The 57,671-nt window shown below is 61.2% G+C and carries 46 protein-coding genes and 2 tRNA genes (1 of these 48 running past the window's edge); 19 read left to right on the top strand and 29 right to left on the bottom strand.

All coding sequences use genetic code 11. The features are described 5' to 3' along the window. Nucleotides 1–1,318 precede the first annotated feature (1,318 nt). The 8 genes from rplI to Bravens_RS09610 form a co-directional block, all read right to left on the bottom strand. Nucleotides 1,319–1,777 (bottom strand): 50S ribosomal protein L9, encoded by a 459-nt coding sequence (gene rplI / locus Bravens_RS09645; RefSeq protein ID WP_062022870.1) that lies wholly within the window; start codon nucleotides 1,775–1,777, stop codon nucleotides 1,319–1,321. A 16-nt stretch (nucleotides 1,778–1,793) separates the two neighbouring features. Beyond that, a complete protein-coding gene (gene rpsR / locus Bravens_RS09640; protein WP_019174237.1) occupies nucleotides 1,794–2,033 on the bottom strand; it encodes a 30S ribosomal protein S18 in 240 nt (79 codons plus the stop codon). Nucleotides 2,034–2,136: 103 nt separating this feature from the next. Further along, nucleotides 2,137–2,742, bottom strand: a complete 606-nt coding sequence (locus Bravens_RS09635; protein ID WP_062022867.1) for a single-stranded DNA-binding protein — start codon at nucleotides 2,740–2,742, stop codon at nucleotides 2,137–2,139. A gap of 40 nt (nucleotides 2,743–2,782) precedes the next feature. After that, the gene (gene rpsF / locus Bravens_RS09630) at nucleotides 2,783–3,073 is read right to left on the bottom strand and encodes a 30S ribosomal protein S6 (protein ID WP_019174235.1); all 291 of its coding nucleotides are present in this window, start codon (nucleotides 3,071–3,073) and stop codon (nucleotides 2,783–2,785) included. A 126-nt stretch (nucleotides 3,074–3,199) separates the two neighbouring features. Continuing rightward, nucleotides 3,200–4,477: a hypothetical protein gene (locus Bravens_RS09625; protein WP_062022864.1), complete on the bottom strand. Its 1,278-nt coding sequence runs from the start codon at nucleotides 4,475–4,477 to the stop codon at nucleotides 3,200–3,202. Between the two features lie 3 nt (nucleotides 4,478–4,480). After that, nucleotides 4,481–6,724: a transglycosylase domain-containing protein gene (locus Bravens_RS09620; protein WP_062022860.1), complete on the bottom strand. Its 2,244-nt coding sequence runs from the start codon at nucleotides 6,722–6,724 to the stop codon at nucleotides 4,481–4,483. A 253-nt stretch (nucleotides 6,725–6,977) separates the two neighbouring features. Further along, on the bottom strand, nucleotides 6,978–8,690 hold the full coding sequence (locus Bravens_RS09615) for an AMP-binding protein (RefSeq protein WP_062022858.1): 1,713 nt from the start codon (nucleotides 8,688–8,690) through the stop codon (nucleotides 6,978–6,980). A 46-nt stretch (nucleotides 8,691–8,736) separates the two neighbouring features. Continuing rightward, on the bottom strand, nucleotides 8,737–10,254 hold the full coding sequence (locus Bravens_RS09610) for a CCA tRNA nucleotidyltransferase (RefSeq protein WP_062022856.1): 1,518 nt from the start codon (nucleotides 10,252–10,254) through the stop codon (nucleotides 8,737–8,739). Nucleotides 10,255–10,335: 81 nt separating this feature from the next. Here Bravens_RS09610 and Bravens_RS09605 point away from each other — a divergent pair, with 81 nt between their 5' ends. The 7 genes from Bravens_RS09605 (at nucleotide 10,336) to Bravens_RS09575 (ending at nucleotide 19,592) form a co-directional block, all read left to right on the top strand. Continuing rightward, a complete protein-coding gene (locus Bravens_RS09605) occupies nucleotides 10,336–10,821 on the top strand; it encodes an NUDIX hydrolase (RefSeq protein WP_019174230.1) in 486 nt (161 codons plus the stop codon). Next, a complete protein-coding gene (locus tag Bravens_RS09600; protein WP_062022853.1) occupies nucleotides 10,818–13,085 on the top strand; it encodes a DUF6049 family protein in 2,268 nt (755 codons plus the stop codon). The genes Bravens_RS09605 and Bravens_RS09600 overlap by 4 nt, the downstream gene beginning before the upstream one ends. A 17-nt stretch (nucleotides 13,086–13,102) precedes the next feature. Beyond that, on the top strand, nucleotides 13,103–14,731 hold the full coding sequence (gene murJ / locus Bravens_RS09595; RefSeq protein WP_082791125.1) for a murein biosynthesis integral membrane protein MurJ: 1,629 nt from the start codon (nucleotides 13,103–13,105) through the stop codon (nucleotides 14,729–14,731). 53 nt (nucleotides 14,732–14,784) lie between these two features. Next, entirely contained in the window at nucleotides 14,785–17,016 is a 2,232-nt protein-coding gene (locus tag Bravens_RS09590; RefSeq protein WP_062022850.1) for a hypothetical protein, read from the top strand. A 119-nt stretch (nucleotides 17,017–17,135) separates the two neighbouring features. Then, entirely contained in the window at nucleotides 17,136–18,074 is a 939-nt protein-coding gene (trxB, locus tag Bravens_RS09585; RefSeq protein ID WP_062022847.1) for a thioredoxin-disulfide reductase, read from the top strand. 2 nt (nucleotides 18,075–18,076) lie between these two features. After that, on the top strand, nucleotides 18,077–18,397 hold the full coding sequence (trxA, locus tag Bravens_RS09580) for a thioredoxin (protein WP_019174225.1): 321 nt from the start codon (nucleotides 18,077–18,079) through the stop codon (nucleotides 18,395–18,397). 70 nt (nucleotides 18,398–18,467) lie between these two features. Then, nucleotides 18,468–19,592: an N-acetylmuramoyl-L-alanine amidase gene (locus Bravens_RS09575; RefSeq protein ID WP_062022844.1), complete on the top strand. Its 1,125-nt coding sequence runs from the start codon at nucleotides 18,468–18,470 to the stop codon at nucleotides 19,590–19,592. 102 nt (nucleotides 19,593–19,694) lie between these two features. Here Bravens_RS09575 and Bravens_RS09570 read toward each other — a convergent pair whose 3' ends face one another. The 8 genes from Bravens_RS09570 to rpmH form a co-directional block, all read right to left on the bottom strand. Then, the gene (locus Bravens_RS09570; protein WP_062022842.1) at nucleotides 19,695–20,843 is read right to left on the bottom strand and encodes a ParB/RepB/Spo0J family partition protein; all 1,149 of its coding nucleotides are present in this window, start codon (nucleotides 20,841–20,843) and stop codon (nucleotides 19,695–19,697) included. After that, nucleotides 20,836–21,735 (bottom strand): ParA family protein, encoded by a 900-nt coding sequence (locus Bravens_RS09565; RefSeq protein ID WP_062022839.1) that lies wholly within the window; start codon nucleotides 21,733–21,735, stop codon nucleotides 20,836–20,838. The genes Bravens_RS09570 and Bravens_RS09565 overlap by 8 nt, the downstream gene beginning before the upstream one ends. A gap of 95 nt (nucleotides 21,736–21,830) precedes the next feature. Then, on the bottom strand, nucleotides 21,831–22,454 hold the full coding sequence (gene rsmG / locus Bravens_RS09560; RefSeq protein WP_062022835.1) for a 16S rRNA (guanine(527)-N(7))-methyltransferase RsmG: 624 nt from the start codon (nucleotides 22,452–22,454) through the stop codon (nucleotides 21,831–21,833). Further along, the gene (locus Bravens_RS09555; RefSeq protein WP_062022833.1) at nucleotides 22,451–22,954 is read right to left on the bottom strand and encodes a Jag family protein; all 504 of its coding nucleotides are present in this window, start codon (nucleotides 22,952–22,954) and stop codon (nucleotides 22,451–22,453) included. Before Bravens_RS09555 ends, rsmG begins: the two co-directional genes overlap by 4 nt. A 6-nt stretch (nucleotides 22,955–22,960) precedes the next feature. Beyond that, nucleotides 22,961–23,908, bottom strand: coding sequence for a membrane protein insertase YidC (yidC, locus tag Bravens_RS09550; protein WP_061944488.1), 948 nt, complete (start codon nucleotides 23,906–23,908; stop codon nucleotides 22,961–22,963). Nucleotides 23,909–23,931: 23 nt separating this feature from the next. Next, nucleotides 23,932–24,306 carry a membrane protein insertion efficiency factor YidD gene (gene yidD, locus Bravens_RS09545; protein ID WP_061944485.1) on the bottom strand — a complete coding sequence of 125 codons (375 nt, stop codon included), beginning with the start codon at nucleotides 24,304–24,306 and terminating at the stop codon, nucleotides 23,932–23,934. Next, the gene (gene rnpA, locus Bravens_RS09540) at nucleotides 24,287–24,625 is read right to left on the bottom strand and encodes a ribonuclease P protein component (protein ID WP_061944961.1); all 339 of its coding nucleotides are present in this window, start codon (nucleotides 24,623–24,625) and stop codon (nucleotides 24,287–24,289) included. Before rnpA ends, yidD begins: the two co-directional genes overlap by 20 nt. A gap of 1 nt (nucleotide 24,626) precedes the next feature. Beyond that, nucleotides 24,627–24,764: a 50S ribosomal protein L34 gene (gene rpmH / locus Bravens_RS10485; RefSeq protein WP_081499682.1), complete on the bottom strand. Its 138-nt coding sequence runs from the start codon at nucleotides 24,762–24,764 to the stop codon at nucleotides 24,627–24,629. A 472-nt stretch (nucleotides 24,765–25,236) separates the two neighbouring features. Between rpmH and dnaA the strand changes: the two genes are divergently transcribed. The 9 genes from dnaA (at nucleotide 25,237) to Bravens_RS09495 (ending at nucleotide 36,648) form a co-directional block, all read left to right on the top strand. After that, the gene (gene dnaA, locus Bravens_RS09535) at nucleotides 25,237–26,775 is read left to right on the top strand and encodes a chromosomal replication initiator protein DnaA (RefSeq protein WP_062022830.1); all 1,539 of its coding nucleotides are present in this window, start codon (nucleotides 25,237–25,239) and stop codon (nucleotides 26,773–26,775) included. 507 nt (nucleotides 26,776–27,282) lie between these two features. Continuing rightward, a complete protein-coding gene (gene dnaN, locus Bravens_RS09530; RefSeq protein ID WP_176746134.1) occupies nucleotides 27,283–28,428 on the top strand; it encodes a DNA polymerase III subunit beta in 1,146 nt (381 codons plus the stop codon). 10 nt (nucleotides 28,429–28,438) lie between these two features. Further along, on the top strand, nucleotides 28,439–29,647 hold the full coding sequence (gene recF, locus Bravens_RS09525) for a DNA replication/repair protein RecF (RefSeq protein WP_062022827.1): 1,209 nt from the start codon (nucleotides 28,439–28,441) through the stop codon (nucleotides 29,645–29,647). Beyond that, a complete protein-coding gene (locus Bravens_RS09520) occupies nucleotides 29,647–30,153 on the top strand; it encodes a DciA family protein (protein WP_062022824.1) in 507 nt (168 codons plus the stop codon). Before recF ends, Bravens_RS09520 begins: the two co-directional genes overlap by 1 nt. A gap of 247 nt (nucleotides 30,154–30,400) precedes the next feature. Further along, on the top strand, nucleotides 30,401–32,398 hold the full coding sequence (gyrB, locus tag Bravens_RS09515) for a DNA topoisomerase (ATP-hydrolyzing) subunit B (protein WP_062022822.1): 1,998 nt from the start codon (nucleotides 30,401–30,403) through the stop codon (nucleotides 32,396–32,398). A 90-nt stretch (nucleotides 32,399–32,488) separates the two neighbouring features. Next, a complete protein-coding gene (gyrA, locus tag Bravens_RS09510; protein WP_062022819.1) occupies nucleotides 32,489–35,140 on the top strand; it encodes a DNA gyrase subunit A in 2,652 nt (883 codons plus the stop codon). Beyond that, a complete protein-coding gene (locus Bravens_RS10820; protein WP_244878154.1) occupies nucleotides 35,137–36,195 on the top strand; it encodes a DUF3566 domain-containing protein in 1,059 nt (352 codons plus the stop codon). The genes gyrA and Bravens_RS10820 overlap by 4 nt, the downstream gene beginning before the upstream one ends. A gap of 145 nt (nucleotides 36,196–36,340) precedes the next feature. Continuing rightward, nucleotides 36,341–36,414, top strand: a tRNA-Ile gene (locus Bravens_RS09500). A 161-nt stretch (nucleotides 36,415–36,575) separates the two neighbouring features. Then, nucleotides 36,576–36,648, top strand: a tRNA-Ala gene (locus Bravens_RS09495). Nucleotides 36,649–37,293: 645 nt separating this feature from the next. Here Bravens_RS09495 and Bravens_RS09490 read toward each other — a convergent pair. The 4 genes from Bravens_RS09490 to nrdI form a co-directional block, all read right to left on the bottom strand. After that, nucleotides 37,294–38,514 (bottom strand): ATP-binding protein, encoded by a 1,221-nt coding sequence (locus tag Bravens_RS09490; RefSeq protein ID WP_061941839.1) that lies wholly within the window; start codon nucleotides 38,512–38,514, stop codon nucleotides 37,294–37,296. A gap of 215 nt (nucleotides 38,515–38,729) precedes the next feature. Beyond that, on the bottom strand, nucleotides 38,730–39,758 hold the full coding sequence (gene nrdF, locus Bravens_RS09485; protein WP_082784698.1) for a class 1b ribonucleoside-diphosphate reductase subunit beta: 1,029 nt from the start codon (nucleotides 39,756–39,758) through the stop codon (nucleotides 38,730–38,732). Between the two features lie 114 nt (nucleotides 39,759–39,872). Then, complete coding sequence (gene nrdE, locus Bravens_RS09480) at nucleotides 39,873–42,047, bottom strand: class 1b ribonucleoside-diphosphate reductase subunit alpha (protein ID WP_062022816.1); 2,175 nt, start codon at nucleotides 42,045–42,047, stop codon at nucleotides 39,873–39,875. Continuing rightward, nucleotides 42,044–42,559, bottom strand: a complete 516-nt coding sequence (gene nrdI / locus Bravens_RS09475; RefSeq protein WP_019174207.1) for a class Ib ribonucleoside-diphosphate reductase assembly flavoprotein NrdI — start codon at nucleotides 42,557–42,559, stop codon at nucleotides 42,044–42,046. The genes nrdE and nrdI overlap by 4 nt, the downstream gene beginning before the upstream one ends. Nucleotides 42,560–42,804: 245 nt before the next feature. Here nrdI and Bravens_RS09470 point away from each other — a divergent pair, with 245 nt between their 5' ends. After that, a complete protein-coding gene (locus Bravens_RS09470) occupies nucleotides 42,805–44,670 on the top strand; it encodes a phosphoenolpyruvate carboxykinase (GTP) (RefSeq protein WP_082791124.1) in 1,866 nt (621 codons plus the stop codon). A 112-nt stretch (nucleotides 44,671–44,782) separates the two neighbouring features. On the opposite strand, the gene Bravens_RS09465 is transcribed toward Bravens_RS09470, so the two are convergent. From Bravens_RS09465 to Bravens_RS09425, 8 genes are all read right to left on the bottom strand, one after another. Next, entirely contained in the window at nucleotides 44,783–45,355 is a 573-nt protein-coding gene (locus Bravens_RS09465; protein ID WP_019174205.1) for an NADPH-dependent FMN reductase, read from the bottom strand. Between the two features lie 238 nt (nucleotides 45,356–45,593). After that, nucleotides 45,594–46,810 (bottom strand): IS3 family transposase gene (locus tag Bravens_RS09460; RefSeq protein WP_141737908.1). Its coding sequence is split into 2 segments (ribosomal slippage): nucleotides 45,594–46,549 and nucleotides 46,549–46,810, totalling 1,218 coding nucleotides; the frame shifts between segments, so codons are not numbered across the junction. Nucleotides 46,811–47,625: 815 nt separating this feature from the next. Continuing rightward, the gene (locus Bravens_RS09450) at nucleotides 47,626–48,369 is read right to left on the bottom strand and encodes a ribonuclease FAU-1 family protein (protein ID WP_244878153.1); all 744 of its coding nucleotides are present in this window, start codon (nucleotides 48,367–48,369) and stop codon (nucleotides 47,626–47,628) included. Continuing rightward, a complete protein-coding gene (gene idi / locus Bravens_RS09445) occupies nucleotides 48,362–48,874 on the bottom strand; it encodes an isopentenyl-diphosphate Delta-isomerase (RefSeq protein WP_019174357.1) in 513 nt (170 codons plus the stop codon). Before idi ends, Bravens_RS09450 begins: the two co-directional genes overlap by 8 nt. 197 nt (nucleotides 48,875–49,071) lie before the next feature. Next, nucleotides 49,072–50,559 carry an amino acid permease gene (locus tag Bravens_RS09440; RefSeq protein WP_082791123.1) on the bottom strand — a complete coding sequence of 496 codons (1,488 nt, stop codon included), beginning with the start codon at nucleotides 50,557–50,559 and terminating at the stop codon, nucleotides 49,072–49,074. A gap of 96 nt (nucleotides 50,560–50,655) precedes the next feature. Continuing rightward, the gene (locus tag Bravens_RS09435) at nucleotides 50,656–51,741 is read right to left on the bottom strand and encodes a DUF4097 family beta strand repeat-containing protein (RefSeq protein WP_062022812.1); all 1,086 of its coding nucleotides are present in this window, start codon (nucleotides 51,739–51,741) and stop codon (nucleotides 50,656–50,658) included. A 1-nt stretch (nucleotide 51,742) separates the two neighbouring features. Further along, entirely contained in the window at nucleotides 51,743–52,387 is a 645-nt protein-coding gene (locus Bravens_RS09430; protein ID WP_062022810.1) for a response regulator transcription factor, read from the bottom strand. After that, nucleotides 52,375–53,640: a sensor histidine kinase gene (locus Bravens_RS09425; protein WP_062022807.1), complete on the bottom strand. Its 1,266-nt coding sequence runs from the start codon at nucleotides 53,638–53,640 to the stop codon at nucleotides 52,375–52,377. The genes Bravens_RS09430 and Bravens_RS09425 overlap by 13 nt, the downstream gene beginning before the upstream one ends. Nucleotides 53,641–53,734: 94 nt before the next feature. On the opposite strand from Bravens_RS09425, the gene Bravens_RS09420 reads away from it, so the two are divergent. Both Bravens_RS09420 and Bravens_RS09415 read left to right on the top strand, forming a co-directional pair. Next, a complete protein-coding gene (locus tag Bravens_RS09420) occupies nucleotides 53,735–54,358 on the top strand; it encodes a hypothetical protein (protein ID WP_244878152.1) in 624 nt (207 codons plus the stop codon). Between the two features lie 10 nt (nucleotides 54,359–54,368). After that, entirely contained in the window at nucleotides 54,369–56,960 is a 2,592-nt protein-coding gene (locus Bravens_RS09415; protein WP_082791121.1) for an excinuclease ABC subunit UvrA, read from the top strand. Nucleotides 56,961–57,093: 133 nt separating this feature from the next. Here Bravens_RS09415 and Bravens_RS09410 read toward each other — a convergent pair whose 3' ends face one another. Then, on the bottom strand, nucleotides 57,094–57,671 hold the 3' portion of the coding sequence (locus tag Bravens_RS09410; RefSeq protein ID WP_019174350.1) for an SDR family NAD(P)-dependent oxidoreductase. 184 nt of this gene lie beyond the right edge of the window; only the last 578 of its 762 coding nucleotides appear in the window; the start codon falls outside the window, past its right edge; it ends in the stop codon at nucleotides 57,094–57,096.

Genomic DNA, 57,671 nt, shown 5'->3' with positions numbered 1-57,671 from the left:
AAACTCACGCAGTAATGCGCCGCAATAAAGCGTGAAACTGCATTAAACCGCAAATCCAGGCTGCGACGGTGTCCGATTGGTGGGCGTATGGCCGACGATGCACGCGGGAAGATGATGGCCGCGGCCCTTCTGGCGCCCAAACTCACGCAGTGGCGGGCTTTGCTGGGATGGCTACGGCCCTTCTGGCGGCCAAACTCACGCGGTAATGCAAACTCACGCGGTAATGCGCCGCTTTAAAGCGCAAATCTGCAATAAACCGCAAATCCAGGCTGCGACGGTGCCCGACTGGTAGGCGTATCGCCGACAGTGCACGCGGGAAGATGATGGCCGCGACCATTCTGGCGCCCAAACTCACGCAATGGCGGGCTTTGCTGGGGTGGCCGCGGCCCTTCTGGCGCCCAGACTCACGCAGTAATGCAAAGTCACGCGCTGATGCAGCGCTTTAACGCGCAAATCTGCATTAAACCGCAAATCCAGGCTGCGACGGTGCCCGACTGATAGGCGTATCGCCGACAGTGCAGACGTGAAGATGATGGCCACGGCCCTTCCGGACGCCCAAACTCACGCGGTAATGCAAACTCACGCGCTAAAGCACCGCTTTAAAGCGTGAAACTGCAATACACCGCAAATCCAGGCTGCGACGGTGCCCGACTGATAGGCGTATCGCCGACAGTGCAGACGTGAAGATGATGGCCACGGCCCCTCCGGACACCCAAACTCACGCGGTAATGCAAACTCACGCGCTAAAGCACCGCTTTAAAGCGTGAAACTGCATTAAACCGCAAATCCAAGCTGCGACGGGTTCCGATTGGTGGGCGTATGGCCGACGATGCACGCGGGAAGGTGGTGGTCGCGGCCCCTCCAGACACCCAAACTCACGCGGTAATGCAAACTCACGCAGTAATGCACCGCATTAACGCGCAAAACTGCATTAAACCGCAAATCCAAGCTGCGACGGTGCCCGCGTAGTGGGCGTATAGCCGACGGTGCACGCGGGAAGATGATGGCCGCGGCCCCTCCAGACGCCCAAACTCACGCAGTAATGCAAAGTCACGCGCTAATGCACCGCTTTAACGCGCAAATCTCCATTAAACCGCAAATCCAGCCCAGCAGCGCCACCCCAACCAGCCGGGCGCACCCACGCAACGCAAATCCAGCCAACCAACACCACCCAGCGCCCCAACCCACCAACCCAAACAACGCAAAAGCCGGGACCAACACCCAACGGTGTCGATCCCGGCTTGTGCTTTAAGCCAGCGGGCTAGGGCAAGCCGTTAAGGCCAAACGCCCCAACCCGCCTAAGCCAGTTACCTGAAAATCAGGCCTTGCCGATCACGTCGAACTTGGCGTTCGCGGTGATTTCGTCGTGCACGCGGACGGTCGCGGTGTAGGAACCGGCCTCCTTGATGTGCTTCGGAAGGGCGATCTGGCGGCGGTCGAATTCGTGACCGACGGCTTCCTTCAGTGCGTCAGCGACAGCGGTGGTCGTGACAGCACCGAACAGACGGCCGCCCTTGCCGGCCTTCATTTCGATGCGAGCGGTGGTCGCTTCAAGCTTTTCCTTGAGAGCGATTGCCTCTTCGCGGTCAGCGATCTGACGAGCCTGACGTGCCTTGCGCAGAGCTTCAACCTGCTTTTCAGCACCTGCGGTCCACAGCTGAGCCCAGCCGCGGGGCAGCAGAAGGTTGCGAGCGTAGCCAGCGCGAACGGTGACAACGTCACCAGCCGCACCGAGGCGGTCAACTTCCTGATTCAGAATGAGTTTGATGTTTGCCATTTCAGTACCCCTCCGATCAGCGAGCTGAGCTCGTGTAGGGCAGCAGCGCCATTTCGCGGGCGTTCTTAACAGCCTTGGCGATCTTGCGCTGTTCCTGCACAGTCACACCCGTCACGCGGCGAGCACGGATCTTGCCGCGGTCAGAGATGAACTTACGCAGAGTTGCAGTGTCTTTGTAGTCGATGTAGGAAGTTTCACCCGCACCCAGCGGGTTAGCCTTCTTCTTCACCGGCTTCCGGATTTCCGGCTTTGCCATTTTTACTCCTGTTGAAAATAAGCGTCGAAACAGTCGGCGCAAAAGCTATAGGCGATAGCTAAAAGCTAAGCGCGCAGGCTGGGCCGTAACGGCCCACAGCGGATCAGAACGGGGGTTCGCTTTCAGTGGGGCTTCCCCAGCCGCCACCGCCCTGATTCTGGTTGGGATCGGATGCAGCCCAGGGGTCGTTCTGCGGGCCGCCGAAGCCGCCCTGCTGACCGCCACCCTGGTTGCCACCGGGCTGTCCGCCCTGCTGGCCCCAACCGCCGCCGGTCTGCTGGCCGCCGTAGCCGCCCTGCTGACCGCCGCCGTAACCCTGACCGCCGCCCTGGAATCCACCAGAGCGTTCGACCTTCGAAACCTGTGCTTTTGCAAAGCGCAGGCTGGGGCCGATTTCGTCAACGTCGAGTTCCATGACGGTGCGACGTTCGCCTTCCTTCGTGTCGAAGGAACGCGACTTCAGGCGCCCCTGAACGATGACGCGGGTGCCGCGGCTGAGTGATTCAGCCACGTTTTCAGCGGCATCGCGCCACAGGGAGCAGCGCATGAAGAGGGTTTCGCCGTCGCGGAATTCGCCCGACTTGCGATCGAACATGCGGGGAGTCGAAGCGACCGTGAAGTTGGCAACCGCAGCACCGTTGGGCGTGAACCGAAGTTCAGGGTCCGAGGTGAGGTTGCCGACGAGTGTGATTACTGGATCTCCGGCCATTCTGACTCCTTAGCTGAGCGCTGACTGTTTTCGAAAGTGATTACTGAGCTTCGGGACGAAGGATCTTGGTGCGCAGAACAGCCTCGTTGAGGCCGAGCTGGCGGTCGAGTTCGTGTGAAGTTTCCGGCTTCGCGGTGAAGTCGACGACTACGTAGTAGCCTTCGGTCTTCTTGTTGATTTCGTAGGCGAAGCGACGGCGGCCCCACACGTCCACGTTGTCGACCGTTCCGCCGTCAGCGGCAACGACCTTGAGCAGGTTTTCAACAGTGGAGTCCACGGAACGCTCTTCGAGTTCCGGTTCCAGAATGAGCATGAGCTCGTACTTACGCACGTGTAACCCACCTCCTTTGGTCTGAAGCGGCCATGGTCTTTCCATGGCAGGAGGGTATGTGCAGTGCTTCCGTCATAGCTCAGTTCTACACCGAGGCCATGACACAAGCCATCCTATCTTAGTCGTTCAGTGCACTTCGGCGCCACTCGGCGTGGTGCCGGCAGGCTCGCCATCGGCGTTTTTCAGGGCTCCGGCGGCAAACACCCACACCAGCAGGCCGGCGAGCGCCATCCAACGCAGAGTCGTGAACACAAAAAGCCATCCCGGCACGAGCCCCTTGCCGGGGTCAATCGCATCGGCGTCTGCCAGGTTGACCGCGATGAACAGCGCGGCCTCGGACAGCATCCAAAGGAAGTGCAGCACGAGGCTGTGCACGGCTACCGCGGCAAACGGCACCAGCCACAGGGCCTCACCAACACCCGCCCGAGGTGCCGTCAACAACGCGGCCACCAACAGCACCGCTGTTATCGGCAGGGCGCCGGCGGCTGCGCCAGCACGCAGGAAAAGCAGAACCGCGACAACTGCGACGGCCGCAAAGAGCACAACGAGCGCGGCTACGTTGAGCGCCGAACCTTCAGCCTGGTAGGCGGCAAGCGAGAACAGTGAGCCGCGGTCAATTCCGTCGGTCAGCCACATGTGGACTCGTCCGGCAATCCTGCCGTCAACGACGACCAAAGCACCGAGGGTGACCATGAACAGCCCCGCCACGGTCAGGACTGACTGAGTGGATCCGCGCCCCACCGCAGCAATGCCCCAACCAAGCAGAACAATGACCGCCAGCGGGCTGATAAGAGCAGCCACCGCAAACATGACCGCAACCAGCACCAACGTCGACAGGGGCCTGCCCGCAGACCCGCCCGGCACCTCGGCAGCCGGGCCCTCCCCGGCCAGCACCAACGCCCACAGGGCCAGTGCAAGACCCACCGGATCGAGCGACTGCCCGATCGAGAAGAACACCACCGGCGACAGCGCGAACACCGCAAACCACGAACGGTCCCCCAGCAGCCGCAACAGGGCCATGCCCGCCAGCAGGAACGCGGCGAAGTTCAGCACCAGCAGAATCGCCATGCTTTCACCCGGCGAAAGAACAGCGCCAGCACCGGCAGCAAACCAATCGGCGGCGGGGCTGATCAGTGCAGAGCCCGTACGGCCGGGCGCTTCCGGCCAGCCGGCACCCAGCAGTCCATTGGCAATGGGCGAAGCGCACATTCGGTACGACGCGTGCGGCATTTCCCAGCCTGCCGCAATGCACGGCACCTGCCGCAGAATGCCCGCAAGCCCCACACATCCCAGCAGGACAAGTGACGCTGCCGCCTGAAAACGCAGGTAACCCCTGCCGGGTGCACCGAGGAACTTTCCTCGACCGCCCAGCAGGGGTGCTGCGATATCAGCCGGTGACCGCATGAATCAGTTGCCGCCCGATGAATCCGAATCAAGCTTCTTCGGCTTGTCCGGCTTCGGTTCCTTCGGCTTCTTAGGCTTTTCCGGTTCCTTCGGCTTGTCGTTCTCCTTCGGCGGCTCCTTCTTGTCGCCCTCGTCCGGCTTGGAGTCTTCGTTCGAATCCTCGACTTCCGGAGCCTTCGTTTCCTTCGGCTTTTCTTCCTTCTTCTGTTCCTTCTTTTCTTCCTTCGGCTTAGTGCGCGGACGGTCGTAGTTGCGCTGCACCGGTGCGCTGCGCGAACCGCCGGACTTGTTCTTCGGCTTTTCAACGTCCGGAAGCTTGCCGCGTTCGGGGAACTTCTCGACGTCCATGCCCTTCATGGCGCCCTGCATGTAGCTCGTCCACGCGATCGTGGGGTACGAACCACCCGTAATGGATCCACGGCCGCCGTAGGCGCCGATCTCGATGGGCTTGCCCTTGTCGTCATAGCGGAAGATCGACACCGCCGTCGCCAGCTGCGGGGTGTAGCCGACGAACCAAGCCGACTTCGACTCGTTCGACGTACCGGTCTTACCGGCAACCGGACGGCCGAGGTTCGACGCGTAGCTGCCCGAACCGCCCTGCACCACGCGGCTGAGCGCATAGGTGGTTTCGGCCATGACGTTCTTGTCGAACTTCCTTTCGCCCTTCGTGTCGGGCTTGTACAGCGATTCGCCTTCGGGGTTGACCACTTCGACAACGAAGTGCGGTGTGCGCTGCACACCCTCAGCGGCGAACGTTGCAAACGCTCCGGCCATCTGCAGGGTGGTGGGGCTTGCGGTGCCGAGCACGTTCGAGGCGTTGGAGTCCAGACCCTGCGTGTTCTCCGGCAGGCCGGCGCGCACTGCGACGTCCTTTGTCTTGTCCGGGCCCACGTCGATGTTGAGCTGCGCGTAGGCGGTGTTGATCGAACTCTGGGTTGCCTTCAGCAGCGTCACTTGGCCGTAGCTGGCGCCGCCGTAGTTTTTCGGGGTCCACGTGCCGCCGCCTGGCCGCTGGAACGTCTGCGCCGAACCGGTGAACGAGTCGCTCAGCGTAAAGCCGTTTTCCAGACCGGCCACCAGGGTGAACGGCTTGAAGGTCGAACCTGCCTGTGCGGTGTCCTGCGTGGATGCGTTGTGCATCCGCTTGAAGTAGTCCTTGCCGCCGTAGATCGCGCGGACTTCGCCGGTCTTGGGGTCAACCGAGGACAGTCCGACGTGCATGCCGGATTTGAGTTCCGGCAGGTTTTCCACGGACTTGACCGCGGACTTCATCATCTTCTTGTCGATGCCCGTCTGAATCTGCAGACCACCGCGGTCAATCTGTTCGTCGGTCAGCCCACCGGCGGTCTTCAGTTCATGGCGCACAGCATCCATGAGGTAGCCGGTCTGGCCCTTGCGTTCATTGTCAGACTTGGGCTTTTGGAACTCGGGAAGTTCGACCCTGTCGGCTTGTTCCTGCGTCAGGTAGCCCAGGTCGACCATGTTGTCGATGACGTAGTCGAAGCGCTCCTGCAGGCGCGAGGGGTCTTCCGCCGGATCTTTTGCGCCGGGCGTCTGAATCATCGCTGCGAATGCTGCGGCTTCTTCAACCGTGAGGTCTTTTGCGTCCTTGTGGAAATAGGACTGTGAGGCCACCTGCACGCCGTAGCTGCGACGGCCCAGGTAGATGGTGTTGAGGTAGTTCGCCATGATCTGGTCCTTGGACAGTTCCTGGTCCAGTTTGATGGCGATGAACATCTCCTTAACCTTGCGCTGCAGGGAGAATTCGTTCGTCAGGTAGTAGTTCTTGACGTACTGCTGGGTGATTGTGGAACCACCGCCGGCGTAGTCGTTCGTGATGATGCCGACTGCTGCACGAAAGATGCCCTTGATCGAAATGCCGCGGTTTTCGTAGAAGGTTTTGTCTTCTGCGGCCTGTGCGGCGTAGGCCATGTTCGGCGAGATATCTTCGGGTTTGAGGATCTCGCGGTTTTGGTCCTTGAAGGTGCCGATGACGTCCTTGCCGCCCTTGTAGTAGACGTGCGAGGTCTGGCCGGCAGCTTCGGCGTTGGGTTCGGGGATGGGCGTGAGGGCATAGCCGATGGTGAAGCCGGCAATTGCCAGCAGGAACGCACCGAGCAGGCCGAAGCCCCACAGGCGGGCAGACGGCAGCCATCGCGTCCAGCCCTTCTTGTTCTTCCTTGGGTAGTTGAGGAAGAGGCTGGCACTGGAATTCTTTGCCGCTGCCTTTCGCTTAGCAGTGGACACAGTTTTCCCCCAATACGAAAAGACAGATCATTTCAGTCAACCACAGTTGACTGGGAGTAGTCCTACAAATGTGCCGAATTTCATTCGGCTGGCTCGATTCCTGTGACGCACCTCAATCACGAGGCGCCGCCTGCCTGCCGCTCAGGCCGGGCGAGGTGCCGCTGAGCTGGGCACGGCGAAGAGCCGGTGCACGGTGCACCGGCCCTTCGCTTAAGCCCAGATCAGGTTGGCTGCAGTACAGACCGTTTTCTTGTCAGCCCTTGAGTCCGGGGAAGTCCGTGTCGGCCCATTCCTGGGCGGTGACGGTGGCTTCTCCGAATTCGGGGTGAAGTTCGAGCTCGCGGGTGCGCAACTCCACGCGGCGGATCTTGCCGGAAATAGTCTTAGGCAGTTCTGTGAATTCAATGCGGCGGATGCGCTTGTAGGGTGCGAGCGTTTCGCGGCAGAACTTCAGAATCGATTCGGCCGTGGCCGCGGTGGGCTCCCAACCCGGTGCCAAAACGACGTACGCCTTGGGCACTGCCAGGCGGACGGGATCCGGGGACGGGACAACGGCGGCTTCGGCGACCGCTTCGTGTTCGATGAGTGCGGATTCGAGTTCAAACGGCGACAGGCGGTAGTCGCTTGCCTTGAAGACGTCGTCGGCGCGGCCGACGAACGTGATGTAGCCGTTTTCGTCTTTCGCTGCGACGTCGCCGGTGTGGAAGACACCGTCGTAGAAGGCTTCGGCGGTTTTGACTTCATCCCCCCAGTAGCCCTGGGTGATGCCGACCGGGCGCGGGTCGAGAACAGCGCAGACTTCGCCTTCATCGCCGAGTTCGCCGGTGGCGGGGTCGCGCAGCACGATGTCGTAGCCGGGCAGCGGGCGGCCCATGGAGCCTGGAACCATTTCCTGGCCGGGCGAATTGCCCACCATGAGCGTGGTTTCGGTCTGGCCGAAGCCGTCGCGGATGTCAGTGCCCCATTCGGCGCGCACACGGGAAATGACTTCCGGGTTGAGCGGTTCGCCGGCGGACATGGTCTTCTGCGGCGGGGTGGGCAGCAGGCTGAGGTCGGCGTGGATGAGCATGCGCCACACGGTCGGAGGAGCGCAGAAGCTGGTAACGCCCACCCGCTCCATGGTCTTCATGAGCGCCGCCGCGTCGAAGCGAGCGTAGTTGTAGATGAAGATGCAGGATTCTGCGATCAGCGGGGTGAACAGGTTCGACCACGCGTGCTTAGCCCAGCCGGGGGACGAAATGTTGAGGTGGATGTCGCCGGGCTCCATGCCGATCCAGTACATGGTCGACAGGTGTCCCACGGGGTAGGACGTGTGGGTGTGGGCGACCATCTTCGCCTTCGACGTGGTGCCGGAGGTGAAGTACAGCAGCAGGAGGTCGTCGGCTTTTGTCACGCCGTCTGCTTGGAAGTCTTCCGAGGCGCCGGCTGAGTCTGCGTAGGAAAGGTCTTGTTCGCGCTGGGGTTCACCGCCGACGACGATCCGCTTGAGGTCGACTGAAACATCGTCGAACTTCGCGGCTGAGGGTGCTTCGACGACGACGTACTGGGCTTTGCCGCGATCGGCGCGGTCCTGCAGGTCGATGGGGCCCAGCTGGACGGTAGTGGGCATCAGCACAGCACCGAGTTTGATGCCGGCGAGCATGGTTTCCCACAGTTCGACCTGGTTGTTGAGCATGACCATCACGTGGTCGCCGCGTTTAACACCGGCTTCGCGGAGGAAGTTGGCCACCTGGTTGGAGCGGCGGCGCAGAGTGTCATAGGAGTAGATGTTCTCCTGACCGTCTTCTTCGACGATCCACAGTGCCGGGTTGTCGTTGCCTTCGGCTACCTGATCGAACCAGTCCAGTGCGAAGTTGAACTCTTCAAAGCGCGGCCAGGTGAATTCACGGCGTGCTGCTTCGAGGTCGGTCCGGTACCGCAGAAGCGTGTCGCGGGCTTCGCGGAAGGTGGTGGTGACATCGCTCATGTGCGATTCTCCTTCTGTGATCTGGGCCTCTTTGCCAGATCTAAGACTAGCCCGCCTCGGGTTGTTCTGCCCACCAGGTCAGCAGAGCGGCCTTGGCCGTTTCGAAATCAGACGGCCCGTTCTCCATCCGCAGCTCCAGCATGTGCTTGTACGCCCGGCCCACAACCGGCCCGGGTGTGATGCCGAGGATCTCCATGATCTGCTGTCCGTCGAGGTCAGGCCGGATGGCGTCGAGCTTTTCCTGCTTCTGCAGGTTCTCGATGCGCCGCTCGAGGTCGTCATAGGCCCGCGCCAGACGGTCTGCCTTGCGTTTGTTGCGGGTGGTGACATCGCTGCGGGTCAGGATGTGCAGCCGAGTCAGCTGATCGCAGGCATCCGTGACGTAGCGGCGCACAGCCGAATCGGTCCACCCGGCATCGCCGTATCCGTAGAAGCGCAGGTGCAGCTCGACCAGGCGGGCCACCCGTTTGGTCGTGGCGTTGTCGAAGGTGAGCGCACGCATCCGCCTGCGTACGAGCTTCGCGCCGACAACATCGTGGTGGTAGAAGGTGACCGCACCGTTGGGTTCAAAACGGCGGGTGTCGGGTTTGCCGATGTCGTGCATGAGCGCGGCAAAGCGGACCGTGAAGTCTGGGACTGAGATTCTCAGCTGCGAATCAGCCGGCAGCGGTTCATCGGCATCGTCGTCGTCTGCTGCCGCGGCATCCGCTTCGGCCTGTTTGCGGGCGTAGCGCTCTTCAAGTTCAACGGCCTGGCGCAGCACCGTCAGCGAATGCCAGTAGACGTCCTTGTGCCGGCCGTGTTCGTCCTTTTCTTCCCGCAGGCGTGCAACCTCTGGCAGGAAGACATCCGCAAGACCGGTGACCACCAGCAGGTCGATCCCCTTCCACGGTGCTTTTCCGCAGATGAGTTTGACCAGTTCGTCCTTAATCCGTTCAGCCGACACGATGTCCGTTCGCCCGGCCATGTCGGTCATGGCCTCGCGGACGTCATCGGCGACCTCGAAGTCCAGCTGGGATGTGAAGCGGGCCGCCCGCATCATGCGCAGCGGGTCATCGCTGAAGGAGTCCTCCGCTTTGCCGGGTGTGCGAATCCGGCCGGCTGTGAGATCTTCCAGACCGCCGAACGGGTCCACGAAGACTCGGCCGGGCAGGCGCACCGCCATCGCGCCGATCGTGAAATCACGGCGCACAAGATCGTCATCGAGATTGTCACCGAAGGCCACAACGGGTTTGCGGGACTCAGAGTCATAGCTTTCAGCCCGATACGTGGTGATCTCAATCTGGAAGCCCTTCTTGACCAACCCGATGGTCCCGAACTTCTTGCCGATATCCCACCACGTGTCCGCCCAGTCGCGGATCAGCCGCACAATGTCATCCGGCCTGGCGTCCGTCGTGAAGTCGAGGTCCGGCATGTCCCGACCCAGCAGAGCATCGCGCACAGAACCGCCCACCAAAGCCAGTTCAAAACCGGCATCGGCAAAGGTCCGGCCCAGAGGACCGAGCACATCGTCCAGTTTCTCGAGTGCCTCGCTCAGTCGAAAGTGCGCTGTCGCTGCGTCCACGCAGACCTCCTTTTTTGTCCCGTACAAGGGTACCCGCGCGCTCACAGAAGCCGCGGAGGCCCGAACGGTAGGGTAGATCCCATGATTCGACCGCTTCCCAAACCGGGCCCCTTCCCGGTTCGCTCGCAGGCTGTGGAGGAAACCTCCGCCGGCGGGCTCGTGGTCGATTTTTCCTCCCCCGGCCGCGAAGTCGCGGTCATCGCCCGCATCAACCGCGCCGGCAGACTCGAATGGTGCCTGCCGAAGGGCCACCTGGAAGCAGGCGAAACACCCGCCCAGGCCGCCCGCCGCGAAGTCGCGGAAGAAACCGGCATAGAAGGCAAAGTCATCGCGCCCTTAGGCAGCGTCGACTACTGGTTCTCCGCAGCCGGGTTCCGCATCCACAAGGTCGTCCATCACTTCCTGCTGCGCGCAGTAGGCGGGGAACTCACTGTCGAAAACGACCCCGATCACGAGGCGGTGGCAGCCGAGTGGGTCCCCTACGCTGATCTTGGCGAACGACTGTCATTCGCCAACGAACGCCGCATCGCGCTCGCCGCCAGCCGACTCCTGCGATACCCGTCATGAAGATCATCCGCCCGATCGCCGCAGCAGCTGCCGCGGCACTGACAGTCCTGCTGGGAACCACTCCCCTGCCCACCCCAGCGCACGCCCAGCCGGCACAGGAGCAGAGCTCCGCCTCGGCAGAAGAAAAAGACAGCGCCCCCGCCCAGAAGCCCGGTGTCGAGATCACCTCGATCACCCCGTGGCTCGATGACAAGGGCACCCTGTCCATCAGCGGGAACGTGCGCAGCGGTGATGCGGAACTGAAGACGCCCACGCTGCAGGTGGGTATGTCCACCCAGATTCTCAACTCCACCGACTCCGTCAACGCGTGGGCAGACAGAGCCAATCCCCACAGGACGCTGACGACAATCGCCCCGAGCTTCAAACCAGAAGACGGCGATGACGCCATCACAGCAGCCCCCCTGCCGGGGACCATCAAAGCCAACAGCACGGCCCGCTTCAGCGTGACCATTCCCGCCGCAAAGCTGGGCCTGTCAGCCAAAAAGCCACTGTCCACGTGGGGTGCGCGCGGCATCCGCGTTGCCGTCACAACAGAAGCCGGGCCCTTCGGGGAACCGACAACGGCCTACACGACGTGGTACCCCAACCCGAAAATCGACCACACCAAGCTCGGGGTGATCATCCCCGCGACCATCACCCGGTTCGGCCTCGACGGAAAGTACATCCCCCAAGACCTCGAAAAAGCCGCCGCGGGCGGAGAACTCCGCGACCTGCTCGACGCTATGAAAAAAGCCCCGGATGCCGCGATCGCCCTCGATCCGCGCCTGGTGGTCAGCATCAGCAGCACTCTGGAAACCCAACAGGCCCCAGAGGAAACAGAAGCGCCCGACTCAGATGAAGAGAGCGAGTCGAAACCGGGCAGCTACAAAGAACTCGAAGGGTTTTGGGACGAATTCCGGGAAGAGCTCACCAAACACGACATCATCCCGCTGCCCTACGCTGACGCCGACCTGCGCAGCATCCGCGCCGTGGGCGAAGACAAGCTGGCCGAAACGGCACAAGCCGCCTCTCGCCAGATCACAGAAGCGGTTCCCGAACTCGAAGGCAACGGCAGAATTCTGCGCTACTCCTGGCCGGCAGCGGCGGGAGCCGACAGCAAACACCTCGACACCTTCCACTCGACCGGGCACGACGCCCTGCTGCTGAGCGAAGACCAGCTGCCAGCAGAAACTTCGTACACATCGAACGCCCGGGCCCGCATCACCGCTGACGATGTCGGATCCAACATCCCGGTGCTCGTCACCAACCGCGACCTCAACGAAGCTCTCGGCATCACCCAGGCAACGCGGACAGGCGACGACACACCCGGCGAAGCTGACGGCGTCGACGATCCTGAGGCTCAGCCCAGCGAGCGCCCCCACTCCCCCAGAACAGCCGAAGACATCAGCCGCACCATCGCACTGACCGCAGCCATCACCTCGGAACGGCCCTTCGACCAGCGCTCCATCCTCATGAGCCTGCCCCGCCACACAGCAGAAGCAGACTGGGCAGACCTGGCAGCCATGCCGGAAGACCTCCCGTGGCTTGACCCCATCAGCCTGCCGCAGCTGGAGAAAAGCGAAGAATCCGACCGTGGGGCCTTCGTCACCGCGCAGAAGACAACCCTGCCGGCCCCTACGCTGGCGCCCCTGCCCGGCCTGTACACAGACATCGGCGTCTTCGATTCGCTTTTCGCCAACCCCACAGAAGCCCGCACCGCCGATTCGCGCATGCTCCTGACCTGCGCATCCGTCGGCTGGCAGAATCAACCCGCAGATCTTGACGAATGCGTCGAAAGCGCTACCAAAGCTGCCGAAGGCTTCGGCGGGCGAATCGGCATCGAGCAGGGTTCAACCGTCCTGCTGGTCACCGGGGAATCGACCACAATCCCGATCACGGTGCACAACAATTCGACCCGCGAAGCCGAACTCTCCGTCAACCTGCGCCCCCAAACAGCACAGCTGCAGGCCGAAACCTCACCCACCCAGACCATCGGCCCGGGCGAACACGCCCGCTTCACCGTCCCCGTCAAAGGCATCGCCAACGCCGACGTGCCCGGCCGCATCAACCTCATCGCAGCTGACGGCACCACAATCCCCACCGACGAAGAAATGCTCGTGAGCGTCCGCGCTGACTGGGAGAACATCGGCACCGCCATCGTCGGCACCGGACTGGCCATCGTGTTCGTCGTCGGCCTGTACTTCTCCGTCCGCCGCGGCCGACCCAAGATCCCCCAAAGCCAACTCGAAGCGGCCATGGCGCGCGCAGAAAGCCAAAACGACTAGTCCCCCTGAGGAGTTTTGTGAGCACATCAAAAGCAGCGTCATTCGCCAAATCCTCAGCGATCATGGGAGCCGGAACCCTCGTCTCCCGCATCCTCGGCCTGGCCAAAACCATGCTGCTGACCGTGGCCATCGGCGTCACAATCGGCGGTGCCGCTGACGCCTTCGACGTTGCCAACAAAATTCCCAACAACCTCTACATGCTGCTGGCCGGCGGAGTGCTCAACGCCGTCCTCGTCCCGCAGATCGTCCGCGCGGCAGAACAGCCCGACGGCGGCAAGGACTACACCGACAGACTGCTGACCCTGTCGATCCTGCTGCTGGGCGGACTCACCATCATCGCCACCGCGGCCGCCCCGGTGCTCATCTGGCTGTACTCGTCATCCACGTGGTCGGCAGAACAGACCTCACTGGCCGTCGCCTTCGCCTTCTGGTGCCTGCCTCAGCTGTTCTTCTACGGCCTGTACACAATGCTCGGCCAAGTGCTCAACGCCAATTCGTCCTTCGGGCCCTACATGTGGGCGCCGGTTCTGAACAACGTTGTGGCCATCGCCGGACTGATCGTGTTCATCTGGATGTTCGGCCCCGGCTCCGAAGGCCAACACCCCGTGGGCGAATGGACCGGGCCCATGATCGTCGTACTCGCCGGATCCGCAACACTCGGCGTGGTCTCCCAGGCCCTCGTTCTGATCTGGCCGCTGAAACGCATGGGCTTCCGCTACACACCCCGCTTCAATTTCCGAGGCGTCGGGCTCGGCACAGCCGCGCGTGTTGCCGGCTGGACCTTCGGTGCGCTGGTCGTGGGCCAGCTGGGCTTCCTCGTGATTTCCCGCGCGGCTGCGCTGGGCACATCCCAAGGCGGCGAAGTCAGCGCCTCAAACGCCGCATACACAATCTCCTACCTGATCTTCATGCTGCCGCACTCACTCGTCGCGGTATCACTCGCAACAGCACTCTTCACACCGCTGTCAAAATACGCTGCAGCCGACGACACCGCCGCCGTGAAAGACAGCTTCCGCACCGGGGTGAACCTCGTCGGCCTGGTCAACATGTTCTTCACCGCAGCCTTCATCGCACTGGCCGGGCCTGCCGCCATGGTCGTCGGCGGGGCGGGCTTCGAACAGGCCCGAGCGCTCAGCCTGGTCATCATCGCCATGATCATCGGACTGGTCCCCTTCAGCGCCAACTACCTGCTGCAGCGGGTGTTCTACGCCTACGAAGACGCCAAAACCCCGTTCTGGATCAACCTGCCCCAAGTGGTGCTGACCTCCATCGGCGTGATCCTTTCCGCCCTCTTCCTGCCCCGCCACCTGATCGTTGCCGGCATCGGCCTGTCAATGAGCACCGGCTACACCATCGCAATGCTGCTGTCGTTCATCCTGCTGCACAAGAAGATCGGCAACCTCGGCGGCAAGCGGATCGTGTTCGCCCACCTCAAATTCGCCGTGGCAGCTGCCCTATCCGGTGTCATCGGCGCATTCCTGCTGAGCCGACTGGGCGACTTCTGGGCAAGCCGCGCAACCGCGTTCATCACCGCGGCCGGCATCGGCATGATCATGCTGATCATCTACTTCGGCATCTGCTGGGCCCTGCGCGTTCCGGAACTCCGCTCACTCATAACCACGGTCCGGGCCAAACTCGGCCGCTGATCTTCTTTTCAGACAATGGCGGTTAGAATCAAAAACCACAGAACACACGGGAGGTGGGACAGCTGACAAGCGCAGACCGCGGCACAGTCATCGCCGACCGCTACGTCATATCTGAAGTGCTCCGACCCTGGCTTCCCGACCACCCAGAAGCAGGCCAGGTCAACCTCGGCCTCGACGCTGTCCTCGACACCCCCGTCATCGTCTACACCGCCCGTGAAGACACCGCGGCCGGCCTCTTCAGCACCGCCAACCGCGCCGCCCTGCTGGCTGATCCGCGCATCCCCGCCATCACAGATGTCGGCATGCAGGACGACCTCGTGTACATCGTGTGCGAACGCACCGGCGGCACCCCGCTGTCGAAAATGCTCGCGGGCGGACCCCTCACGGTCGACCAGGCAACAGCCGTCGTCGGCGAAGTCGCCACAGCACTCACCCATGCCGACAAACGCGGCCTGCACCACCTGATGCTCGGCCCCGAATCCGTTGCGGTCACCCCCGAAGGCGAAGTCATCATCCGCGGAGTCGGCATTGACGCGGCAGTCGCCGACGCCGTCGAAGGCCTCGAAATCGACATGCTCACGTCCAGCCGCGCTGCCCGCCGTGACGCCCTGGACATCATCAACATCTTCTACGCCGCAATCACCGGCCACTGGCCCGACGACCACGGCCGGGCCGGCCTTCCCGCAGCCGGACGCAAAAACCGCCGCATCACACCCGTCGGCGCTTTCACGAACGACCTTTCCGATGACCTCGAAGTATTCCTCTCCGGGGTTGTCGGCGGCACCGACCCCGGCCCCCGCTCCCCCAGCGAAATCGTTCGCTACCTGGGCGAATGGGACACAGGCCTTCTGACCGAACTGCCGCAGCTGTCCCGCACAGAAAGCGAACTGTTCGCCGAAAGCGCCGGCCCCACACACCCAGAACCCGACGAAGTCGCACCGGAAGCCAGCGCATCCGACGCCCAGATGGCCAACGCCTGGGCCCGCATCGGGCTTGTGCGCCCCGGAGTTTCCGGCGCCGCCGCCGGCGTCAGCGGAAGCGGCGTCACCCCCTATGACGACCGCATGAAAATGGCGAAAGCCACCCGCTTCCCGCTGTCGCCCGACCAGCTGAGCGGCAAACCCGAATGGACCGCCGAAGACTCGACGCCAAGCACCGTCAGCGCGCACGATCCCAACCTCACCGCGCCCATCATGCGCCGTGACGAATCAGACCCCACCACGCAGGCCATGCCCATCGTCCACGAACCCGAAGAACCCGCCGCGGACGACGGCGACGGTTCATGGTTCCTGGGTGGAATGTTCCAAACCCGCGAACAGGAATACGCGCGTCAGCGCGCCGAATACGATCACGAACGCCGCCTGCGCGAACACGCCCGCCAGCGCGCCGAAGAAGCACAGGCAGCAGAACGCGCCCAGGCGACAGACAACCAGCCGGCCCAGCAGCCGGCTGAAGCGCGACCGCAGGCACCCATCGTCAAAAGCGCCCCAGCGGCCACACCGGCACCCAACCAAACCAAACGCACAGCGGCAGGAGCCGGCGCCGCGGCAGCCGGCGGCACCTCGGCGGTAGCTGGTGCTGCGGCCAGCAGTGCCGCAGTCCGCAGCACTGCCAGCGGTTCCGCAGCCGGCACCTCGGCAGCTGAGAAAGCCCAGAACAGCCAAACCAAGCGTTCAAAGAAGGGGCGCGGACCGGTCTACACGGCACTCGCGCTCATCACCGCCGGCATCATCGTGCTGGTGATCGCAATCATCTGGATGTATCAGGCCGGCGGCGGCGACACCGACACTGCGACCCCACAGCCGGCACCCGAAACCAGCACACCGGCACCCGCCGAAACGCAGGAAGCAGCTGAACCGGTCAAGGTGAAGATCACCAAGGCCAAACCACTCGACCCGCAAGGCGATGGAACGGAAAACAACGCGGCAGCCAAGAACGTCCTCAAAAAGAAGGGCGAATGGACCTCCGACCGCTACAACACGCCCGAATTCGGCGGACTCAAAGACGGCCTCGGCCTCGAACTGACTCTGGAAGGCGAACAGAAGCTCACCAAGGTCGTACTCGACTCCAAAGCCAAGGGCGGTTCCTACGAAATCCGGGTGGGCGACGACCCCGAAGACGCCAAAACCATCGGCACCGGCGAATTCGGCAAGAAGACCGAAGTCGAATTCGACAAACCCGTCGAAGCCGACAGCTTCTACGTGTGGATCACCGAACTGCCCACCTACGAAGGCAATTCCAGGGCGGCCTTCAGCCGCATCACCGCCTACGCAGAAGAAAACTGAGACCGGCCTCGCAGGCGGTACTCCACAGCACAGGAATAACACCCCAAACACCATCGTTGACCCAAAAGAAGATAACCGCCGGCAGCTAAGCCGGAGCAGCGCTTCCAAGGAGAACACCCGTGACCAATAAGAAGCTCATCATCGTGGGCTCCGGACCAGCCGGATACACCGCCGGCGTCTATGCCGCCCGCGCCGGATTTGAACCGCTCATCATCGCCGGCTCAGTCACCGCCGGCGGTGAACTGATGAACACCACTGACGTCGAGAACTTCCCCGGCTTCCCCGAGGGTATCCTCGGCCCCGATCTCATGGAGAACATGCGTCAGCAGGCTGAGCGCTTTGGAGCGGAAGTCATGTACGACGATGTCAAGACCATCGACTTCTCCCCCGGCGCACACCGCCTGACCACCGAAATGGGCGAAGAGTTCACAACTGAGGCCGTCATCCTCGCGACTGGTTCGGCTTACCGCGAACTGGGCCTGGACAACGAAAAGGCACTCACCGGCAAGGGCGTCAGCTGGTGTGCAACCTGCGATGGCTTCTTCTTCAAGGACCAGCACATCGCGGTGGTTGGCGGCGGCGATTCCGCAATGGAGGAAGCAACCTTCCTGTCGCGCTTCGCTTCGAAGGTCACCCTCATCCACCGCCGTCAGGGCTTCAGCGCATCGCACGCAATGGTCAAGCGTGCCGAAAGCGACCCCAAGATCGAATTCCTGCTCGACGCCGAAGTCTCCGCAGTGCACGGCGACGACAAGCTCACGGGAGTCACCGTGCGCAGCACCGTTGACGGTTCGGAGTCCGCACTCGACGTCACCGGCCTGTTCATCGCAATCGGCTCCGACCCCCGCACAACCCTGTTCAAGGATCAGCTCGACCTGCACGACAACGGCTACATCAAGGTCGACGGACGGTCGTCGCGCACCAGCATCGAAGGTGTCTTCGCTGCCGGCGACGTCGTAGACTCGGTGTACCGTCAGGCCGTCACAGCAGCCGGATCGGGCTGTGCAGCAGCCCTCGACGCTGAAAAGTATCTGGCCGACCGCGCCGATAAGGAGTAATCATGTCTCAAGAAGTCACTGACGCCGATTTCGAGGCGGAAGTCCTCAAGCACGACAAACCCGTCCTCGTCGACTTCTGGGCCCCGTGGTGCGGCCCCTGCCGCCAGGTTGGCCCGATTGTCGACCAGATCGGCGAAGAGAACGCCGACAAACTCAAGGTCGTCAAACTCAACACGGACGACAACATGAAGACCGCCGCCGAGTATGGCATCACGGGCATTCCCGCCATGTATGTCTTCAAGGACGGCAAAGTCGTCAAGGAGATCGTCGGTGCCCGGCCTAAGCCGGCGCTTGAAGAAGAGCTCGCCGAATTCATCGGCTGATCTTCACAGATCACTGTTCAGGCGCCCAATGTAAACTCATTGGGCGCCTTGCACGTTATCGGAAGAGTTTATGGACACCTTTTTTTCGCACGGGAACAGCGATCCCATCATCGCGGTGACCAAAGGCCACCTGAGCCGTTTGGGCTACAAGGTGGGTGATGCAGACGACCCCGTATTCGATCATGAGTTCGAATCAGGTCTACGTCAGTTCCAGCAGGATCGCGGGATCGTTGTCGACGGAGTGCTGGGAAAGGAGTCTCTTGACGAAATCGAGCTGGCTCGCTTCCGCCTGGGCGACCGCATTCTGAAATATGATCCCAGCCGCCCGCAGGTAGGTGATGACGTTGCTGACCTGCAGAAACGTCTTGCAAACCTCGGTCTGCTCACCGCGCGGATCAACTTTCGGTTCGAAGACGCTACGGATTCTGCCGTGCGCAGTGCCCAGCGGCAACTGGGCCTGAACCCCGACGGCGTGGTCGGACCGAAGACCATCAAGGCTCTCAACGACGTTCACCGAGACCACGCAGTTGGCAACCTGTTCAATCTGACCGAGCGCGCACGGGTGAAGTCCCTCGGCCCGTCTCTGGCTGGTCAGGTCATTGTTCTGGAATCAGCTGCGTCATACCGCCACTTCCCCACTCAGGAATTCACCCCCGAACAGGCTGAGTTCGAGCGTCGCATCAGCGACGACATTGCCCGTCGCGTTGACGGTCGACTCACTGCCATGGGTGCCGCTGTCGTACACGCAGCGAATGACAACCCTCGGATTGCAGACGATCTTCGGGCATCAGCGCTGATTTCCATTGCACAGGACAACAGCCCCTCTCCCCTGCCCAACGGCGTTGCCACGTACTACTTCGGATCTACCAAGACACCGTCGATTTTCTCCCCTGTTGGCAGGGAACTGGCAAACCTTGTTTCACGTGAAATTGCATCGCGCACTCCCCTGCTGGACTGCCGATCGCACGCGAAGTCATGGGAATCTCTTCGTGTTTTGAACACACCGAAGATCTACGTGCTGGCAGGCTACGCCAGCAATGAGCACGATCATGCTCTTCTCCAGGACGCGGACGTCCGGGCAGACATTGCCGAAGCTATTGTCGCTGCAGTACAGCGGCTTTTCCTCACAGAACAGAACGACTACGACACGGGAACACTCGATTTGAGCAACGTCCCGTGGGCCTCGCGCTCCTAAGACTCCGCAAAAGCGCTAAGACTCCGCAAAAGCGCTTACAGGCGATAGAAAAGGCCGGCACCGTGTGGTGCCGGCCTTTTCTATCGCCTTTGTTCTAAGGAATTACATTCCAAGTGCGTCGATGATGCGCTTCAGGTCCTTTTCATCGGCGAATTCAACGCTGATGCGACCCTTGCGCTTCCCCATCGAAATCTTGACTCGAGTGTCCAGTTTGTCGCCAATCGTCCGAGCAATCGATTCGAGTTCAGGGTTTGGCTTCGATGTTTCACGTGAAACGGGCTTGTCGTCTCCCCTGTTCATGAGGACTACGGCTTCTTCCGTTGCACGAACAGACAGTCCTTCGGCCACAATGCGCTGTGCCAGAACTTCCATATGCGCGGCCTCGTTCAGCCCCAACAGAGCACGGGCGTGCCCCTGTGACAGAACACCAGCAGCAACACGGCGCTGCACCAAGCCGGGAAGCTTCAGGAGGCGCAGGGTGTTGGAGATCTGCGGGCGCGAACGGCCAATGCGCTCCGACAGCTCGTCCTGCGTGCACTTGAAGTCTTCAAGAAGCTGCTGATAGGCAGCGGCTTCTTCAAGCGGGTTGAGATCAACTCGGTGAAGGTTCTCAAGAAGTGCATCGCGAAGCAGATCATCGTCGCGAACATCGCGGATGATTGCTGGAATCTCCTTGAGACCTGCTTCCTGCGATGCGCGGAACCGGCGTTCACCCATGATCAGCTGGTACGACGGTTTGTTCGCATCCACCACCCGCACAACTACGGGCTGAAGAACGCCTACTTCTTTAATGGAAGTAACCAGTTCTGCCAGGGCGTCTTCATCAAAGACATCGCGAGGCTGACGGGGGTTCGGCGCGATCTGTTCGACTGGAATCAGGCCAAATGCTGCACCGGGAACGTTCTGCAGATCCGTTTCACGTGAAACATCCTGTTGTGTTTCACGTGAAACATTCTTCTTTCCAGCCGCCGTGCTCTTCTTCGTGTTTGTAGACTGGGACTTCGTGGCACGTGTTGCAGACTTTGCCCCAGTCTTTGATCGGGGATTGGTCTTCGCAGTCTTCGCCTTAGTACGCGACTGCCTCATTCCTACAGCGGGATCGACTTTTGTTTCACGTGAAACATTCTCTTTCTTTTCGCCTTCACCGGTGAAGAAGACGTCAATTGGTCGTTCGTCGCTGACGACATCCGGGATGAGCGCGCCGATTCCGCGCCCCAGGCCACGACGACGCGACTTCGGTGCTTCACTCATTGTGCTCTACTCCTCGGTTTGCAATTTCTTCGGCGGCTTCACGGTACGACAGCGCTCCAGAAGAATTCGGATCATAGCTGATGACTGTCTGTCCATAACTCGGCGCTTCGGATACGCGCACAGAGCGGGGGATAGGGGTGTTAATGACCTGCTTGGGGAAGTGGTTGCGCACGTCTTCAGCTACCTGAGCGCTGAGGTTAGTGCGGCCATCGAACATGGTCAGCAGGATTGTTGTCAGTTCCAGTGAGGGGTTGAGGTGCTTCTGAATCAACCGAATGTTGTTCAGCAGCTGACTCAGTCCTTCAAGAGCGTAGTACTCACACTGGATGGGAATGATGACTTCGTTGGCAGCAACGAAAGCGTTGACAGTCAAGAGTCCCAGGCTGGGCGGGCAGTCAATGAAAACGTAGTCAACGCGAGAACCTTCATCCTCACGCTTCTTGAGATACTCCTGCAGGGCACCAGACAATCGCTGTTCGCGGGCGACCTTTGACACCAATTCGATTTCAGCACCCGCAAGGTCGATGGTTGCAGGAACTACGGCAAGTGTTTCGAAATCGGGGCAGTAGGCCACGGTGTCCGCCATCGCCATGTCGTCGATGATGACGTCGTAGATGCTGGGAACGTCGGTGGAGTGCTCAATGTTGAGAGCAGTACTTGCATTGCCCTGAGGGTCCGAATCGATGACAAGCACCTGCAACCCCTGCTTGGCAAGGGCTGCTGCGAGATTGACCGCTGTCGTCGTCTTTCCCACGCCGCCTTTTTGATTGGCGACGGTGAAGATTCTTGTTGAGTCCGGTTTGGGGAAGGTCGTTTCTGAGAGACGGGCTGCACGGCGGTTATCGCGTGCAATTGCCGCACCCAGGGGAGTCGACTCATCCAAGATAGGCATTCGCCCTCCATTCGCGCGGTGGGTTTTGATTACTGCCTATTCTACGCGTTTCACGTGAAACATCACGGCGCAAGAATAGAACAGTAATCGAACACTCAGCGGCGAATGACTTCGACTACACGGGTGGGCTGTTCTAGGATTCCTTCGCCCACGTGCTTGATGACGGGGGACTGGCAACGGTGAGCTTTCACTGCCTTCTTGGACTTGTAGATCTCTTCCTGTGCGCGGTCGCCCTTGATGGCAAGAAGACGTCCTTCAGGACTCAGCAGGGGAGCGCACCATTCAATGAGCTGGGGGAGTGCCTTCACTGCACGGGCGGTCACGGCAGTGAAAATTTCGATGTCCACGAGTTCTTCGGCCCGGGCACGAACAATGCGCACGTTGTCGATGCCCAGGTCATCCACGACCATCGTGAGCCAATCAACCCGACGTTCCATTGCTTCAATGAGAGTGAACGAAACATCGGGGCACGCAATTGCCAGGGCCAGTCCGGGAAGCCCCGCACCGGAGCCTACGTCGCCGACCGTGTCTCCGGGCTCAAGCAGCTCTTTCACAACCGCGCAGTTGAGGATGTGCCGGGTCCACAGCCGATCGAGTTCACGCGGGCCGATGAGGCCCCATTCAACGCCCGTTGTGGCCAGGTGCTGAGCGTAGGTCTCGGCCAGCGGCAGACGGTCGCCGAAGACCTCTGCCGCGGCCTGGGGGAGTGGTTCGATCATGACAGGCTGATGACCACGTGCCGCTTGGGGCCTTCGTCTTCGGATTCCGAAACCAGTCCGGCACGAGCAACCTGGTCATGAATGACCTTGCGTTCAAAGGAGTTCATAGGCTTCAGGGCCACGGACTCGCCGGTTTCCTTGACCTGGTCGATCTTCTTGTTGGCCAGTTCCTTCAGCTGGTCGCGGCGGCGGTTGCGGAACCCATTGATGTCGAGCATGAGCCACGAGCGCTGCCCGGTGGCCGTCTGCACGGCGAGGCGGGTGAGTTCCTGCAGCGAGTTGAGAACGTCGCCGTCACGGCCCACGAGGATGTCGACTTCAGGGTCGTCTTCCGGTGGGACAATGGCAACCTGTGCGCGGCCTTCAACGACGTCGATGTCGATGTCACCGTCGAGGTCGACAATGTCGAGGAGCTCTTCGAGGTAGTCCGCGGCGATGTCGCCTTCTTCTTCGAGAAGTTCGGCGCGGGTGGGCTTCTTGTCTTCTGTGGAGTCAGTCATCGTCGCTCACTTCTTCTTTTTCTTCTTCTTCTGACGATTCTTGCTGATGGGCTGTTGGCGCTGGCCGCCCTTCTTGACCGGTGCTTCCTCTTCGGCCTTGGGCTGCATGTGCTTCGGCAGTGCGCGGCCCTTCTTGGCGTAGCGAGCCTGCATTTCCTTTTCAGCCTTGGAACCGGGTGCAGGCATGTTGCGGATGACGATGAACTGCTGAACCATCGTCCAGGTGTTGGTGGCCAGCCAGTAGATGAGCACACCAAGCGGGAAGTAGATGCCGCCGACGGCGAAGATGATGGGGAACAGGTACAGAAGCATCTTCTGCTGCTGCATGAACGGGTTGTCCATGGCCTGCGCAGACATGTTCTTGGACATCATCTGCTTCTGCGTAATGAACTGCGTAGCAGCCATGATGATGATCATGACGGCGGTGAGGACCTTGACACCGAGGCCGTCGCTCATGAAGGTGTCGCGCAGGTAGATGCCGAAGATGGTGGCATTGTCCATCTGCTGCGCGAGCTGCTGCGTCATGCCGCCGATGGCGCCCATCTTTCCGGCAGCGATGTCCGGGACGTTGTGGATGACGCGGAACAGCGAGAAGAAAACTGGAATCTGAACCAGCATCGGCAGGCAGGAGGCCAGCGGGTTGGTGCCGTGCTTCTTGAACAGGGCCTGCTGTTCTTCGGCCATCTGCTGGCGGGAGTACTGGTCGCGCTTGCCCTTGTACTTTTCACGCAGCCGCTGCATGTCCGGCTGGAGCAGCTGCATTTTGCGCTGCGCCTTGATCTGGTAGACGAACAGCGGAATGAGGATCGCGCGAATGAGCATTGTCATTGCGATGATCGCAACTGCCCACGTCCACCCGTTTTCAGCGGGCATGCCGATGGCAGTGAAGATCTCGTGGAACAGACGGAGGATCCACGCGATAACCCACTGAATGGGCTTCAGGATTGTGTCCATGAAGTTTTCGTTCTCCTTGGCGGTCAGTCGGCCGTGTCTATTGTGCCACCCTTCGCGGATCGGGCCTTCATAGTGCGAGATTGCTTCTCCATGAAGGACCCGGGCACATAGTCGAGGCCGCCGGGTGAAAAGGGGTTGCATCGCAGCAGGCGCCACGTGGTTGCGATGGCGCCGCGGACTGCACCCTGGACTTCAAAGGCGTCGAGCGCGTATTTCGAACACGACGGGTAGTACTTGCACCTGTCGCCGTAGAGCGGTGAGATGAGTTTTCTGTACAGCCTCATGAGCCATACGAATGGCATACGAGGTGCCAGCCGGATTCCGTGCAGGATTCGGCTGCCGTCGTGTGGCACCGAGGGCAGGGACGACGGGGTGTGCTCAGAGTCTTTGGTCAGCATGGATGCGCTGCAGTGCCGTCTGGACTCTGTCTTTGAGCTCTGCGTAGTCGGAGTGCGCTGCCTTGGGGTGGGCGCGTATGACGTAGTCGCCGGTCAGCTGGTCGATGAGTTCGGCGCTGATGGCGCGCAGTCGCCTTTTGACGAGGTTGCGGGTGACGGCGTTGCCTACGGCTTTGGAGACGATAAAGCCCACGCGCGGGGCGTGGGCAGTATCGAGGTCGGCATGGACGACCAGCGTCTGGCTGCCCGCTTTTCTTCCTGAGCGGAAGATCCGCTTGAAGTCTTCGGGGCGCCGGATGCGGTTCCGTGCCGGAAGCACGTCAGGCTGAAAGGTTTGCGCGGCCCTTGCGGCGACGAGCGGCGAGGACAGAACGGCCTGCACGCGTGCGCATACGGGCGCGGAAGCCGTGGGTCTTGGCGCGCTTGCGGTTGTTGGGCTGGAAAGTACGCTTGCTCACTTGTTTCTCCGTCTAGGTCAGTCTGTGCCCGAAGATCAGGCGTTTGGCGCAGATCTTCCTGTGAAAGCTTCAGGGGCTGTCTTGCTTCCTGCGCCTTCAGGCCAAGGGGAAGTTCACACAACTCAAACGGGCCCACAAACACAGGACGCTCAAGCTTAGCCCCTTCTGCCCACCTTGGTCAAAACGAGTTGGCACCGGTGTAGGGCTCACGATCCGCGCGTTGTCGCGGATCACAGGGAATGTGCACAGCCGTCCGTGGAGAACTTTGAACTTACATTTATGTAGTTCACGGAGTCGTTCACACGATGTTCACGGACGGATCCACAAATAACATCCATGTAGTTATCCACAAAGTTGTCCACGATTGTGCATATCTTGGCCCCCGACATCGATTTGCTCCACATTCTGTGGAAAACTATGGGGACTGATTCGGAGTTCATTTCACATGTGTGGATAAACCTTGGGAAGGTCGATGAGCGACAAGACACGACTGCAGGAGATCTGGCAAGCGGTTCTCAATGCCCTTATGGCCGATCCCGCAATTCAGGCCCGTCACAAGGGCTTCCTTGCACTCGCGGTTCCCACCGCGCTTGTCGGTGACGAACTGATCGTCCTGTCGGTGCGCAATGACCTGACGCGCAAAACCCTCGAAGTCGACCTTCGGGACCGCCTGCAAGAAGAATTCTCCCGGGCGCTGGGCAAGTCCGTAACCTTTGCGATTGCTCTGGATGAGAACCTCGAACTGCCCGGTGACAACGAACCTGTCGAAGACGACAGCACAGATTCCGCAGCACCGGCAGCACCCCCGGCACCGGCACCTCGGGCGCCGATCGGCTCCCAGCCCCCGGCAGCCGCCCCGATCCCTTCCGTTCCGCACCATGCGGCACCGGCAGAACCGGCACCCGCCGTGAGTTCCGCCTCGGAAGAAGAGGACAGCGGCTTCACCGCGGCGGCCAGCGGAGCCGCGGATCTCAACCCGAAGTACACGTTCGACTCGTTCGTCATCGGGGCATCGAACCGGTTCGCCCACGCGGCAGCGCTGGCCGTGGCGGAAGCACCGGCGAAGGCGTACAACCCGCTGTTCATCTACGGCGAATCCGGACTGGGCAAAACCCACCTGCTGCACGCCATCGGCCACTACTCCATGCAGCTATTCCCCAACCTGCGGGTGCGATACGTCAGCTCGGAGGAGTTCGTCAACGACTTCATCAACACGGTCGGTTCGTCGACCACGTCTAATTCGCTGCGACCGGCTTTCCAGAAGCGCTACCGCGAAGTCGACATCCTCATGATTGACGACATCCAGTTCCTGCAGGGCAAAGACGCGACCGTCGAAGAGTTCTTCCACACGTTCAACGCCCTGCACAACGAACAGAAGCAGGTCATCATCACCTCGGACCAGCCGCCGAAGCTGCTCAGCGGCTTCGAGGAGAGGCTGCGGTCGCGCTTCGAGTGGGGTCTGCTGACGGATGTGCAGCCACCGGACCTCGAAACTCGCTTTGCGATTCTGCGCAATAAGGCAACGGGGGAGAACCTCGATGTTCCGGATGACGTTCTGGAGTACATCGCCTCTCGCGTGTCGTCGAATATTCGCGAACTTGAGGGCGCGCTGATTCGCGTGACGGCGTTTTCGAACCTCAACGATCAGGTCATTGACGTCGATCTGGCTGAAACCGTTCTCAAGGACTTCATCACGCAGGATGACACTCCGGAGATCACAGCACTCGACATCATGGGCCAGACCGCCCAGTACTTCAGCCTGACCCTGGAAGATCTCAAGGGCACCAGCCGTTCGCGCACGCTGTCGACTGCCCGGCAGATCGCCATGTACCTGTGCCGTGAGCTCACAGATCTGTCGCTGCCGAAGATCGGCCAGGCCTTCGGCGGCCGCGACCACACGACGGTCATGCACGCGGTGAAGAAGATCAAAACGCAGATGGCCGAGCGCCGCGCCCTGTATACGCAGGTCACAGAGCTGACAAACCGCATCAAACAGCAGCACCGGCTGTAGGAAAGCGTGATTCCACACTTGTGGAAAAGTCGGTGGATAACAGGATTTTTCTGTTATCGAACCTCTGGAGGGATGACAGATCGTCCGTGGATGACTGTGTAATCACATCGATGTAAGCAACAGGCGTCCACGGAAGACCACCGATTCATGAACAGAGTTGTCAACGGGGTCTGTGTGGCGCTTGGCCGCATAGACTTTCGATGACATCGATGTAATTCCACAGGTTCCACAGGGCCTAATACTGCTTCTGTACTTACTCAAAGACTCAAGAGGGAACCCGCCGATTGCTTTGACGGGCTCCGAATGACATTTCTGTCGACAGGGTTCTCGACTGCTGCGAGGCGAAGTTCTGCGATAACGCCGCTGACATGTGGTCACAGTTCCTGGCCGCCGTTGTTCCCAGCTCGCTCGGCGTGTAATGTTGCTTTCTGCTTATGCTGCGACTAGTGCGCAGGCGATGAAGGCTGGAATCCTCGGCTTTGCCGGGAAGAACCGACCAGGAGAGATGTGAACGCTGAAGCTGCTCAGTCCGTGAAGTTCAAAGTGGACCGCGATGTCCTGGCCGACGCCGTAACGTGGACGACCAAGTCGATTCCGCAGCGCCCCGCTGTCCCGGTTCTCACCGGTCTGCTCATCACTGCAAACGCCGATGGCTCGGTTGATCTGGCTGTTTTTGACTACGAGGTTTCGGCTCGCGCTCGCATTGCCGCCGATGTCGAGGTGGAGGGCACCATCCTCGTGTCCGGTCGCCTTCTTGCTGACATTGCCCGCGCTCTTCCTCCGCAGCCGGTTGTGTTCGAACTCGACGGAACCAAGGTCAGCGTGACGTGCGGATCTTCGCGCTTTGCTCTTATGACCATGCCGGTCGAGGAATACCCCGCACTTCCAGAGGTTCCCGAAACCACGGGTGTCATTTCGGCTTCGGATTTCCAGTCCGCTGTCGGTCAGGTCAACATCGCCACGTCGAAGGACGAAACCCTGCCGATCCTCACCGCTATGCGGGTTGAGATCGAAGGCGACCGCGTCACCCTCCTGGCCACTGACCGTTACCGCCTGGCGGTTCGCGAATTCACCTGGAACCCGCGCAACCCGCAGGTCGAAGCGGTTGCCCTGGTCCGAGGCAAGACGATGGCCGAAGCCGCTAAGGCTATGAGCGGCGACATCGAGATCGCCCTTGCCGAATCCGGCGGCAAGGAAATGCTGGCGTTTTCGTCTGAAGGCCGCGTCACCACTTCTCTGCTGGTCGAAGGCGACTACCCGAAGGTCCGTTCGCTGTTCCCCAAGGATGTTGCGATCACCGCCGTCCTGGAGACGAGCGCTCTTCGCGAAGCCGTGCGCCGTGTATCGCTCGTGGCCGAACGCAACAGCCCCATCAAGTTTGAGTTCGCCGACGGTTCGCTGGTGCTGCGCGCCGGTGCAGGCGATGACGCCCAGGCGACCGAAGCTCTGCCGGCGACCATCGAGGGCGAAGACATCACGACCGGCTTCAACCCCGGCTACATTGCCGAGGGTCTCGCACAGATTGACACCCCGTTTGTGCGGTTCTCGCTGACCGAACCGAAGAAGCCGGTTGTCATCTCGGGCATGACCGAGGCTGACGGCGAAGAAGACACGTCGTACCGCTACCTCCTCATGCCGATTCTGCGATTCTGACGGCGGGCCCATGTGGGTCAGTCGGCTGATTCTGGACCAGTTCCGCTCCTATTCGCGGCTTGATCTTGAACTTGCCCCCGGGGTGACGGTCTTCCTTGCCCCCAACGGCTGGGGCAAAACGAACCTGGTTGAGGCTCTCGGCTACGTTTCGACTCTGCGCAGCCACCGTGTGACAAACGACTTCCCGCTTGTGCGCACCGGCAGTGAGCGGGCCGTTGTGTCTGCCCTGGCCCATCGCGGCAAACGGCAGGTGCGGGTTGAGGTCACGATCAAGGCCAAGGGTGCGAACACCGCGCGGATCAACAAGCAGGCCGTGCGGGTGCGGGAACTCTTAGGTCTGCTGCCGGCAGTTGTGTTTGCCCCGGAAGACCTCGGTTTGGTCAAGGGCGAACCCGCTGAACGGCGCGCGTATCTCGATGAGCTGCTGGTTGCACTCACTCCCCGCTATTCCGCTGTCATTGCGGACTTCGATCGGGCTTTGAAACAGCGCAACGCGCTGCTGAAATCTCTGCGCAAAGCCCGGTACGAAGAGCGTTCGGGCGCTGCAGATGACCCATTGAGGGCAAGTCTGGGCCTCGAAGCGACCTTGGAGATCTGGGATCACGCTTTTGCACGCGCCGCAGCAGCGCTGGTCACGGGTCGGCTCGATCTTCTGGACCGGCTGGCTGAACCGCTGGCCGATGATTTCGCCAGACTCGCCGAAGATGCGCGTCCGGAAAGGCGCACAGCGGCAGCGACCTACGCGTCGCGCGTCGACTATTCGGTGATTGATCGTTCCCTGCCGGGTGCTCAGCAGGCCATGGAGGACCTCATCCTCGATGAACTGGCCAAGCGCCGCCGGGTGGAAATTGAGCGGGGAGTGACCCTCGTCGGTCCGCAGCGTGATGACCTCGATCTGCACATCGGCGCCACCCCCGCTAAGGGCTATGCCAGCCACGGTGAGAGCTGGTCGCTCGCACTCGCTTTGCGTCTGGCCAGCTGGAGGGTGCTGCAGGCAAATCCGGATGAACCCGATGATTCACCCGTGCTGGTGCTTGACGACGTCTTCTCAGAGCTTGACGGAGGTCGCACTCGCCGACTTGCCGACATCATTCAGGAAGCCCAGCAGGTCCTCATAACAACAGCTGTCGCCGCCCACATCCCTAAGAACCTGACAGGTGAGATCATCGATCTGACAGCAGGCACCTCGGAAGGGGATCAGGCGGGAGGACAGGGCTGATGAACCAGAAGATGCCGGTCTCGAACGCTGCTCTCGAAGCACTCGATCGGGTCAGGCGCATGGGTTCAGTGCAGGCGCGCTACAGCGGTTCGCTGCGTCGGGTGCCGCAGGGGATTCGCGAACCCCAGTATTCGGGGGCGGGTGAAGATCCGCGCGATCCCAAGAAGCTGTCAGCTGACCTCTCGGCTCTGACGAAGGCGCGCGGGTGGACCACGTCAATGGACGTCGGGTCGCTGCTGGGCAGATGGCCCGAGCTTGTTGGTGAGAACGTTGCTCAGCACTGTGTTCCGGAACTGTGCGAACCGCCGAAGCTCACGGTGCGTGCGTCATCGACAACGTGGGCAACTCAGCTGCGGCTTATGCGCGACATGCTGCTGGATCGGCTGGAGCGCGAACTGGGCCGCCGGGTCATCGACGACATCGAGATCATCGGCCCCAAGCAGAAGTCCTGGAAGAAGGGCCGCCGGTCTGTTCAGGGCCGCGGTCCGCGCGATACCTACGGGTGATCTTCATATCCCCGTGCCCACGCACGAGGTGCCGCCCCGGTGCGGTCTTGACTGTTTCTGCCCGGTTTTCGGCAGGTTCTCGAATCTGTCCCGGCCCGTACAGGCGGCTGTGGGGTCTGCGGACGGACCGCCCCTCATCGGCAGATCCGAAAATGCGCAGAAACGGCCGTTGTGTGACTGTGAGGCCCTGTTTGCAGCCAGGACGCTGTAGACTTGGACGGTAATCTGCACTGATCCGAGGAGTTCCATGGCCGACGACCACCAACCGCATTACGATGCCGGTGATATCACCGTTCTCGAAGGGCTCGAAGCAGTCCGCAAACGGCCCGGCATGTACATCGGATCAACATCCGAACGCGGTCTTCACCACTTGGTCTATGAAATCGTCGACAACTCGGTTGACGAAGCCCTGGCCGGCTACAACGACAGCATTGAAGTGACCATCCTCGCCGACGGCGGCGTGCGCGTGGTCGACCACGGGCGAGGAATCCCCGTGGCCATGCACCCCTCAGAAGGCCGACCGACTCTGGAAGTAGTGCTTACGGTTCTGCACGCCGGCGGTAAGTTCGGCGGCGGCGGATACGCGGTCTCCGGTGGTCTGCACGGAGTCGGTTCGTCCGTCGTCAACGCTCTTTCGCTGCGCATGGACGCGGTTGTCCGCCGTGACGGCAAGGTCTGGCGACAGTCCTACGAACGCGGTGTCCCCACCTCGGACGTGGTGGAAGGCGAAGACACCGATGTCACCGGCACCGACATCACGTTCTGGCCGGACCCGGATATCTTCGATACCGTCGAATTCAGCTTTGAGACCCTGCGGGCGCGCTTCCAGCAGATGGCGTTCCTCAACAAGGGCCTCAAGATCTCTCTGACTGATGAACGTCAGCCCGAAATCGACGATTCGGACGTCCAGCTGGAAGACGAAGACACAGAAGAGTTCAAACCGCGCGAAGTCGTCTTCAAGTACGACAATGGTCTGCTTGACTACGTTGCCTACCTCAATTCGGCCAAGAAGAGCGAAACCGTCCACGACGACGTCATCGCCTTTGAACACGAAGACAAAGAACAGGCAATCGCTCTGGAAGTGGCCATGCAGTGGACCACCGGCTTCCAGGAGGGCGTGCACACATACGCCAACACCATCAACACGCACGAAGGCGGTACCCACGAAGAGGGCTTCCGCACAGCGCTGACCTCGGTGCTCAACTCCTATGCGCGCGAACAGAAGCTGCTGCGCGAAAAGGACGCCAACCTCACCGGTGAGGACATCCGCGAAGGCCTCACCGCGGTCGTGTCGATCAAACTCGGTGAACCTCAGTTTGAGGGTCAGACCAAAACCAAGCTGGGCAACTCGGAGGCCCGCAACTTCGTCAGCCGCGTCGTGCGCGACGAACTGACCCACTGGCTGGAATCCAATCCCGCGAATGCCCGTGAGGTTGTGCGCAAGGCCGTGCAGGCTTCGCAGGCCCGCCTGGCTGCGCGCAAGGCTCGTGAAGCCACGCGGCGGAAGGGTCTGCTGGAAACCTCCGGCATGCCCGGCAAGCTGCGTGACAACCAGTCGAAGGACCCGACGATCTCGGAAGTGTTCATCGTCGAGGGTGACTCGGCAGGCGGTTCGGCCGTGCAGGGCCGCAACCCGCTGACTCAGGCGATCCTCCCGCTGCGAGGCAAGATCCTCAATGTGGAAAAGGCCCGCCTGGACCGCGCGCTGGGCAACAACGAAGTCCAGTCGATGATCACGGCGTTCGGCACCGGAATCGGCGACGAATTCGACATCGAGAAGCTGCGCTACCACAAGATCATCCTCATGGCGGACGCCGATGTTGACGGTCAGCACATCACCACGCTGCTGCTGACTCTCATCTTCCGGTACATGAAGCCGCTCATTGAGAACGGCTACGTCTACCTGGCAACCCCGCCGCTGTACCGCATCAAGTGGTCGAACGCGGAGGACGACTTCGCCTATTCGGACGCTGAACGCGACAAGCTGCTCACCGAGGGCCGCGCCGCGGGCAAGCGCCTGCCGAAGGATCTTGCGATCCAGCGCTACAAGGGTCTGGGCGAAATGAACTACCAGGAACTGTGGGAAACCACGATGAACCCCGAAAACCGTCTGCTCAAGCAGGTTGAACTCGAAGACGCGCTCGTGGCTGACGAAATCTTCACCATCCTCATGGGTGACGATGTCGAATCGCGCAAGCGCTTCATCCAGGAAAACGCCAAGGACGTCCGCTTCTTGGACATCTGATGCCGGGACGCGCTGCCGGGCACGACGGCTCAGGCAGCGCAGTTCCGACACAGATCCGCTTAGGTTTCTATCAACGGAGGATCCGGTCAGGTGGCCGAAGAAGACAACAACAACGTAAACCCTGAAGAACAGCCCCCGGTTGACGGCGCTGGCACCCAGGTTGCCGCTCGTGTCGAGCAGGTCAACCTCAATGCCGAAATGCAGCGGTCCTACCTGGACTACGCGATGTCGGTCATTGTCGGCCGTGCTCTGCCGGATGTTCGCGACGGTCTCAAGCCGGTTCACCGGCGTGTGCTGTACGCCATGTACGACGGCGGCTACCGCCCCGATCGCAGCTTCTCGAAGTGCTCGCGCGTGGTCGGCGACGTCATGGGCCATTTCCACCCGCACGGTGACTCGGCCATCTATGACGCGCTCGTGCGTCTGGTGCAGCCGTGGAATATGCGTTACCCGCTCATTTCGGGTCAGGGCAACTTCGGTTCGGCCGGTGATGACGGTGCGGCTGCTCCGCGTTACACGGAATGCAAGATGGCGCCTCTGTCCCTGGAAATGGTCCGGGACATCGAAGAGGAGACCGTCGACTTCCAGGACAACTACGACGGCCGCAACCAGGAACCCGTCTACCTGCCGTCGCGTTTCCCGAACCTGCTGGTCAACGGTTCGGCCGGTATTGCCGTCGGTATGGCCACCAACATTCCGCCGCACAACCTGCGCGAAGTCGCAGCTGGTGCGCAGTGGCTGCTGAGCCACCCGGATGCTTCCAACGAGGAGGCTCTCGAGGCGCTGCTGGGCATCATCAAGGGTCCCGACTTCCCGGGTGGGGCCACGATTCTGGGCCGCCAGGGCATTGAAGACGCCTACCGCACCGGCCGCGGTTCGATTACGCAGCGCGCGGTTGTTGAAGTCGAGGAAATCCAGGGCCGCACCTGCCTGGTTGTCACCGAACTGCCCTACCAGGTCAACCCGGACTCGCTGGCCGCGAAGATCGCCGGCTACGTCAAGGACGGCAAGGTTGCGGGCATTGCCGACATGCGTGATGAATCGTCTGGCCGTACCGGTCAGCGCCTGGTGATTGTGCTCAAGCGCGATGCCGTGGCGAAGGTTGTTCTGAACAACCTGTACAAGCACACGCAGCTGCAGGAGAACTTCTCGGCGAACATGCTTGCGCTTGTCGACAATGTGCCGCGCACCCTGTCGATCGACGCTTTCCTCCGCCTGTGGGTCAAGCACCAGATCGATGTGATTGTCCGCCGCACCCGCTTCCGTCTGCGCAAGGCCGAGGAGCGCGCCCACATTCTGCGCGGTTACCTCAAGGCGCTTTCGGCGCTGGACGAAGTGATTGCACTGATCCGCCGTTCGCCGTCGTCTGACGAAGCACGCACCGGCCTGATGGAGCTGCTCGACGTCGATGAAGTCCAGGCGAACGCCATTCTTGACCTGCAGCTTCGCCGTCTTGCAGCGCTTGAGCGCCTCAAGATCGAAGAAGAAGCACAGAAGATCGAAGAGCTGATCAAGGAATACAACCACATCCTTGAAACCCCGGCTCGGCAGCGCGAAATCGTGTCGGAAGAACTCGACGCGATCGTCGAACGCTATGGCGATGACCGTCGCACCCAGATTCTGGCTGGCTTCGACGGCGACATGTCGATGGAAGACCTCATCCCCGAAGCGCAGGTGGTCGTCACCATCACCCGCGGCGGCTACGCCAAGCGCACCCAGACCAACCTGTACCGCGCACAGCGCCGCGGTGGCAAGGGTGTTGCCGGCGCTCGCCTGCGCGGTGAGGACGTGGTTGAGCACTTCTTCGTCACGTCGACCCACAACTGGCTGCTGTTCTTCACGAACAAGGGCCGGGTCTACCGTGCGAAGGCCTACGAACTTCCCGAAGCACACCGGGATGCGCGCGGCCAGCACGTGGCAAACCTCTTGGCTCTGCAGCCGGACGAAGAGATCGCTCAGGTCCTCTCCATTGCCGACTACGATGCGGCTGACTACCTGGTGCTCGCCACCAAGTCCGGTCTGGTGAAGAAGACCCGTCTGGGCGAATACGATTCGAACCGCACCGGCGGTGTCATCGCCATCAATCTGCGCGAAACCCCGGATGGGGGAGTGGACGAACTGGTTTCGGCCCGCCTGGTCAACGGCGAAGACCACCTGCTGCTCATTTCGAAGAACGGCATGTCGATCAGGTTCCCCGCGGACGACGAAACGATCCGCCCCACGGGGCGCGCCACCTCGGGTGTTACCGGTATGAAGTTCCGGGACGACGATGCTCTGCTCGCCATGGATGTTGTCACTCCGGGCACCGATGTGTTCGTTGTGACCGAGGGCGGTTTTGCCAAGCGCACCCCGGTCGAGGAGTACCGAGTCCAGGGACGAGGCGGAATCGGCATCCGCGCGATCCGCTTCTCTGATCAGAGGGGAGTACTGGTCGGTGGTCTCATCGTGGAAGAAGATGACGAGGTGTTCGTCATCATGGAGCGCGGCAAGATCGTGCGTTCCTCCGTTGCCGAGGTTTCACAGACCGGACGCAATACAATGGGCGTTGTTTTCGCCAAGCCCGGCAAGCGCGACCGTATTATGGCCGTGACCCGCGGTTCTGGCCACGAAGACGAGGAACTGGACGACAACGCAGACGAAATCGCAGTCGACGAAGCAGCAGAGGGCACCTCGGAAGGGGAAGCCGCAGCAGTGGAAGGCGACGTGCAGGACTCCGCCGCCAACGGGAGTGATGAGCAGTGAGCAATAGCGAAAAGCCAGGCAGGATCATTCGGACGTCGTCCGGGTCCACACGCCTGACGGCATCGAGTGATGCCGACCAGCCCAAGCCGGCAGAAGCTGAGCAGAACAAGCTCGCGGCCAATACCCCGGAAGCTGGTTCGCAGTCCAAGGGCTCGCAGGCCAACGGTGACTCGGATTCCGCACCGACCGGTTCGGCCGGTGATGCTGAACGCGCAGCTGACAAGCCGAAGGCAGGCTCGCAGCAGGCTGCGTCTGCGCCGGCTGGCGTGACCGCCTCTGGTCCCGTGCACTCGACGTCGAAGGGTGTGCGAATCGGCGGTAAGAAGGACAGCAGCGACTCCGGTGCTGCCAGCGGGAGTGCGCCCGCGGCTGCAAGTGGAGCAGGAAGCGCGAGTGGAGCAGGCGCCTCGGCGGCTTCTGCACCCGCTGGCACCGGTACTGGCAAGCCTCAGCAGGACGGCGCAAAGAAGGACGATTCCGAGACCACGGTCATGCAGACCAGCGGCACTCGGACCACAGCGCAGGGTTCGCAGAATGCCGCCCAGACTGAAACGGTGAGCCCGTCCGGTGGGGAAGCCGCAGCGTCGGCGGCCTCTGGCCCGGCTTCGGGTGCGGGTGCGGCTTCGGGTGCGTCGGCTGTGACGGCTCAGTCCTCGCAGGGTCTGCGGATGTCCGGTTCCGCGCAGCGGAAGGGTCCGCGCACCGTCAAGCTGGCGGTGTCGAAGGTGGATCCATGGTCGGTTATGAAGATGACCTTCATGCTGTCGCTTGCTCTGGGCATTGCCACAATCGTCGTGATGTTTGTTCTGTGGCTGGTGCTCGAAGTGACGGGTACTTTCGGAAGCCTGCAGGCGGCACTCGCCGAATTTGCCGGCGAAGAAGGTGCTGACCAGCTGCTGCAGGTGTTCGGCCTGGGCAGGATCCTCAGCTTCGCCGTCATCATCGCGGTGGTCAATGTGATTCTCATGACCGCGCTGTCGACTCTGACATCGATCATCTATAACATCGGTTCAAGCCTGGTGGGCGGTTTCCACCTGACGCTGACCGACGACTGATCTTCGAAACACAGTTTTCGCAGAAGAAACGTAGGCCCCGGGTTCGCTCGGGGCCTGCGTTTTTCGTGTGATTGGGGGACGGTTGAGGTCGATTTTGCATTGTGTGGGACGTGGGGCTATAGTAGTTTTTCGGTTCACCCCGAAGGGGCCTATAGCTCAGGCGGTTAGAGCGCTTCGCTGATAACGAAGAGGTCCGTGGTTCAAGTCCACGTAGGCCCACGAACCAACTCAGATCGGAGGTATTCGTGAAGAGGTGGTTTGGTGCCGCGGCAACGACCGCAGCAGGACTGCTGACAGTCTTGGTTCTTCGCAAGAAGAGGCAGGAAGGTCACAGCACTTGGTCTCAGTACACCGACAGGGTAGAATGAGACTCACCTCTTGGGGGTATGGCGCAATTGGTAGCGCATCTGCTTTGCAAGCAGAGGGTTAGGGGTTCGAGTCCCCTTACCTCCACAAGAGAAAGGCCCCTCACCAGGGAAACCTCTGGTGAGGGGCCTTCGTCATTTCGTTAGCGGGTCCAGTACCCACGTTTACCCTTCCCTTTCGCCGCTGTAGGTCCTGCATCCCCACACCCGTTAGCCGGGAAACACCCGTTAGCCACGAATCCTCGCTTTAGCGGCACGGAGACTCCCTTTAGCAACCGAAACTCCCTTTAGCAGTTGCTCCTAAGGCGCAGAATCCGGCTAAAAGGTGTCGAGCCGTCTGAATATGGGTGGGAACTATGTCGTGGGACATCCGCAGGCCGATTCTCAGGTGCAGGGGTGAACGATGTCCTGAAACCAGACAGCAGTGAGGAACGTTCATTCAGCCAGACTGGCAAAAATGAAACCTTAAACACGGGTAATGCGCGTAAACACGGGCAACGAACGCTATTTATGCCACACATTTTGTCCAGGTAACAAGTTTTGTGGGTAAAAGATGAAACCCGATTCTGCCGCGTAAACACAGGGGAAAACCGGGATTTTTGCCACACATTCTGACCTATAACCCCAACAGGAGCATGACGGCTAGATCGAGAAAAACAAAGACCGGCCCTGGGCTCCCACCAAAATGGGTAGCGGTACCGGTCATGTTGGTATTCAGGCTAGGCGATGACACCTAGCTGTGCAACGGTGAGGGCTCGACAAGCCACTCGATAATGTTTTTGTGTTGGATCCCGTCGCGGCTCATGTCGAACTGGTCCATGCTCAGCACGGTTTTCGGGAAGTTGTCGGTAACCCCGCGAAGGGCACCGAACTCGCGGTCGACGGTGTTTTGGCTGCCGAGCAGGTAACTCACCTGGAAGTACTCGGTGTCGGAACCTTTGCGGGCGATGAAGTCAATCTCGCGCGCGCCGGCTCTTCCGACACTTACCTCGTACCCGCGCGCAAGCAGCTCCACGCACACGATGTTTTCGAGGGTCAGCTCAATGTCGGCCTGGTTCGAAAGGCCGAGCGTTTCACGAAAACCGTGATCCACCGCATAGTACTTCTCAGTTGCCCGAAGCCTCGCCTTCCCCGCAATGTCAAAGCGCGGAACCCGATAAATCAAGAAAGCGTTCACGCAAAACTCAAGGTAGTTCAATACGGTATCAACCGAAACGGTGCGCCCCTCGCTTTTGAAAAAACGCACCAGTGACTGCGCCGAGAAGGTTTTTCCAATATTTGCGAAGCAGTAACCGACGATGCGGTGAAAAATGTCGACGTCGCGGATCTGGTGATACTCAATCACGTCTTTGAGCACAACCGAGTTGTACACCGAGTCAAGGTAGTCGAGCGAGGGTTCCCGGTCGAGGTTGAAGTATTTCAACGCCGGGAAACCGCCGAACTGCACAAAGTGCTGGAAGTGTTCGCTCAGTGTGCGGTCGCTTTGGCGGTGCAGCTCGACAAATTCCGCAAACGAAAACGGTTGGATCAAGAACTCAACGTAGCGACCGGCAAGATGTGTGGCGAGATCACCGGAAAGCATGCGCGAATTCGACCCGGTGACATAGATATCTGCGTCATAGTCGACGCGGATCGCGTTGATGGCTTTCTCCCAGTCGGCGACCTGCTGAATTTCGTCAAAGAAGAAATACGCGCGGGTGTTTTTGTTGAGGTTTTCGGCTTCGATGCGCCGTAGCAGCGCCGCTGCGTCTGTGATGTGAAGCCCGTCAGCGGACTCAAAATTCATCGCAAACACTTGTGGATCAGCGCTGCCCGCGCGAATCACTTCTTGCAGCTGCTGCAGAATCGTAGATTTGCCGGAGCGACGCACACCGGTGAGCACCTTCACGAGGGGTTTGTCGATAAAGGGCTGGATCCGCGAAAAGTATCTCGGGCGTTCAATGATTCTGTCCACCACAAACCTCCCTGTTTTGTCGAGTATAGTCGACAAGCTGCTACTTTGCGGAGGTTTTGTCGATCATAGTCGACAAGAATCGCGCTGGCTCGGGCACAAAACAGCGCACCGCGGGAAGGTTGCCGGCGTGTGCCAGCGTCCAACCCGCGGTGCGCTATTCGGACGGTGCGGCCCGAATCGAGCCGCTGAGCCCTCGAGCCGTTAAGCCCTTGAGCCTAGAAGTCCCAGTCGTCGTCGGTGGTGTCTTCGCCCTTACCGATGATGTAGCTCGATCCTGATCCACTGAAGAAGTCGTGGTTTTCGTTGCTGCCAGGTGACAGCGCCGCGAGAATCTCAGGGTTCACTTCGGTCTCTTCAGCGGTAAACCGCGACGGGTAACCGAGGTTCATCAGCGCCTTGTTCGCGTTGTAACGCACGAACACGGCAACGTCGTCCATCAGGCCGAGCGGCTCGTACAGCTCACCCGAGTACTGCAGCTCAAGCTCGTAGAGCTCTTCCAGCAGGTCGAAGGTGAACTTGCGCATCTCTTCCTGACGCTCTTTGCTCTGCGTCTCGAGTCCGCGCTGGTACTTGTAACCCGAGTAGTAACCATGCACTGCCTTGTCACGCAGAATCAGGCGGATCATGTCTGCGGTGTTCGTCAGCGTCGCGTGCACCGAGAAGTGCAGCGGCAGGTAGAACCCTGCGTACAGCAGCAGCGACGACAGCAGCGTCGAAGACACTTTACGCTTGAGCGGATCATCGCCGTAGTAGTGGTGCAGCACCTTCTTGCAGCGTTCCTGCAGCAGATCGTTGGCAACTGCCCAGCGGTAGGCGTCGTCGATTTCCGGGGTGCTCGTCAGCGTTGAGAACACCGAGGAGTACGAGCGGGCGTGCACCGACTGCATGAACGCAATGTTGGTGTAGACGGCCTCTTCGTGTTCGGTGCGGGAGTCTTGGATCTGCACGATCTCACCGACAGTTGCCTGCACGGTGTCGAGCATGGTCAGACCGGTGAAGACGCGCATCGTGAGGGTGCGCTCTTCCTGGGTCATTTTCTGCCACGCGGGGATGTCGTTTGACAGCGGCACCTTCTCTGGCAGCCAGAAGTTCGCGGTCAGACGGTTCCACACCTCGAGGTCTTTGTCGTCGGTGACGCGGTTCCAGTTAATGGGGCGCAACCGGGCTGTCGGGTCGTGGCGGTACGACGGCGGGGTGACCGAGATCTCTTGCAGCGGGCGGTCGGTGTTCAACGGATCAGTCATAGTTCAATAAAGCTCTTTCACTAGTGGTGTCTGGTGGTCAGTGCGCGGAGCGCGCAGGGCGGAGTACAGAAAGAGCAGGGCCCAGCACGGGCGCACACGCGGGCGCGAACGCGACTACAGCGCGCAGGAAACGCAGCCTTCGATCTCGGTTCCCTCGAGCGCGGGCTGGCGCAGGCGGATGTAGTACAGCGTCTTGATGCCCTTGCGCCACGCGTAGATCTGCGCGCGGTTGATGTCGCGAGTGGTCGCCTCGTCTTTAAAGAACAGCGTGAGCGACAGACCCTGATCCACGTGCTTGGTCGCAGCAGCGTAGGTGTCGATGATCTTCTCGGCGCCGATTTCGTAGGCGTCTTCGAAGAACTCGAGGTTGTCGTTTGTCATGTGCGGAGCCGGGTAGTACACGCGGCCGAGCTTGCCCTCTTTACGAATCTCAATCTTCGAGGCGATCGGGTGGATCGAAGCCGTCGAGTTGTTCACGTAGCTAATCGACCCGGTCGGTGGCACCGCCTGCAGGTACGCGTTGTAGATACCGTGTTCGCGGATCGACTCGCGCAGCTGTTCCCAGTCCGCAACCGTCGGCAGCGCAACTCCAGCCTCGGCGAAGAGCTCACGCACCCGCGCGGTTTCTGGCACCCACTCCTCGGCCGTGTAACGGTCGAAGTAGCTGCCGTCAGCGTAGTCGCTCTTCTCGAAGCCCGCGAAGGTCGCACCGCGGTCAATCGCCAGCTGGTTCGAAGCGCGCAGCGCGTGGTAGGTCACCGTGCGGAAGTACGCGTCGGTGAAGTCAATTCCCTCTTCGCTGCCGTAGTGGATGCGCTGCGAAGCGAGGTAGCCATGCAGGTTCATCTGGCCGAGGCCGATGGCGTGTGACGCACGGTTACCCTCGGCAATTGACGGCACCGCCTGAATGTCGGTCTGATCCGACACACTCGTCAGCGCCCGCACCGCAATCTCAACGGTTGCGCCGAAATCCGGGCTGGCCATTGCCTGCGCAATGTTCAGCGAGCCGAGGTTGCACGAAATGTCGTGACCGATCGTCTCGTACCCGATTGCGGCGTCGTACTCAGAGGCGGTGTTCACCTGCAGAATCTCCGAGCACAGGTTCGACATGTTGATGCGCCCCTCGAGCGGGTTCGCACGGTTCACAGTGTCTTCGAACAGCACGTACGGGTAGCCCGACTCGAACTGCAGCTCAGCGAGGGCCTTGAAGAACTCGCGCGCGCTGATCGTGGTCTTGCGGATCCGCGGGTTCGCGACGAACTCGTCGTAGCGCTCGGTGATTGACTGATCCGAAAGCGGAATACCGGTTTCGCGAAGCACATCGTAGGGGCTAAACAGGTGCATATCTTTGTTCTGCTTAGCCAGTTCGAAGGTCACATCCGGAATCACAACCCCAACCGACAGGGTCTTAATGCGGATCTTCTCGTCAGCGTTTTCACGCTTCGTGTCGAGGAACCGCATAATGTCGGGGTGGTGCGCGTGCAGGTACGCAGCGCCTGCGCCCTGGCGAGCGCCGAGCTGGTTCGCGTAGCTGAAGCTGTCTTCGAGGATCTTCATCACGGGAACAACACCGGAAGCCTGGTTCTCGACCTGCTTAATCGGGGCACCCGCCTCGCGGAGGTTTGACAGCAGCAGCGCCACACCGCCGCCGCGCTTGGACAGCTGCAGCGCAGAGTTAACGCTGCGGCCAATCGATTCGAGATTGTCTTCAACGCGCAGCAGGAAGCACGACACGAGCTCGCCGCGCTGTTTCTTACCCGCGTTCAAGAACGTCGGAGTTGCCGGCTGGAAACGGCCCGAGAGGATCTCGGTGACCGTCTTCGAAGCCAGTTCCTCGTCACCCTGACCGAGGAACAGCGCCGTGGCAACAACTCGCTGCTCGAAGTTTTCGAGGAAGAGGCTGCCGTCGAAGGTTTTCAGCGCGTAGGAGGTGAAGAACTTAAACGCACCGAGGAAGGTCTGGAACTTGTGCCCGAAAGCGTCGGCCTGTTCGTGGAGGCGCTCGACGAAGTCCTTGTCGTAGGCGCGCAGGTATTCGGCTTCGTAGTACTCGTTTTCGATCAGCCACTCCAGGCGTTCCCACACCGAAGCGAACTGCTTCGTGTTCGGGATGACCTGCTGGTTCAGGTAGGCCTCCGCCGCTTCGTGATCCTTGTCAAACTGGATCGACCCGTCCGCCGCAAACAGGTTCAGCTGGGCGTTGAGCGCGTGGTAGTCCTTCCGCTCGCCGACCCCGCCAACCCGTGCAGTGTTGGGGGTGGTTGTTTCTGATGGTGTGGCGATCGTCATGCGACGTCCTCCTCATTTGCTTCTGCTTCTAATGTGTTCTGTCGTGCCCAAAATTCGTCTAAACCAGCCTTGACTCGAGCAACGTCGCGGTTGGTGCCAAGAAGTTCAAAGCGGTACAGCTCAGGAACTTTGCACTTGGCTGAGATGATCGGTCCTGCGATGCAGTAGTGCTCACCGAAGTTGGTGTTCCCCGCGGTAATCACGCCGCGGATCAGCGCGCGGTTTGCAGGATCGTTCAGGAACGTAATCACCTGCCGCGGCACCGCCCCGGCCTGCGCTCCGCCGCCGTAGGTCGGAACCACGAGCACGTAGGGCCTGGTCACTCGGATCATTCCCTCTGTGCGCGGTCGGAGTGGGATCCGCACCGCCGGGCGCTCGAGCTTCTCGACGAAGCGGAGGGTGTTCTCCGAAACGCTCGAGAAAAACACCAGGTCAGGTGAATCTTGCCCCTCGAGCACTCGCACCTCCGCGACGCTTCGTGTTCGGCCTTCCCTGCGTTCACTCATCAGCATGTTCTCCTCTCAGCATTTGCGCCTCAGCAATCCCACCCCTACATCTAGTCCTGACCCACATTGCGGGGCACCACATATAGTGTTTAGCACGAATAATCTCACAAAACTACGACACGCCGAAGTACAGACGACGTCATACCGAACCCAAGACTCAAAGGGGATACTTATGGTGCTGTCAGACTCGACGTACTACGGTAGAGAGCACAAGTGAGACCCGGAAACTAAAGAATGAATGAGGGCGCCTGGTGACCGCATCCAAGCAATTTCAAGTTCCTCCAGAGATTCACGTGGAAAGCGTTCGCGCTTTTGTGAGCGAGTGGGCAGAGATCACCAATCCTGAAAAGATCGAGCTCGTCTCAGCAGCGGATGACGCCAGGCTGCTCGAAGAGGCCATCGCCGCCGGCGAAATGCTCCGCGCAGGCAAAGGTCGCTACTACTCACGGTCACACCCGAAAGACACCGCCCGCACCGAAGAGCGCACCTTTGTCGCCACGGCTGACGAGGCGGATCGCGGGCGCTACAACAACTGGCGCCACTCAAGCGAGGTCAAACCGCTGCTGACGAGCCGCATGCGCGGCGCTTCGGCGGGTAAAACCATGTACGTGGTGCCGTACCTGATGGCCCCTCCCGGCACCCCGCTTGCGAACTTCGCGCTCGGAGTTGAGCTCACCGACGACCGCAACGTGGTGCTGCAGATGATCCGCATGGCCCGCGTCGGAATTGAGCACTTCGACGGTGTCAGCGACCAGGACTTCTTCGTGCGCGGTGTGCACGTCACCGGTGACCTGACCGCGCTGCAGCAGGGCACCGACGCCGACGAGCGGATGTTTGTGACCGTCGCAGACGAGCGCACCATTTTGCACTTCGGCTCCGCGTACGGCGGCAACGCGCTGCTTGGTAAAATCGCCCACGGTCTGCGCCAGGCGTCCTACGACGGTTACGCCTCAGGGAAGTTCCTCGCGGAGCAGTTCCTGCTGCTTGGGATCCACGACCGTGAAACCGGCGTCACCACGCACGTGTGCGGCGGCTTCCCGAGCGCGTCAGGGAAAACCAACCTCGCGATGACGCTGCCGCCAAACGGACTCGGCGACCGCTACCGCGTTGATTTTTACGGCGACGACATCGCCTGGATGTGGGTTGACGACGAAGGGAAACTCCGTGCCATCAACCCCGAAAACGGTGCCTTCGGTGTCGCAAAAGACACCAACGAGGGTTCCAACCCCACCGCGATGGCGGCAATCGCTGAGGGATCGGGCACGATCTTCACCAACACCGCCTACAACGAAGTCACCGGCGAGGTGTGGTGGGAGGGTCTCACCCCCGAACCCCCGGCCGACCCGGCAGGGTGGCTCGACTGGACCGGCGCGAAAATCACCGACCGCACCGCCGAGCAGCAAAACGAACCGTGGGCGCACCCGAACAGCCGCTTCACTATTCCGCTGGAGCGCATCCCGAACCTCGCCGAAGACGTCTCCAAACCCGAGGGCGTGGTCGTTGACGCGATTATCTTCGGTGGCCGCACCCGCGATCGTGAACCGCTGATCCGCGCAATCGACAACCTTGTTGATGGCGTCTACGACGGGCTGACACTCGGCGCCGAGGCGACTTTCGCAGCGGACGGGCTTGACGGGCAGCTGCGTTACGACCCGATGTCGATGCGTCCGTTCTTCTCGTACTCCGAGGGTCGCTACGCCGAACACTGGCTTAAAGTGCTCGGGCAGCTGAAAGAGATGCCGATGTTTGCCCACGTCAACTGGTTCCAGCGCGAACCCGAAACCGGTCGTTACCTGTGGCCGGGCTTCCGCGAGAACCTGCGCGCGCTGAACTGGCTCACACAGTACCGCGACGGCAAAGTCAAGGGACGCAAAACCCCGATCGGCGTGCTCCCGCTTGTTGAAGAGCTCGACTTTACCGGTCTCGAAATCGACGCGGCGGATCTCGACAAACTGCTGCGGGTTGACGTTGAACGCTGGCTGCAGGAAACCGATCACCGCGCTGAGCACCTGCGCGAGCTGCCCGATATGCCGCGCGAAATCTGGGACGCACACGATGCGCTTGTCGAGGCGTTGCGGGCCGAGGCGGCAACTGACGCAGGGGGCGCAGACAGCTAGCGCCTGCGCCACCGCGCGGCCGCGGCGACACAAAACTGCCACACAACAAACGAGGGGGAAACCGAAACGTGTTCGGTTTCCCCCTCGCCTTTGGGTTACGCGCCCGCGAAAACTAATCGCGGCTGGTTTTTTCGATCAGCTCAGCGAAGCGGTCAATGTATTTCTGCAGGAACTCAACGGTTGACTCGCGGGTGATCTTATCCCCGTCACCGAAAAGCTCAGGCGACTGCGACAGGAACACCTCGGGCTGGCCAAGCGTTGGCATGTCGAAGTAGGAAAGCGCAAGGCGCAGGTTCTTCTGCGACGAGTACCCGCCCATGCGTCCAACAGAGTGGCTCACAATTCCCGCCGGGAGTCCCTTCCACGCAACGTCGGCGTTGGGTTTCGACCCAATATCCACCGCGTTTTTCAGGCACGCCGGGATGGTGCGGTTGTTCTCCGGGGTCACAAACAGCACCCCGTCAGAGGCCTTAATCGTCTCGCGGAACTCCGTGTACTCCGCCGGCACCGGCTTGTCGGTGACCTCTGGGTCGTCGTAGTCGAAATCGTACAGCGGCAGGTCGCGGATCTCCACGATCTTCGCCTCGTACCCCTCAGGGAACATCGGAATCAGGTTGTGCGCAATCTTACGGGCAAAGGAGCCACGACGCAGGCTCCCAACAATCACACTCACGCGCTTCGTCATACGTTTCACTCTCTTTTCTCTATTTCAACTGTGGATCATGCACCGCGATCCGCGCCCTCATACGCCACAGACTCGCGCGGCGCGAGCTGCCGGTCGCTGCCCCAAGCCGAGCAGAACCGGCACTCGCTCACGAGGTCAAGCCTATGTTAACAATTCCGCCATGCGAACCTCATGAGTAACCGAAGCTCCGAGTGGGGTTACCCGCAAATCGTGGACACGTAGTGGAGCTACCTAGTGGTTAGGCAGCTATTTCTTTTCTACTAGTGATTAGACCAATTTGGTTCTCAAAGTCGACGGGGCTGACCATACCGAGTGCGGAATGTCGGCGTCGACGGTTGTAGACGACTTCAATCCAGTAGGCAACGGCCTTGCGTGCAGCATCACGGGTCGTCCAGCGCTTACGGTCGTAGAACTCGGTTTTAAGCGTCGACCAGAACGACTCAGCCATCGCGTTATCAAAGCACACACCAGTACGCCCCACGGACTGAGCAATGCCCAGGCTGCGGCAAACCTCCCAGAGCTGCTCGCTAGTGAATTGAGCTCCGCGGTCAGCGTGAAACACCAGCCCATCAGGAACGTCACCACGCAACGTGTGCGCCATCCGCAGGGCCCGCTCGACCAGGGAAGTATCTTGAACGCTATCCATAGCCCAGCCCAGCACCCGGCGGGAATGGCCATCGCGGACCGCGCACAAGTACAACCAGCCTTCACCGGTGCGCAAGTAGGTAATATCTGACATCCACACCCGGTTGAGCTCACCAGTATCAAACATGCGCTTGACCAGGTCAGGAAGCGTGGACTTACGCTTAGCTTGAATCGTTGTCACCGGGACAAAGGCCCGCGGTGAAATCCCCTCAATCCCCATCATGCACATCCGTTTAGCCACAGTCTTACGGTTAAGCGCAATGTGGTAGCGCTCGGCAAGTTCTGCGGTGATCCGCGGCGCACCATAAACCTCATCGGAGTCTTTCCAAATCCGGTGAATCTTGCGGTCAACATCATCGTAAAATGCTGCACGATCATCTTCGCCCGATAGTCGCTTCTGCTGCGTATGGGCCCATTTGTAGTATCCAGACCGAGACACTTTTAAAAGCCGTGCCATGCGCTTGATGCTGTAGTTCGCCTTCTCCTGCTGCATCAATTCGAACTTTTCTGCTCGCGTTGCTTCGCAGCGAAGAAGGCTGTCGCTTTTGACAAAAACTCGTTATCCATCTTGGCTTCAGCCAGCTCCCGACGAAGACGAGCATTCTCAGCACGAAGATCAGCCTCGCTCATCCCATCTGATGCTCCTCGGCGCTCACGCTCGAGTTTGACCCACCGGCCTAAAAGCCCGGCGGACACACCAATCTCCTTAGCCACATGAGCAATCGGACGCCGCGACTCTATTACCAGGTTCGCGGCTTCACGCCGATACTCCGGCGTGTACTTCTTGCGCTGTTGACTCACAATGAACATCCTCTCCTACGGACACAAGATCCGCACTAATAGGGTGTCCACTAAACGAGGGTAACCTCAGCGTGGGAAGAACAGGCACAACGGCGCCAACCCAGCACACCACTCCAGCCGCCGACAAACCGCAGAAACCGTCCGAAGCCCAGCTCCACCTCGCCCGCCATACACGGCACCACCCAAACCACCCCAGACTCACGCGCTAATGCAGATTTACGCGTTAATGCGCTACAACAACGCGTGAAACTGCATTAAAGCGCAAATCTGCGCCAACAAACGGGCGACAGCGTGGGAAGAACAGGCACAACGCGCCAACCCAGCACACCACTCCAGCCGCCGACAGCCCACAGAAACCGTCCGAAGCCCAGCCCCACCTCGCCCGCTAACCCCAGCTCCACCCAACCAACCCCAGACTCACGCAGTAATGCAGACTCACGCGTAAATGCGCCGCAACAACGCGTGACTCTGCATTAAAGCGCAAATCTGCGCCAACAAACGGGCGACAGCGTGGGAAGAACAGGCACAACGCGCCAACCCAGCACACCACTCCAGCCAACGAGCAACCCACAGAAAACACGCGCAGCCCAGCTCCACCTCGCCCACCAAACCCAGCACCACCCAAGCCACATCAGACTCACGCAGTAATGCAGACTCACGCGTAAATGCGCCGCAACAACGCGTGAAACTGCACTAAAGCGCAAATCTGCGCCAACAAACGGGCAAAACCAGCCCAGCGACAAGCGCTGACAACGCGGTTTACAGAGTGGAGGGACAGCAGACGGCGACAGCATCAGCGCCCAGTGCCGTTTACAGCTGCGCGTTTACAGCTTCGGGGCGGGCGGCAGGGCCCACGAGGGGTCGGGCTGGAACAGCGTCCAATCCCTGTCAAAAGCCCAGTGACCGGAGCGCATCTGGTCAAGAGCCAGGCGCTTTTCGGCTTCGATCGCCGCGGCAATGCCGTCATCCCATTGACCGAAGCGGACGGCGGCCTCCAGTTCGTCGCGGTCTTTTTCTTCCACCGTCCCGTCCGGCCGCACCAGGATGTCGAGCACGTGATCCGCAGTGAAAAGGGAATCCCCTGCAAGGGTGTGCGGGTGCTCCAGATTGATGTACCAGCTGCGGAACTCGCCCGTTCCTGCCCAGAACAGCCACACCGAAAACGGCATGCCCGCAGGCACAATCCGCAGCACACCCGTGCCGTGCCAGTGCCGCCGATAGCTGACACGGTCAGTGGCCGAAGGTGAAAAACGCTCGGCGTAGCCCAGGTCGTGCAGATTGACGTCCTCGCGGCCGGCAAAACGGCTGTCGACCGTCGGAGTACCGCCGGCAAGCCACACAACCAGACCGCGCTCATCATGCTGCACAATGCGCACCGGCTGAATGACCTCGGTGCCGTGGGCTTCAAAATCGTGCCGCCTGAACCGCCAGTTCAGAAGCGAACCGCGGGACAAAAACGGTGCCTGGCCCACTCCCCTGCCTTCCGGATGGGGAACAGCAAATGACCCCAGCGGATCGAGCGGACCAGAATGCTGGCGAACCCGAACCGAATTGAGAATCTCAGCCACGCAGCTGCGCCCATTCCTCAACCACCCACGGGCTGAAGGCAAACGGCGCCTGGCGCAGAACATCTGTCAGCGCATCAGGATCAATCCATGCAAAATCCATGACTTCGTCAGTCACCGGCAGAAGCTCGCCGTCGATCTTCGCCGAAAACACGGGGCAGATTTCGTTTTCGACAACACCCGATGCGTCAATCGCCCGATACCTAAAGTCCGGCAGGATTTCGGTGATCTCAACGACCTTGGTGCCCAGTTCCTGCGCAGCGCGCCTTTCAATGGCTGCTGTGAACGATTCCCCCGGTGCGGGATGCCCGCAGAAGGAATTGGTCCACACACCGGGCCACGTGGCCTTGCCCAGTGCCCGTCGAGTCATAAGCACCTGGCCCAAGTCGTTGTACAGAAAACACGAAAACGCCAAGTGCAGCGGGGTGTCAGCAGTGTGCACAACAGCCTTGTCAGCCTCACCAATGGGCTTGCCGTCTTCATCGAGAAGAACAACGTACTCCGTCATGCGGACACTCCTTGGGCTGGCGGACCTTGCGGCTGATGTTTTCACCCTATCGGCTGGCACTGACACGACTATCTGGCCAGCAGTCCAACCGGAGCACCACTGACGAGGTGGAGGGCACCTCGGCAGCCACCGGCACCTCGGCAACCACCGGCACCTCGGCAGGTACCGGAACCTCCCGGGCTCCCGGCCAGCAGCCGTTACACCTTTTCAGCTGGCAGCCGGACTTCCATTTCGGCTGACGGCAAGTGCTTCTCGCGCGGACGGATGAACAGCCAGTACACGCCATAGCAGACCGGCACCACGCCCAAGCCGATGACAAGCGACAGCCTCTGGGTGGGATCGAGCGCCATGCCGACGAACACAGCCAGATTGAGCAGCACCACGAGGATCGGCACCGCTGGGAAAAGCGGCACCCGGTAAGGAAGCTGCTTGACGTCCCCACCGGACTTCACGAACTTGATGCGGAACGAGTACTGGGTGAGCGCAATCGTGATCCACGACAGCGCACCGCCGATGCCGGAGACCGACATGAGGAACACGAAAAGCGTGTCCTCTGCAACGAAGCTCGACAGCAGCGACAGCAGCCCGAACACCATCGTGAAGATCAGCCCACCATAGGGCGAACCGTTCTTGAGCGTGCGGGTGAAGAACTTCGGAGCGTGCCCGTCGTGGCCAAGTGACCACAGGATGCGTGAACACATGTACAGACCGGTGTTGCCCACCGACAGGATCGACACCAACACGACAAAGTTCATGATGTCCGCGGCAAAGGGAATGCCGATCGCTTCGAACACCGTGACGAACGGACTTTCAGAAAGTCCCGCCTGACGCCACGGGATGAGCGCAATGAGGATGACAACAGCGCCCAAGTACAGGAACACCAGACGGAACACGATCGTCCGCACCGCCTTGGGGACCGCTTTGGCGGGGTTTTCCGCCTCGCCAGCTGCAACACCCATGACTTCCGAACCCATGAACGTGTAGATGACCGTCATCATTGCGGCTAGAACCGCACCGATCCCCGTGGGGAAGAAACCGCCGTCAGCGTAGAAGTTGTCCCACCTGGGCCGCGTCTCACCGTCCATGCCGAGCACACCGACAAGCACCAGGCCGCCGATCACAATGAACGCGGCAACCGCCGCCACCTTGACGAACGCCAAACCGGATTCAACCTCAGCGAAACCGCGAACGCTGAACAGGTTGATTACGAACAGCACGACGATGAACACACCGGACCACACCGCCGTCGGAACATCGGGGAACCAGAACTTCATGACAATGCCGGCCGCCAAGAACTCCAGCCCGATGAAGCTTGCCCATGACAGCCAGTAGATCCAGCCGATCGTGAATCCCGTCCCGGGCCCTAAGAGCTTTGTCGCGTGCGCCTGAAAAGACCCGGAGGCCGGCATCACCGACGATGTTTCACCCAGACACGACATGGTCAGCCACAGGAGGAAACCGCCGACAACATACGCGGCGATCGTCCCACCGGGACCGGCACGGTTGATGACATCCCCCGTACCCAGAAACAGGCCCGTGCCGATGACCCCGGCGAGCGCAATCATGAACATGTGGCGGCTTTTGATGCTGCGCTTCAGCGCCTGCCGCTTGTGTCCGCGCACTCCCTTGGGGATCGGGTCTTCCTCACGAGCGATGCTGACACGGTTTTTGTCATGACCTGACATCGGTGAAGCCTCTCGTTGGTGGGCTTTTAACTATTCGCCCACCAACGGAGATAGTCAAGGCTGTCGACTGGAACCCTCCCGAACCGGAACCGTGCTTTATTCGTCGAGGTCGTCCTCGTCGGAGTAGTCTCCACCGGCATCCCAGTAGCCGATTTCAAGGTCACCCGCACCGGCGTTGATGCGCAGCGGTACGTCCTCACCGACTTCTGACATGTCAGCCACTCGCTTAGCTTCTATGCTGATCGTCGTGTCGCCCAGGTTGGCCATCCCGTCATCGACGATGACGTAGTCACGTGCGTTCTCCATACCCTTCGGGTCCGGCACCAGCAGGCTGGCCGAACCGGCTGCAACCCTGAGGTCGACGCCGTCGGCAGGCTGCGAATTCGGTCCCAGCTGCAGGTCAGCGCTTCCCGCGGTGACGTTGACGGACACCTTCTTCTTCGCGTCGAGATACTCCGCACCGACTTCACCGCCCTGAACTTTGAAGCTCGCGTCGTCGAAGACTCCGTCGACGTCGGCTTCGCCGCCCTTGATGTCAACCGCCAGCTTTTCGGCTTCACCTTCGACTTCTACGGCACCGCCGCGTATCGAGGCGGCAATGTCTTTGTACTTGCCGTCGACGTAGAGCGCACCACGGCTGAGATTCAGGTCGATTGCCAGCTTTTCGGCGAGGTCCTTCGGCAGGCCGATGGTCACCTCGGCTCCGCGTTTGTTCTGAGGTTTGATGTCCACGACCGCTGTCGATCCGCTCTTCTGCACCTTGACGGGGCTTGCGCTTTCGCTGTCGTCCTTGTGCTGTCGGTAGCGGGCGTCAAACCATCCGGTGACCTGCGATTCCGGCGGCATGTCCCGGTCACCGATCTCCGCGGAGTCCACGACGGTCACCTCGGCGAGGTTCGTGTTGATTTCGAGCCGGTCGATGTCTTCGGGAATCGCGCCGTTCTGTGTTCTGTGCTCGTAGCTGGCCGAGGCCACCATCGTCACCGCAAGCACGCCGAGCGGCACGATGAGGGCGAGCACCGCCGCGATGACGATCGCGATCTTCCACCCGATGCGCGATGACTTCCGCGCGGGTGCGGGCTGGCCGGGGTGCTGCCCCGGCTGTACTGGCTGAGCAGGCTGCTGGGCGGGTTGGTTGGGCTGGTTGAAATTACGAGGTGTCGGCATGGGCTGGTTGGTCATGTCATGCTCCTAGAAACTTCAGGACCGCGAGGATGCGGCGGTTGTCGTCGGCTCCGGCTGACAGGCCGAGCTTAGTGAACACCGACGAAATGTGCTTTTCGACTGCTCCGGCGCTTAAGAACAGAGCGGATGCGATGGCTGAGTTCGACTTGCCTTCGGCCATGAGTGCGAGAACTTCGCGTTCCCGGGCCGAAAGCTGGTCAATTCCCGTGTCCCGGCGGGACCGCACCATGATCTGGCTGACGACTTCCGGGTCCAGAACAGTGCCGCCGGAGGCGACCTTGTCGACTGCTTCCAGGAAGTCGCTGACGTCTGCCACGCGGTCTTTCAGCAGGTAGCCGAAACCGCCGGAATTGTCGGCAATGAGGTCTGATGCGTAGCGCTCTTCGACGTACTGGGACAGGACCAGTACCCCGACTTCTGGGTTCTGTGCTCGGATGAGCACAGCCGCCCGGATGCCCTCATCCGTGAACGTCGGCGGCATCCGCACATCGACGATCGCGAGGTCAGGTTCGTGAACGCTGATCGCGCTGAGCAGATCAGTCGCATCACCCGCTGTGTGGACGATGTTGTGGCCGGCATCCGTCAGCAGGCGCACCAGGCCTTCCCGCAGGAGGACGGAGTCTTCGGCAATCAGAATGCGCATGGCACCTCGACTTTCAGTTCGGTTGGTCCATCTTCAGGCGATGAGAATTCCCAGCTGCCGCGCACAGCCCGCACCCGGTCCCGCAGTCCCGCGAGACCCGAGTTTCCGTGCACCGGGAGGTGAGCTCCTCCTCGTCCGTTGTCAGAAACCTCGATCTGCAGTCGGGAAAGGTCGGCGGTCATGCCGACCCGCACAGGCGCGCGGGTGGCGTGCGCGTGCTTGTTGATGTTGGTGAGGGCTTCGGCCACAACGAAGTAGGCAACAGATTCGATGTCGCGGTCGACGCGCCCCGGCAGGTTCACGGTGAGGTCCACCGGGACGACCGACTGGGCTGCCAGGCCGGACAGGGCCGCATCAAGGCCGCGGTCGCCCAGCACGGCCGGCTGCAGGCCGCGCACCAGACGGCGCAGTTCCGCAACCGCCTGCTTCGAATCTTCGTGCGCTTCCGCAATGAGAGTGCGGGCACCTTCGGGATCGGTTTCGAGTTTCGCCTTCGCCATGCCGATCTTCATCGACTGGGCCACCAGCATGGGCTGCACACCGTCATGGAGATCGCGTTCGAGGCGGGCGCGCTCAGTTTCTGCGGCACCGACCGCTCCCTGCCGGGCATCATCGAGGGCTGTGACTTCTTCTGTCAGAGTGTCCGCTTTCGACGGTGCCAAGAGCAGCTTGTCGATCGCCCGGTCAAGCATTGCCGAGTACCACAGGATGACCACCGTGAAGACAGTCAGAACCACAGCGAGGACAAAGCGCAGCGGCCTGTCGACGTTGTCGAAAACAACCTCCTGGCTGATGGTGTCCGACACGGCGATGCCGAAGAAGACGATGGCAAAGGCGAGTGCCAGAAACGACAGCCCGCCCAGGACAGCACCCGTAAACGACTTGAGGAAATGATGGGCGGTGCCGCGCCAGAAAACAGCCGAGGTGACGGCTCGGCCCAACCACTTGACCCATTCCGTGAAACCGGGTTCACGCTGCGGCATCTGCGGTTTGGGGTAGCCCAGACTGTAAATCGATTCAGCACGGTTGCGCTCCACAGTGTTGATGCCCCACTGAAAGTAGAACCACGCCACCAGGAAGATGAGACCGGTGCCGGCTACCGGCAGTGCCGACAGCCCACTGAAGAACAGGAAGATGGACAGGCAGGAGATCGTCCACCAGACAAAACCGGAGGCCAGCAGGTTCACTGTGCCTATCAGCCCCGGATGTCCGGCTGGGTTGATCCAGCTGCCGTTGCGTGTCTGAGATTTCATGCTTCAATCCTCGCGGGCCCACACTCCTATGCCTATGGTGGAAGCCAGAAGGACACTGAGGGTTTTCCCTACTTTCCGCTCTACAGTAAACCGCATGAATCAGCATTCCCCGGTGCGCTCCAAAACTCGCACGCAGATTCTCTTCTTCTTAGCCGCGAGCGCCGGTGTGACCATGTTCGGCATGTACCACGTGCTCGAAGCGCTCGGCTTCATTGCGCCACCGCCGCCGTTCGGTGATTCGATCGGCACGGTGGCATTCGGGGTTGACATCGCTCTGGGCGTGCTCGCCCTGGCACTGCTGCCGTCGGCCATTCACCACGATCCCATGGAAGTCGAATACGGCTATGTCGGCCCACCGTCCGCGCTCGTGGCCAGCCTGGTGATCCTGTCAGTGTGGATGGTGTCAATCCTGGCAGCCCCCGCCGGTGCCATTGTTCTCATCTCACTGTCGGCAAGACTGTCGCTCTACTGGACAGTGCCGGCAGTCTGCGCGTCACTCATGTCAGCACTCGTCTACCAGCTGACCCACAGCCCCGCACACCCGAATATTTCGTGGACAACCGTGTTCGGCTCGGTTGCCCTCACCCTCACACTCATTGCCATGGGTTCCGTCCGCGGGCTCGTGCTGCGCCGCCAGGCCCAGCAGGCCAAACAGGCAAAGCAGACGCAGCAGTCGCAGCCGCCGCAGCAGGCGCAGCAGGCGCAGTCTGCTGGGTAGAGTAGCCAGCATGACTCACTCCACGTCCGAGCCCTCGGCTCCGCACGCTGCGGCGCGGGCGGGTCACGATCCAATGATCCGGGTGCGCGATGCGCACCTTCACAACCTGAAACACGTCGACGTCGACCTGCCCCGGGATACCCTCGTGGCGATCACCGGGGTGTCGGGCTCAGGCAAGTCCAACCTGGCCTTCGGCACCATCCACGGCGAGGCGCAGCGGCGCTACCTGGAGTCTGTCTCGCCCTTCGCACGCCGCCTCATCGGCGGCGCGGTCAACCCGCGCGTCGGCTCAGTCACGGGTCTGCCGCCGACGGTGGCACTTCAGCAGTCCACCACCCTGGGAGGGGCACGCTCTTCCGTGGGCACGATCTCGAATATCTCAAACAGCATTCGGCTGCTGTTTTCCCGCTCCGGCAACTACCCGGACGGCATGCGCGAACGGCTGGAATACGGCAGGCTCGACTCCGACGCCTTCTCCCCCAACACCACCGCCGGCATGTGCCCCGAATGCCAAGGAACCCGCACCGTGCACCGGCCGACGGAAGAGTCGATGGTGCCGGACCCCAGCCTGTCCATCTGGGACGGCGCGATCGCCGCGTGGCCAGGTGCGTGGTTGGGCAAGAACTTCCGGGACATCCTGGGCACCCTCGGCTACCCGCTCGACATCCCGTGGCGAGATATTCCGCAAGAGGACCGCGACTGGATTCTGTTCACGGACGAACAGCCGGTGGTCACCGTCCACCCGGTGCGGGACGAAAACGCCATGCAGGGGTCGTACAGAGGCAAATGGCGCTCGGTTGCCACCTACCTCACCGATTCCCTGGCGGAAACGGAGTCGGATAAGACCCGCCGCCGGGTGCTCTCCTTCATGCATTCATCGACGTGCCCAACCTGCCGGGGCCGCGGTTTCCAGCCGGATACCCTGCAGGTGACCTATGCCGGTTACGCCATCGACGAGTTCAACGACTTGGCGTTGAAGGACGTGTTGGCTGTGCTTGAGAACCGCGTCAAGCAGCTGGCGGGGATCGCGAAGCAGCAGTGGAACGAACACGACGAGGCCGAAGAGCTGCTGCTGGATCAGGTGCTGCCCACGGTGCGCGCGGCGATCGAACTGGGACTGGGACACCTGAGCCTCTCCCGCCCAGCACGGAGCTTGTCTGCGGGCGAACACCAGCGCCTGCGGCTGGCCTCCCAGTTGAACTCGAGCCTGTTCGGCACGGTCTATGTGCTGGATGAGCCTTCGGCCGGCCTGCACGCCGTGGAGCGCAACGCGGTCTCCGAGCTGCTGCAGCGTTTCATCGACGCGGGCAATTCGGTGCTGCTGGTGGAGCACGATATGTCCCTGGTGTCCGGATGCGATTGGGTCGTGGATATCGGCCCTCGCGCCGGTGAGCGCGGCGGCCAGCTGGTGTTCTCCGGCCCTACAAACCAGTTCCGCGCCAATGCCGAGCGGCTGGACTCACCCACTGCCGCCGCCCTGAACGAGGACTTCCCCAAGCTGACGGACACTCCGGCCGGCACCGGTGAATCCATCAGCCTGACCGGCGTGCACGCGCGCGCCTTCGACGGCGCCGACGTTGACTTCCCGCTGGGGGCGCTCACCGCGGTCACGGGAGTATCCGGTTCCGGAAAATCGACCCTGGTCATCGGGGTGCTGGCCGACGTGGCGTCCCGTTCGGCCAAGCAGGTAGTCGGCGCCGAAGAGGCCTCGGACGAGGACCCAGATGCTGAGAACTCCGCAGGTTCCGACGACTCCCGAGATTTCCGAGTGGACAGCGCAGCGGGGGTCGAAAAGATTCGCCGGCTGGTTCACATCACCCAGAAGCCGATTGGGCGCACGGTGCGTTCCACCGTCGCGACCTACACGGGCCTGTTCGATCACGTTCGCAGGCTCTTTGCTGGCACCCCGGAGGCCAAGCGGCGGGGCATGTCGGTGTCGGACTTTTCCTACAACACGAAGAAGGGCCGATGCCCGGAGTGTGATGGCGCCGGCAGCATCGAGGTTGAGCTGGTGTTCCTGCCCGGCACGTACACGACCTGCCCTGCCTGCCACGGCAAGCGCTATAAGCCGGAGATCCTTCAACTGCAGTGGAACGGCCGCAGCATCGCAGATGTCTTGACGCTGACCGTGGACGAGGCGCTGAAGGTCTTCGCCGAGGAGCCGAGGATTCTGCGCTCTGTCGAATTCCTGCACGCACTCGGCCTGGGCTACCTGCGCCTTGGACAGGGCTCCCCGGAGCTTTCGGGTGGCGAGGCGCAGCGCATCAAGCTGGCCTCCGAAATGCAGCGCGGCTCCAGCCGCAAGCACAGCCTGTACCTCCTGGACGAACCGACGACGGGCCTGCATCCGGCGGATGTGGACCTTCTGCTCACCCAGCTGCGTCGCCTGGTCGACGACGGCGCGACGGTGGTCGTCATCGAGCACGACCTCCGGGTGGTCGCGCAGGCCGACCACGTCATCGACATCGGCCCGGGAGCCGGAGACGAGGGCGGCCAGATTCTGGCCACCGGCACGCCGGCGGCGGTCGCTCAGCAGGGTCTGCGCCCGGATTCGCGTTCGGTGACGGCCCAGGTGCTGGCCGAACGAGCCGGCTTGCGCTGAGCCTCGGAATCCGGCTTACGGGAGCGCAGCCGCCCACAAGAACGCCCGCCCCAAAAACAGACGAGGTGCCGCTCCCCAAAACGGGGACGGCACCTCGACCGGTCACAGCTGAGGTGACCTCAGCTCAGGCGGATCATTTCGGCTGCATGCGGATGGCGCCGTCCAGACGGATGGTGTCGCCGTTGAGCATGGGGTTGCGCACGATCGATTCGACCAGCTGGGCGTATTCGGCGGGCTTGCCCAGGCGCGCCGGGTGCGGAACCATCTTGCCGAGCGAGTCCTGAGCTTCCTGCGGCAGGCCGGCCATCATCGGGGTTTCGAAGATGCCCGGTGCGATGGTGACCACGCGGATGAGCGATTCGGCGAGTTCACGGGCCATCGGCAGGGTCACGGCAGCCACACCGCCCTTGGAGGCCGAGTACGCAATCTGGCCGATCTGGCCGTCAAAAGCTGCGACCGAAGCGGTGTTGATGATGACGCCGCGCTCTTCGCCGTCCGGTTCGCCCTGCTGCATTGCCGCAGCTGCCAGACGTGCCACGTTGACGGTGCCGACCAGGTTGATGCCGACGACCTTGCTGAAGGTCTCGAGTTCCAGCGGGCCACGGCGCGAAACGAGCTTGCCGGGTGTCGCCACACCGGCGCAGTTGACGACGATGCGCAGGGGGCCGAGCTCAACTGCCTTGTCGACAGCGGCCTGAACCTGCTCTTCGT

The organism is Brevibacterium ravenspurgense, from assembly GCF_001584615.1.
Classification (GTDB): domain Bacteria; phylum Actinomycetota; class Actinomycetes; order Actinomycetales; family Brevibacteriaceae; genus Brevibacterium; species Brevibacterium ravenspurgense.
The sequence above is the reverse complement of the archived record's forward strand: the minus strand, read 5'-3'. Positions and strand labels throughout refer to the sequence as shown.

What these genes read in the sequence shown, in the direction of transcription:
- Bravens_RS09555 (WP_062022833.1), bottom strand. Translation starts at nt 22,954, where the DNA reads ATGACTGACTCCACAGAAGACAAGAAGCCCACCCGCGCCGAACTTCTC.
- Bravens_RS09425 (WP_062022807.1), bottom strand. Translation starts at nt 53,640, where the DNA reads ATGAAATCTCAGACACGCAACGGCAGCTGGATCAACCCAGCCGGACAT.
- Bravens_RS09615 (WP_062022858.1), bottom strand. Translation starts at nt 8,690, where the DNA reads ATGAGCGATGTCACCACCACCTTCCGCGAAGCCCGCGACACGCTTCTG.
- idi (WP_019174357.1), bottom strand. Translation starts at nt 48,874, where the DNA reads ATGACGGAGTACGTTGTTCTTCTCGATGAAGACGGCAAGCCCATTGGT.
- dnaA (WP_062022830.1), top strand. Translation starts at nt 25,237, where the DNA reads ATGAGCGACAAGACACGACTGCAGGAGATCTGGCAAGCGGTTCTCAAT.
- Bravens_RS09570 (WP_062022842.1), bottom strand. Translation starts at nt 20,843, where the DNA reads ATGAGTGAAGCACCGAAGTCGCGTCGTCGTGGCCTGGGGCGCGGAATC.
- rpsR (WP_019174237.1), bottom strand. Translation starts at nt 2,033, where the DNA reads ATGGCAAAGCCGGAAATCCGGAAGCCGGTGAAGAAGAAGGCTAACCCG.
- Bravens_RS09465 (WP_019174205.1), bottom strand. Translation starts at nt 45,355, where the DNA reads ATGACGAAGCGCGTGAGTGTGATTGTTGGGAGCCTGCGTCGTGGCTCC.
- Bravens_RS09440 (WP_082791123.1), bottom strand. Translation starts at nt 50,559, where the DNA reads ATGTCAGGTCATGACAAAAACCGTGTCAGCATCGCTCGTGAGGAAGAC.
- recF (WP_062022827.1), top strand. Translation starts at nt 28,439, where the DNA reads ATGTGGGTCAGTCGGCTGATTCTGGACCAGTTCCGCTCCTATTCGCGG.
- gyrB (WP_062022822.1), top strand. Translation starts at nt 30,401, where the DNA reads ATGGCCGACGACCACCAACCGCATTACGATGCCGGTGATATCACCGTT.
- Bravens_RS09415 (WP_082791121.1), top strand. Translation starts at nt 54,369, where the DNA reads ATGACTCACTCCACGTCCGAGCCCTCGGCTCCGCACGCTGCGGCGCGG.
- yidD (WP_061944485.1), bottom strand. Translation starts at nt 24,306, where the DNA reads ATGCTGACCAAAGACTCTGAGCACACCCCGTCGTCCCTGCCCTCGGTG.
- Bravens_RS09625 (WP_062022864.1), bottom strand. Translation starts at nt 4,477, where the DNA reads ATGCGGTCACCGGCTGATATCGCAGCACCCCTGCTGGGCGGTCGAGGA.
- Bravens_RS09565 (WP_062022839.1), bottom strand. Translation starts at nt 21,735, where the DNA reads ATGCCTATCTTGGATGAGTCGACTCCCCTGGGTGCGGCAATTGCACGC.
- nrdF (WP_082784698.1), bottom strand. Translation starts at nt 39,758, where the DNA reads ATGACTGATCCGTTGAACACCGACCGCCCGCTGCAAGAGATCTCGGTC.
- Bravens_RS09575 (WP_062022844.1), top strand. Translation starts at nt 18,468, where the DNA reads ATGGACACCTTTTTTTCGCACGGGAACAGCGATCCCATCATCGCGGTG.
- yidC (WP_061944488.1), bottom strand. Translation starts at nt 23,908, where the DNA reads ATGGACACAATCCTGAAGCCCATTCAGTGGGTTATCGCGTGGATCCTC.
- rplI (WP_062022870.1), bottom strand. Translation starts at nt 1,777, where the DNA reads ATGGCAAACATCAAACTCATTCTGAATCAGGAAGTTGACCGCCTCGGT.
- trxA (WP_019174225.1), top strand. Translation starts at nt 18,077, where the DNA reads ATGTCTCAAGAAGTCACTGACGCCGATTTCGAGGCGGAAGTCCTCAAG.
- Bravens_RS09600 (WP_062022853.1), top strand. Translation starts at nt 10,818, where the DNA reads ATGAAGATCATCCGCCCGATCGCCGCAGCAGCTGCCGCGGCACTGACA.
- Bravens_RS09605 (WP_019174230.1), top strand. Translation starts at nt 10,336, where the DNA reads ATGATTCGACCGCTTCCCAAACCGGGCCCCTTCCCGGTTCGCTCGCAG.
- nrdI (WP_019174207.1), bottom strand. Translation starts at nt 42,559, where the DNA reads ATGCTGATGAGTGAACGCAGGGAAGGCCGAACACGAAGCGTCGCGGAG.
- nrdE (WP_062022816.1), bottom strand. Translation starts at nt 42,047, where the DNA reads ATGACGATCGCCACACCATCAGAAACAACCACCCCCAACACTGCACGG.
- rsmG (WP_062022835.1), bottom strand. Translation starts at nt 22,454, where the DNA reads ATGATCGAACCACTCCCCCAGGCCGCGGCAGAGGTCTTCGGCGACCGT.
- Bravens_RS09420 (WP_244878152.1), top strand. Translation starts at nt 53,735, where the DNA reads ATGAATCAGCATTCCCCGGTGCGCTCCAAAACTCGCACGCAGATTCTC.
- Bravens_RS09520 (WP_062022824.1), top strand. Translation starts at nt 29,647, where the DNA reads ATGAACCAGAAGATGCCGGTCTCGAACGCTGCTCTCGAAGCACTCGAT.
- Bravens_RS09635 (WP_062022867.1), bottom strand. Translation starts at nt 2,742, where the DNA reads ATGGCCGGAGATCCAGTAATCACACTCGTCGGCAACCTCACCTCGGAC.
- Bravens_RS09430 (WP_062022810.1), bottom strand. Translation starts at nt 52,387, where the DNA reads ATGCGCATTCTGATTGCCGAAGACTCCGTCCTCCTGCGGGAAGGCCTG.
- Bravens_RS09435 (WP_062022812.1), bottom strand. Translation starts at nt 51,741, where the DNA reads ATGACCAACCAGCCCATGCCGACACCTCGTAATTTCAACCAGCCCAAC.